Consider the following 57,671-nt stretch of genomic DNA (forward strand, 5'->3'; position numbering starts at 1 on the left):
CTGGGTGAAAAGTGTCGCCAGCCAGATTCAAGAGTTGGGCGGGTTTGTCCCCGATATTTTGAAAAATGATACTTTATTGTTGCCGGAAGATTTGAAGTGTATTTTACGGCAACAGTACGATCGCCTGTCGGAAACTGAAAAACAAGTAATAAGTTTATTAGCCCGAGAAAGGGAACCGATCAGCTTGGGGGGGTTGCTAGAAATGGCGGCAATGCCTCCCGCAGATTGTCTCAATTCGATTCAATCTTTGCTGCGACGTTGTTGGCTCGAAAATCCAGACAATCTCTACAGGCTACCCAAAGCCATCAAGCAGTATATTATCCATCATTTTATTTAATAAATGTGGGGGGTCAATTTATCCGATATGATCAACCCGACGGGGATTTAATTTATGCAGTGATGTCCTAGTTTAGGGTGATTTATAGCATGGTTTCATCTTTTGAGCGATCGCATTTTATCAAATTTGGAGGCTTTGCATCCAGAAACCGGGTTGGCTCTCTGCTTAGGGTTTTAGCCTGTTGATTAACACCTCACTCGCAAACCGACAGCCCAGAAACCCGGTTTCTCGCATCCCCTGCAACCGCAGAAAATACACCCGCCCCACACTATTTCCTGCAACTACCGTCACCCCATCCGGTGCAATGGCACAGGAAAGCATCTCAGCTTCCCCGGTAAATGTGGCTAACTCTTTCTCCGTAGCTACGTCCCACAGTTTCAGAGTTATTGAGCGCCTCTTCTGGGTTTACGAGATAGCAACACTAGGCTTAATAATAGCTTTAACTAGGCGATCGCCAGCCATTCTTCCCCCCGATAAATTCCGAGCCACCGGACCCAAAATCAAAGCCGCTAATCCCCCCATCACAAAGCATTGAGACCCAGGAAGCCGCAAATTACTATCTAGGACAGGTAAACCATTAATTATCTCCGTGGGATAAATTCGTAGCACATCAGCCAGTAAATTATCTTGGTGTGCATTAAATTGAGTTCCCGTACCCAACCAAATCCGATTAAACATTAGTGAAACTTCCCCATTAACCCTCACTCGCCACTGTTCATCCTCCCAAAGCGCGCCGAGAATCTCAGTATTTTCTAAAATCCTCAATTTCCCCTGACGCGCCGCCCGTCTTAACTGTAACATCAGCGCCGGAGTCACCGAACCCCCATCACGAGCCTGTTTAATCATTTCCCAACGACTATACCAACAGTCCTCGGCTTCAAAATCCTTGAGGTATTTTGGCCCTAACCAACCCGGTTCCGCATCAAATAACCTCTCGCGCAACTGTCGCCGCACTACTAATGTCACCATAGCGCCTCGTTTGAGCGCCCCCATAGCCAAATGAGCGCTGGTTAAACCCCCTCCCACTATTACAATATCTTCTCCAGACAGAGCCTTAATTAACCGCAAATCAAGCTGTTGAGAATGACAAAGGCTACTGGGAGGATAGGGGGTCCTGATTTCTTCTACCCACTGGGGAATATTGGGAACCGCCGCCCCCGTTGCTAATACTACCCGGCGCGCAATTAAGGAACTACCATCAGTTAAAACTATCTGAAATCTGGGCTTTTGGGACCATTGAATGGGTAGCACTTGGCTGACTTTTCCCGGATATACCCGGTCTGTTAACTCCCATTTTTTCACTACCTGACCACAGAAATCCTCAAATAGCTGGGTTCCTGGTAGGTCGTAGGGGGGGAACAATTCCATGGACCTATTCTCAGCAAATCGTCTGAGGCTATAGGGGTCGGGGTCGGGGTGATGTACTGCTGGCGATCGCAAATGGGGGATTTCCTGGGCCCTAAATTGATGTCGCCATTGTTCTAACCAAGTCCCGCTGGGGTCTAAGACGATAAATCGATTTCTGAATTTTTGGCGTTTCTGCAATATATGGGTAACTAACGTCAGGGCTTGGGGACCGGAGCCCACAATCGCTAGGTCAATGAAACTCGGTAAAGGGCGATCGAACATATTTTTGGGAATTTTCTCGAATCCTGTGTTATGTTACTATGATAATGATTATCATTATTGTTATCCCATGATTTTTGCGATCGCAGGTCCCCCCGGTGCTGGGAAAACCTACTGGATTCGAGAACAGATAGCCCAAAACCCCCAAGCACAGTGCTATTTCACCCCAGAGATTAATGGGGTGTGCATTGATCAAACCTGTTTAGCCACAGAATTTCCGAATCTGCACATCCTATCTCGTGGTCAAGAAACCGAACTATTAACTTTAATTGAATCCGGGGTTAATGTTTATATTGAATTGCCTTGTTATTGGGAACTATCCAACTTTGAACCCTTGTTAAATAACCTCGATTGTCAACGGATTGCTGTCCTGTCTAAATCCTTGAAAAATTCCGAGTTTGAGCATTGGTCAGACCAAATAATTGACCGTAATTCAGATGTAGCCCCCAGCCAAGAATTGTGGCAGAGTATATCTGATGATGTGCAAATTCATCAAGGGTTACTATCCGGCGAAATTATCGATTGGGCGAGTTTGACCGTGTTTTGGTTTGAACTCATTCATGGAGCATACGGTCAGGTAATTAGGGCTAAAGGAATTTTTGATATTGTTAGTGGTGAGTCAATTTATGGAGATTTTGTCTTTGGTACAGCCAATCGGGAGTTTGTCGCCCTTGATTTACCTATCCACACTTCCGGGAGACCTGACCGATTTAGTGGCTTTGAAATTATCGGTCAAGGCTTAGATAAACAGGGGATATCACAAACTCTCAAAGATTGCTGTTTACCAGAATCTCATATTCACTATTATCAGCAACAAATGCAAGAGTCATTAGCTAGGGAACCGGAGGTTTTAGTATGAAAATTGCCGTCATGTCTTGTATTCATGGTAATTATGAAGCCTTGGATACAGTTTTGTTAGATATCGATAAACAAAAAGCTGACCAAATTTATTGTTTGGGAGATTTGGTCGGTTATGGTCCTTTTCCTCATGGGGTAGTTGAGCAAATTCGCTCCTTAGATATTCCCACCGTTCAAGGATGTTGGGATGAGGATATTGTCGAGGGATTAAATGCTTGTGAATGCAGTTATCCATCCCTATTAGCTGAACAAAGGGGGCGCTTGGCTCATGAGTGGACTAATAACAATGTCTACCCAGAAACCAGGGAATTTTTGGCTCAATTACCTTTGAGTTTGAAGAAGGATAATCTCTGTTTTGTTCATGGTTCTCCCCATAGCAACCATGAGTATTTGATGCCCAATATGGATGCTTTTACCGTGTTAGAAAGAGTTTTGTCTACTGATGCTGATGTCCTGTTTTGCGGACATACCCATGTTCCCTATATCCGACAGCTAGAAGCGGGTCAACTACAGGTTAAAATCCGCCATATAAGTGGGGGTGAGAATCAACAGGATTGCAGTTTTCAGACTCCCTTAAAACGGGTTATTAATGTGGGTTCTGTCGGGGAACCTCGCCACGGTCGCCCTAATGCTACCTATGTGATTTATGATACCGATACCCAAGAGGTTACTCTCCGAGAGGTTGAGTATGATTATCGCAAAACTTGTGCCGCTATTATTGAGAAGGGTTTACCGCCTATTTTTGCTTGGCGTTTATCTCAGGGGTTGGAATATGCCGAAAAAGCTGATGACCCCACCCATGTTTGTCAACGTTAAATAAGTTTCCAAAAACCTGGCAACTTGGGCAAATATATGTTATAATAAAATTATTATTTTGCCCAATTGTCCGGGTAGATTAAGCCTGCCAATTGTAGTTTACTTTCACTCCAAAACATGACTTTAGCTAAGGAAATTCCGACCAGTCTTAATGGCAATTTACCCAATTTTAGCACCGAAGCAGCACCTGTAGTTTCTGAGGAAGAAATGCGTCAAGCTGTGCGGACTTTGCTGCTAGGGCTGGGAGAAAATCCCGACCGGGAAGGTTTGAAAGATACCCCTAAACGGGTGGTTAAAGCCTTAAAGTTTTTGACCTCTGGTTATCATCAGTCTCTGGATGAACTGCTAAATGGTGCGGTATTTCATGAGAATACTGATGAGATGGTTTTGGTGCGAGATATCGATATCTTTAGTTCTTGTGAACACCATATTTTGCCTATCTTAGGTCGCGCTCATGTGGCTTATATTCCTGATGGTAAAGTTATCGGATTATCTAAGGTGGCTCGTATCTGTGAAATGTATGGTAGAAGGCTACAGGTTCAAGAAAGATTGACTGCTCAAATTGCGGATGCTTTACAGGGTTTACTCAAGCCGAAAGGGGTGGCTGTTGTTGTGGAAGCAAGCCATATGTGTATGGTCATGCGCGGTGTACAAAAGGTGGGTTCTTGGACTTCTACCAGTGCGGTGCGGGGGGTGTTTTCTGAGGATGCGAAAACTCGCCAAGAGTTTATGTCTTTGATTCGCCATACCCCGAATTTTAGCTAGTTTTTGGGGATTTTATCCTCGCCATTTGGCGATCGCAATAGTTGGGTTGGGTTTGCGCCTAACTCAACACCTTATTTTACTTTTAAGTTATGGTTAACTAGAAATGTGGGCTATTTTAAGCGGTATTGAAGGAAATTTGGTGGCTTATCAAGCAGTTGTTAAGGATATCATTAAACGCCAAGTTGAGATTGAACAGTTTTATATTTTGGGGGATTTGGTGGGTCCTAATCCTAACAGTGAATTGCTGGTTGAGATGGTCAGAAATTCCGATGAGTTGGGAGAAATTCAACCCCAAGTTTGTCTGGGGTGGTGGGAGGAACAGTGTTTTAATTTGTATGGTTTGGGGACTAATGTACAGGGTGATGAATTGCTGAACAAATATGGGGGAGATACGGTTAAGTTATTGTGGAAATCGGTTTCTCGGAAAACGGTTGAATGGCTGCGAGAACAGAATTTTGGGTTTTTAGAATTGGACTGTTTGTTAATTCATGGAAGTAGTGTAGGGGTGAGTGATGAACTGACGGTTGATACCCCGGCTTGGAAAATGTTGGATCGCTTGCAAAGGGTTGGCGCAAATCAGTTGTTTTGTGGGCGGTCTGGTCAGGTTTTTGAGTATGAATTGACGACGGGTTCGGTGGCTTCTACGGTTCTAACTTTGGATGAACAACAACCTTCCCAAACTGTGGAATTGAAAAATAAAAAAGTTATCGGAGTGGGGGCGGTTGGTCGCGATTGGGGTACGGCTACCTATACTTTATATAATCCTTATTCTAATCAGGTTAAATTTTGCAAAGTTGACTATGATTAATCAGGGAATTACTATATAATTTAGTTGGGTATTTAATAGGAGTAATTGGAGATTATGACCGGAGCAACACAATCATCATCGGCTTTGATTCCAGATTTACCTAAGCGGGGAATGCCTGTGACAATTATTACGGGTTTTTTGGGGAGTGGTAAAACGACTTTACTTAATCAAATTCTGGAAAATAAGCATAATTTGAAAATTGCGGTTTTGGTTAATGAATTTGGGGATATTAATATTGATTCGCAGTTGCTTGTCTCCACTGATGATGATATGGTGGAGTTGAGCAATGGGTGCATTTGTTGCACGATTAACGAGGGGTTAGTTGATGCGGTTTATCGGGTTCTGGAAAGAAGCGATCGCATTGATTATATGGTGATTGAAACTACAGGGGTGGCTGACCCTCTGCCGATTATTTTAACGTTTTTAGGTACGGAATTAAGAGATTTAACTAACCTGGATTCTGTGATTGGTGTGGTGGACTCGGAAAGTTTTACGCCAGATCACTTTGACAGTGAAGCGGCTTTAAAACAAATCTCCTACAGTGATATGATTATCCTGAATAAAACTGACTTGGCGACTGCTGAGAAGCTGCAAGAATTGGAGGCTTATATTAGCACCGTTAAACGGGGTGCAAGAATTATTAGAAGTGAATATGGTAGGGTTCCATTACCGTTAATTTTGGATGTGGGTTTAACGCCTACTGAAGAGTATCAAGACCACGACGACCACGACCACGACCACGACCACGACCACGACCACGACCACCATCATCATCATCACCATTCCGATCATTTAGCAAATGATGGTTTTGTGTCTATTGCGTTTGAAAGCGATCGCCCTTTTGATGTCAAGAAATTCGAGCAATTTTTAACTGAAAAAATGCCAACTGGAGTATTTCGCGCTAAAGGGATTCTCTGGTTTAGCGAGAGTGAAATACCCTATATTTTTCAACTCAGCGGTCCCCGGTATGATATTCAACTAGGGGAAACTTTGAGAAAATCTAAAAACCAGGTGGTTTTTATTGGTCGTCATCTCAACAGCGAGGAAATTAAGCAGCAGTTAAATAGTTGCTTAGTCTGACCTAATTAGGGGGTGGTTTAGTCAGGTTAACGGAATTAATCACTGAATTAATCACTGAGAGTATAACCCCCCCTAGCAGATAATTATTTTAAATAAATTAATAGGTTTAACCCGGGGATGGTGCGAGAAAGGGTCCATAATAGCAGAATCAAATAGAGGACTCCTAAACTCCACTGATACCAAACTAAAGTGGTGACTAAACCGGGGACAAATTCATCACGCATTCGCAGGTCATTAAAGCCAAATTTTAGCAAATTATTCAAACTGAAATCATAGTAATTTAACCAATTCCAACGCCGATCCCATAAAATCGGTAAATACCTTTCACGGAAGAGAGGATAACGCGGCATTATGGGAAGACGACCAATCATTAATCGTAACTGTCGCAGGCTACCATCTTCTGTCAAATAGGAGGTATTCAGTAAATTATGATAGCGTCCGCGCCGATAAATAATGCCTAAAATTAGACCCGGAATAGGAAGGAGAAACACACCTAAACAGAGGAGGGTAAGTCCTGGTTGAGTAGAAGCGGAGAAAATTTCTAATAAACCGATCGCCGTAAATATAGCATAACTTCCCAACATCCAAGTAGTTTCTAAAGCGGTGGGAAGAATGGGAGATGGTCGCCAGCGTCTGACCCGATCTACCAGCCAAAACAATAAGCCAAAATAGGCGATCGCCACTATTCCCACCCCAAAAATCAGGGGGAAATTCGTCCCATATCCAGTTAACAATAGCAAAATTTCCAACTGTAACCATTGTTGGATAGTTAACAGTTTTTCGACCCCATATTTGAGATGAGTTATCCTCAAAAAACGCTGCCAACAACTACTATAGTTATCAGCTATAGTCGCTTCTTTACTATTAGCGATCGCTCGATTATATACCTTAATATAAGTCGCTAAATTAATACCTTCCAGCCTGAGAATTTCCACCAAATTCCGAAAAGGTTGTTCTTCCCTAACTCGGACAATAGTTTCCGCCTGTTTTGGTTCAAAACCAATAGCCACCAACCGGGAAGCGGAAGCGGTGTTAATATTCACCCCAAAAATCCGTCCCCACAAAGTATTTAATCGTAATTTAGCCCGCAAAAACTCGATATAATTAGCATCAACAATTTGTTCTTGTTCCCGAAAATTTCTAATCAACTTTCGCAGTAAATTCTCATTCCCCTGAAGAGTTGGAACAGTTATAAATTGACCAATTATTCCGGGATCTCCCATGATTTGAGCAGATTTAGAGTCAAACATAAAATGGTCAATATTCAACATTTTACCCTTATTAAAACCCACATCACTAAAATCCATTAATCCCTCAATACTGGCTTCTCGGAGATTCAAGTTTTCACTAAAGCGAGTATCTCTAAAATCCATAGAACCGGAAAATCGAGACTGATTAAAACTCACCGAGGCATTAAATATAGACTTAGTAAAACTCCCCCTATCCGACCACCAAGACTCACTAAAATCTGTGCTTTCATCCCAAACCGTTTTGTCAAAATCCGCCGCCCCATGAAATCGTACTTTGGAAAAATTACCCCCCTGAAAATGACTACCTTGGAAGTCAGTTAATCCTTCAAAATCGGCTTGCTTAAATTGTGCAGATGTGATAAAATAGCCATGTTGAAAATTCACAGATTCTCGGAAACTAGCACCGCCAAAATTCGCCAACAAACTAAACCGACAATCAGACCAATTAGCAGTTTTATGAAAATTAGCAGAACGACTATCAACCCCTTTGAGAAAAAACGTATTGTGAAAATCAACTTTGCCATGAAATTGTGTTTCTTCTAATTTCAATCGTCCCCGCCATACGGTTAATTTAGGCAAAGAAGTTGACGAAGATTGAGGAGATTTAAAAATCGATAAATTGACTGATTTGGATTTGATTTGCTCGACTTCTTCCTGGGAAAATACAGATTTAATAGTTTCTTCAATTAGGGGAACTTTCACCCCCAAGTTACCCCCATTAAAATCTCCTTTAATTTGAGAATAACTCAAATCTAATCCCAGAGGTTTAGTTGACTGATTAAGTGTAGTTTGTAATAGTCGATAAAACTGATTCCTAAACTCAGCATTTTCGGGGCGTATATCAATAATTAAATGCTGTAAATTAATGGCAGCGACTCCCTCAATATTGCTAGGATTATTTAGCCTTTCCTGGAGCAATTCTAGGTTCAATAAAGTGGGTTCTGGTTGACCATTTGCCGCTTGAACAGATAGGGATGAACGCAGCATAAAAACAGTCAACAGCAGAACACACAGGGCAATTTTAATTAGCCTCATTAACACCAACTAACCTTGATTATCATCATCATTCTCATTGATAACTAAGGCTAGTTTCCCCTTCATTCCCCCAGCTTCCAATAACTGATGAGAAGCCGCCGCTTCCGCCAGGGGAAAAGTTTGGTTAAGGCAAATATTCAACTTATTCTCATCAATTAACCTGGCACACTGCTGTAAAATCTTAGTTTGGTCTAACTGGTCATCCTCGCGATTTTGCAGCATGGGAGTTAACATCAATTCCAAAGAAATCCGCAGATTTTTAGTTCGGGCATCTTTGAGATTACCTATGCTAAAATCAGGCTCTAATAAAGTGACAATATCTCCATAATTGCGGACTGTGTAAACAGTTTGAAAAAATGTTTCTTTCCCGACTGTATCAAAGGCTAAATCTACGCCTTCACCTTGAGTCCAATGCAGAATAGCCTGGACAAAATCTTCCTGTTTATAATTAATGACTAAATCAGCCCCTAACTCCTGAACAAAAGCGGCATTTTCGGTTGAACTAACGGTAGTGGCTACTTCTGCCCCTTGCAGTTTAGCTAGTTGAATAGCGACATGACCAACACCTCCAGCCCCAGCATGAATTAGCACCTGCTGTCCGGGTTGTAACCTGCCGCGATCGTATAAAGCCTCCCAAGCAGTAATTAATACTAAAGGTGCGGCGGCAGCCTCAGCAAAGCCAAGGGAAATAGGTTTCCGGGTGATAAATTTTTCTTCTACCACTGTTAACTCGGCATAATTTCCGGTCTGTGCGCCGAGTCCGCCATCACAAAAATAGACTTCATCACCAACGGCAAAATCTTCAACTTCGCTACCGACAGCTTCAACTACCCCCGCACCATCACAGCCTAAAATAGCGGGCATTTGGTCAGGATAAAATGTGCCCCGACTGCGGAGTTTGGTATCAATAGGATTAACTCCGGCTGCTTTGAGTCGGACTAAAACTTGGGTGGCTGTTTTGATTTGGGGGTCGGGGACTTCTTGGAGTTGCAAAACCTCGGGTTTTCCAACTTTGCTCATGACAATGGCTTTCATCTGCTTTAATTTACTATTAGTAAAATTTGTCCTGAGTCGGTGCGTCACATCATCACATTGGTGGTTTGACCAGGTAATGATTCAGTGTGACGCACCCTACTTTTTTGGCTGGTGCGTCACGTCATCACATTGGTGGTTTGACCAGGTAATGATCCGGTGTGACGCACCCTACTTTTTTGGCTGGTGCGTCACGTCATCACATTGGTGGTTTGACCAGGTAATGATCCGGTGTGACGCACCCTACTTTTTTGGCTGGTGCGTCACGTCATCACATTGGTGGTTTGACCAGGTAATGATTCAGTGTGACACACCCTACTTTTTTGGCTGGTGCGTCACGTCATCACATTGGTGGTTTGACCAGGTAATGATTCAGTGTGACGCACCCTACTTTTTTGGCTGGTGCGTCACGTCATCACATTGGTGGTTTGACCAGGTAATGATTCAGTGTGACGCACCCTACTTTTTTGGCTGGTGCGTCACATCATCACATTGGTGGTTTGACCAGGTAATGATTCAGTGTGACGCACCCAACATTAGATGGGTTTCTACAGGGTTAATGATTGAGGGTTAGTTTCAATCAGTTGGGCGAGATATTGCAGGAAAGCTGCGGCATCTGCGCCGTAGATGATACGGTGATCGCAAGTGATGTTAACCTGCATTTGCCGTTTAATTCCCATCATGCCATCATCGGTGGCAACCACGGTGGGACGAGATGCACCGATCGCCAAAATTGAGCCCTGACCGGGAGGCAAAATAGCATCAAAGCGATCGACCCCAAACATCCCCAAGTTAGAGAGAGCAAAAGTTCCGCTGCTGTATTCTTGGGGTTGTAATTGTTTGCTGCGGGCGCGGGCGACTAAATCTTTCCAAGTGCGAGAGAGGGAATAAATATCAATCTGATCAGCATTGGAGAGTACGGGAGTAATTAACCCCCCGTCCGGCATGGCTACTGCTACAGCAATATTAATGCCTTTATTGTACTGAATACCAGAGTCCACATAACTGGCATTGACAATAGGATATTTCTGTATAGCGATCGCCACAGCCTTAGCCAGCAAAGCCGTCATCGTCACACCCTTGGACTTAACCTGCTTATAGAGTTTATCCAAGTTGTCGGTAGTGATAGTGTAGCCCACATGGAAAGTAGGAACCTGCAAACTCACCAACATATTGCGGACTACCGCATTTTGTAGAGTATTCATCGCCACAACCTCTCCCAAGGGAACCGGGGCTGGTGCGGGGGTAGGAATGGTAGAAATAGGTGATGGAGTCGCAACAGGGGAAACAGTAGGTTGAGGTGCAACCGTAGGAGTCTGAGCCCTTCCCGTAGCCGCTTCCACATCCTCCGCCACAATGCGACCGTGGGGGCCAGTACCCTGGAGATTATTTAAGTCTACATTAAGTTGTTTCGCCAATTTGCGAGCGCGAGGAGAAGCCACAATGCGACCATTACGACGGCTAGGCGTATTCTCTATCGCAACCGTCGCCGCCACTGGTTCTGGGGTCGCTACAGAGGGGGTAGGGGTAGCTTTTGGTGGTGGGGTAGTGGTGCTGGTGGTAGCGGTGGCGGTGGCTTGTTTTTTCGCCTCCTCAATTTCCGCTTCTGTTTCGGCAATGAGGGCGATCGTTTGACCGACCCCAGCGGTTCCCCCTTCAGGAACAATAATCGTAGCTAAAAAGCCTTCATAAAAGGCTTCTACGTCCATATCAGCCTTATCGGATTCTACAATCAGGACGGTTTCCCCTTTCCCGACGCGATCGCCTGGGGATTTTTGCCACGATACAATTTTACCCTCTGTCATAGTCGAACTGAGGGCGGGCATAAACACTTCGTGAATCATAATAGCCTCCTATTAGCTTGGAAAACCCGGCATAAAAATACCGGGGAGGAAAAGCCAGCCATCAATTTTAGCGGCTAGTCAACCTATTTATATCCATGTTTCCCCATTTTAAAATAGGATGGGATAAAATAGGCAATCATTAATGATTGATGGGCTAGAGCCTGCAGAGGGCCTGCCGCCGTTCAGTTAATTAAATATCACCGCGTATTTCCTCAACCACACCATCTCGCAGGAGAATTTCTACCTGCATTTTACGGATTAAGTTATCGCCCTTTTCCACAGTAAATACACTTTCAATTTGACCTTGGCTGACTTCCTGTTCTAGTTCCAAAGTTTGCAATTGCTGAAGTTGTTGGAGGATCTGATTTTTCTGATCAAGAAGTTTACTTTTTTGTTCATTCACCTGATTTTGGATATTCTCAATTTGAGTCAAAGCCTCTGGACCAGGAGGTTGTAGGCTTTGTTTTTTGAGTTCCCCAATCATGCGTTGTCCTTGCATTTCCAGTTGTTGAAGCTGACTATCAAGCTGATTAATTTGAGCTTGTAGCTGTTGTTGTGCTTCTTCTTTCCAGCGAGGGGTAACCACAGCTTTCACGTTGATAGGACGTTTGAGAAGCAGTTGATTTTTAGAAATCTCCATGTATAGTGTCCTGTAGTTTTCACCAATTCAGTAATCGAGAGTCAGGGGGTGTTTTAGACAGTCTAAACCACGAAATAATCATAACGATCGCCAATAACTTATGTTCAGAAGTTGACAAGAGTTAGGCGATCGCAACCCAGCAGAGGTTATCTTAGTTGCCTAAAGGCCATCAAACCGGCCATGGTTGAGGCAATATTTAACTGCTGACCCCGTTTAATACATCTCGTCAATCATATCGCGGTAACGTTCCATTACAACCGGGCGCTTGATTTTCAAAGTCTGAGTCAGTAGGCCATTATCAATAGTAAAGGGTTCCAAAATCAACCTAAACGGACCAATGCGATCATCAGGTCGGAAACTAGGGCGGTTTTTCACCTGTAGGGTCAACTCCTGACGAAACAGACTTTGTATAGGTTGACTATCGATAGCGATCGCATTTTCAGCCTCCCCCTGTTGTTCTTCCCCAGGTACTTGCAGACCCAAACCCTGCCCACTAGCCCACTGTTTCAGCGCATCCAAATTAGGCACAATTAGCGCTCCCAGGGACTTCTGGTCTTGACCAACCAAAACAATTTGGTCAATATACGGACTACGAACACAAGCATCCTCAATCGGTTGAGGTTCGATATTCTCCCCATTAGTTAACACAATCGTATCTTTAGCCCGTCCCGTCAACACCAAATCCTTCTGAGGAGTCAGCCAACCGAGATCTCCCGTATCAAACCACCCCTCCGGGTCAATAGCCTTATTAGTCGCTTCGGGATTTTGAAAATAGCCCCTCATCACCTGGGGACCCCGCGCCAAAACCAACCCCTTATGTCCCGGTTCATAGGTTTGGCGAGTCTCCGGGTCAATAATCCGAATTTCCGTTTCAGGGATAGGTCGCCCCGCAGAACCCCGTAAATTATGGCTAGGTCGTCGCGCCGTCAAAACCGGAGCAGTTTCCGTTAACCCATAACCCACCAACAGGTCAATTCCCACAATTTCATAGAAATTTTCCAAGTGCATGGCTAGGGACCCACCACCACTAATAGCAAACTTGAGTTTTCCCCCCACAGCCTGGCGCACCTTCTGATAAATCAATTTATCCCCCAAAGCGTGAACAGGAGTTAACACGATAGTTTGCAATTTAGCCAAAGCTGTCGATGAGTTATTGTTACTCTCTTGTCCGGGAATTGTCAATTTTTGTACAATGCGGCGGGCTTCAATATAGCGGTTGCTCATTCCAAAGAAGAAATTAACCAACTTTTGCCGGGTGGCGGGTCCATCACGAAACTGCTTCTGCGCCGCCTCATAAATCGATTCCCAAATGCGAGGAACACTAACCATGTACTGAGGCTTAAACTCCTGCAAATCCTGCTTAAAATAGCGGATATTAGTGTAAATCACCATCGTTCCCCGGGACAGAAAATAATATTGTCCACTCCGCCCCAAACTATGCCAAGTCGGCAGAATACTCAGGACAATTTCCCCCGGTTGTGGTGCAATCACATCAGCAATAGTAATCAGTTGGTGCAAAAAATTCCGGTGAGTTAACATCACCCCCTTGGGTTTCCCCGTCGTCCCAGAGGTATAAAGCAGAGTCGCTAAATCTTCCAGTTTCGTAGTGGGGGGATTTAACAAAGTCATATCCTCACCCTTAGTCATCAGTTGACTAAAATTGACAATCGGTATACTGAGGCTATCCTCTGCAGTTATGTCTTCATCAGACAGCAACACCACAAACCGAATCGGCAAATCTTGGATCGCCTTTTCTAACTTGTGGAGTAGGGCTAGGTTATCTACCACTAACCCGGTAGTCCCACTATTTTGGAGAATATAGGCGAGTTCTTGGGGGTCGGCGGTCGCACCTCTCACCACATTAGCAGCCCCGGCGGTGAGAATACCTTGATCAGCAATCATCCACCGGGGACTATCATCAGCAAATAAGGCGACCCGACTAGGTAAGTCCTCGGCGGGTTCAACTCCTAATTGTTGTAGTCCGGCGGCAAATTGTTGGATCTGAGTCCACAGGTCGCTATAGGTGATTTGCACTTCTGGCTGACTGTGGGGGTTAAATAGGGCGACTTGTTGCGGGATCTGTTGGGCGAGAATTGGCCAAATTTCGGGCAAGGATTGAACAGATTGATACTGGGCGGTTAGGTTAGAGTTATCCATCATAAGTTAATTGGGTCTGTAGTTATGTTATTGGGCGATCGCTATCTTTATCGTCCTTAGCAGCATATATTTCGATTATGGTATCCTTATGTAATCACTAAAGATACCCAAGGGGACAGATATATAATTGTCCCTAGGACAGTTAAAACCCAATTTTAGATAAAATTTGTTAATCATAGAAACGGCGATCGGTTCAAACAATCGCATAATATTAATCGATATAGGTTGATCCAATGGGTCGGGAGGATATAAAGGGATGGTTCAGGAAATCCAACGTCAAAACTCTGATGTCAATTTAGCAGAACAAGTACCAATGGAACCATTGGCGATCGATGTTCATGCCGATCAGTTCATTGATGACATCTTTCAGGATATCGATCGCAGTCTCAGTGGTATAACTAAGCTGCCTAAAGACCCTGTACAGCCGGAGTTTGTCTCACTTCAATCTATTAAGGTTCCTCAGATTATTCTGCCTTCGGTGGAAACTGAGGCTGATAGTGAGGTGGCTATTTCCGCAGAAACTCAACTGCGCGATGCCAACGCCGATCGCTCTCATTCCTTTGATAGAATTCTATTAGCCGCCGCCTGTGCTTCCCTGGTCGTTACTTTGTCCCTGTGGATGGCAACTAGAGGCGGTCTAGGGCGACTGTTTGCCCCCGCACCCGTAGCCGTAGATCCTCAATTGAGCCAACAAACCCAGGCAGATGCTAAATTTGTCAATTATTTACAGCGATCGCTTGAAGCCATTAGCCGCAACAAAGCTGGCGCTACTCAACCAGGTATGGCTCAAGGTATCCCCGGCGCTCCCCCAATGATGGAACTCCCTACCCTAGCAATTCCTGACACTCCAGCCCCAGCCCCAGCCCCTGATGCCGCCGCCCTCGCTAATACCAATAATTTAATTGCTGCCATTAACCGAGTCGCTGAGGCGGTTCAAGAAGCCTCTAATCAGACCGCAGCCTTGTCTAATCAAGTCATGGCTAGTCTGCAAGCCCAAAATCAGCAAAATSAACAACCAGCACCACAGCCACAGGCTACTACCCCAGGGGGTCAAGCATCGGGGGTAGTTCCTGAAACCACCGCCTCTAGTTCTCCGGCTCCCACCACCACCGAGGAAACCACCGCCTCTACTCCCGTCAGCATTCCTGACCCTCCAGCAATTCCTACCCCCCCCACTGCGCCTCCTGAAGAAACAGCCGCCGTGTCACCAGATACTACTACTTCCCCCGCTGCTGCTATTCATACCTTAGTCGGGATTTTGGAATTAGGCGATCGTTCCGCCGCCTTATTTGAAGTCAATGGAGTAGCGCGCCGTATTTATGTCGGTGAAAGTATTGCAGCCAGCGGCTGGAGTTTATCATCAGTTGCTAACCAGGAAGCCGTCATTCGTCGCAATGGAGAAGTCCGCAGTATCGTTGTCGGCGAGAGATTTTGAACCCAAAACCTCTCCAAATATGCAGGCGGGTATATTGTCGTTATTTGACACCATATAACCCGCCTTTTATTTTTCATTCAAGCAAACCGGAAGATATTACTATCTTCTAAATTCACATTTGTTACCCCCTCTAAAATACTCACCATTTGGTCAGTTCCCCTTTCATAAATAGCTGTAGCATTAGTTAATCCCTGTGGGAAATTACCCAGATAATAATTACTCGCATTTCCCGGTAAAATAATTAAATCTTGATTAATTTGGAAGTCAGCCACCACACTATAGCCATCCCCTGGAAATAACATGAAGATATCATTACCTTCTCCCCCTCGCAGAGTATCTATCCCCTGTGTTCCAGCATAGAGAATATCATTACCTTTATCACCCCACAACTCATTATTACCATTACCAGCCACCAAGGTATCATTACCCTGACCTCCAAACAGGAAATTATTGCCATGTTCTCCCAATAAAAAATCATCACCTTTAAAACCTAGCAATATTTCATCCGACATACTACCGGCAATGAAATCAGCATTGTCAGTACCAAAAAACTGATTAGGGAATCCTGGTAAAGGTTCCGTGATTGGGTTCAAATCATCAGGGTTAATCGGTTCCGGGTCAGATTCTATGGGGTTATTAGTCTCAAATTTGATCACATAAACATCATTATTTTCTCCAAAAATTAGGTCAAAATTACCATTACCATTGACATCAATATCGCCCTGAAATTCACCAATCACATAAAGATTGCCAGCATTATCAATAGCAATACCATTCCCATAGTCGTTATCAATGCCGCCAATATTAGTAGCCCAAACTAAACCCCCATCACCATTAAATTGGGCAATATAAGCATCCAATTTTCCCTCAGAAACCAGGTCAATAATACCATTGTTATTAATGTCTAAACTATCTACAAAAGTCCCCGCTACATACACAGAATCATCGGGATCTACAGCCAGACCATAGCCAAAATTACCACCCAGAGATTCCGCCCAAACTAAACCGCCATCACTATTAAATTTAACAAGATAAGCACCATAATCTAAACCGGGAAGTGGGATAAAAAAGTGACCAGCAACATAAACATTGCTATCACTATCTATAGTCATCCCATAGCCAAATTCAAATATCTGATCTACTGGCAGACTTTCCGCCCAAACTAAACCACCATCACCATCAAATTTGACAATATAAGCACCTCCTAAACTCGGTTGAGAAACTAGGTCAAAATTACCATCACCGTTGATGTCTATGCTACCTTGAAAATCCCCAAGACTATAGATATTGCCATCACTATCTACAGCGATACCATAGTTATAATCCGAATTAGATCCGCCAATACTTTGCGCCCAAACTAAACCCCCATCACTGTTGAATTTAGCTATATAGCTATCAACATTTCCAAAAGTTCCCGCCGAAACTAGGTCAAAATTACCGTCGCCATTGATGTCTGCACTACCGTTAAATACACCACTAACATGGACATTTTCATCAACATCAACAGCGATCGCATAGGTATGAGAATAATCCCCACCAATAGTTTCTGCCCAAACTAAACTCCCGTCCTGATTAAATTTAATGATAAAACTACTGATTCCCTCCTCAGAAACTAGGTCAAAATTGCCGTCACCATTGATGTCTATGCTACCTCCAAAACTTCCTGTAGCATAGATATTGCCATTGGGATCAACAGTAATAGCATAGCCATTAGCAGAGTCACTATTACTTCCCCCAATAGTTTCCGTCCAAACTAGACTGCCAGCCTGATTAAATTTAACAATAAACCCACTAATTCCGTCCTCAGAAATTAGATCAAAATTGCCGTCATCATTGATGTCTATGCTACCTTGAAACCAACCAGTAACATAAACATTACCATCATGATCAACCGCAATATCTGCACCACCATCCCAACCACTTCCCCCTATACTGTTTGCCCAAGCGAAATCAAAGGGAGCCCCTGCCACAGTCGGGTCAGACCCTTCGCGGTCTGTGGCTCCAGAGTTTTCCATATAGTTGCTGGTGTGGTTATTCATGATTTTTTACCAGTTAGATTATATGTTTGATATATTTATTGATTATTATACATGATAAAATTGTCGGATATTTTTTTGCCTTTTCTTTAGATTTGGCTATAGGTTTATTAACATTTATGTTGAGATTAATTAAGTCTTCTTTCAAGATTGACCCCCCTCCGGTATAATCCCCCGGTGACTGTGAGAGGAAACTCAAACAGGAATAGTTATCAAAGGGGACTCAATACCTAAGTCGCAAAGCTGCTGCTTGTAGAGCCAATTAACTTGATTCACAAAACTGGATTGGGGGTAGATTGTTTAGAGTAATGTGCGGAAAATTATGATTTAATTATACAGAGTAAACCAGGGTTAGGGACTCGTTTTGCTGAGGTCCATCTGGGGGAAAATTGACCTCACATTCAGCATGGAGTCATCGGTAGCACCAGCGCCCAAATCTTGATAAGCAGCAAGACCCCAGTTTTATGGTTCCTTTAATTGCACGATTGCCTCAGTTAAATTAACTTAGATTTAGCTGAATTTTCACGGTTTAGCATCATCATAAAAACAAGGATATTTGGTTTATGCAGATTATTAATACCATACATTTTCGTAATCTCAAAGGCGACCTTTTTGGTGGTTTAACCGCCGCCGTCGTCGCCTTGCCTATGGCCCTAGCCTTCGGAATCGCCTCTGGTGCCGGGGCTTCCGCTGGTTTATGGGGCGCAATATTAATCGGATTTTTTGCTTCCTTATTTGGCGGAACTCCTAGCCTAATTTCTGAACCCACAGGCCCCATGACCGTCATTATCACAGCAGTAATAGCCGAATTAATGGCTAAGAACCCCGAAAACGGTTTAGCCATGGCTTTTACCGTCGTGATGCTCGCGGGTATCTTTCAAATTATCTTTGGGGTCTTAAAATTAGGTAAGTATATTACCATGCTGCCCTATAACGTGATTTCCGGGTTTATGACCGGAATTGGCGTGATTCTGATTTTTCTACAAATATCCCCCTTCCTGGGTCAAGCAACCCCTTCTGGTGGCGTAATTGGTGTCATCAGAAATTTTCCTGAGATTATTTCTAATATTAATCCTTGGGAAACTTTTTTAGGGTTAATTACTTTAGCTATTCTGTTCTTTTACCCAGCACATCTCAAAAAAGTTGTACCTCCTCAGCTCGTCGCTTTAGTCATTGGCACAATCATTTCCTTGGTAGTATTTAGTGGCGTAGAAATTCGGACAATTTCCACCATTGGTGAAATTACCCCCGGTTTCCCTCAACCGCAAATGCCCACATTTACCCAACAAGATTTGCGGTTAATGTTTGTCAATGGTATGATCTTAGGAATGGTCGGTTCTATTGATTGTCTGTTAACTTGTTTAGTATCAGATAGTCTCACCCGCACCGAACATAACTCCAATAAAGAATTAATCGGTCAGGGTACAGCCAATTTAATTACTGGTTTGTGCGGTGGTATTCCTGGTTCAGGAGCCACCACAGCCACAGTCGTCAGTATTTACGCCGGAGGACGCACCGCCTTAGCTGGCATTACTCGCGCTGTGGTATTGTTAATTGTCGTCTTATGGGCAGCACCTTTAACCTCTGGTATTCCTTTATCAGTTTTGGCAGCCATTGTCCTCAAAGTCGGTATCAATATCATTGATTGGGGATTTTTAAAACGGGTTCACCAAATTTCTGGGAAAGCAGCCGGCATTGTTTATGGTGTAGTTCTCCTCACCGTATTTGTTGATTTAATGGTAGCTGTCGCTGTCGGTGTCTTTATTGCCAATATCTTGACTATTGAACGCCTGAATGAGTTTCAGTCTCAGTCTGTTAAAGCCATTACTGATGCCGATGACCAAATTGTTTTAACTCCTCAAGAAAAGGAAATTTTAGACTTTGCCAATGGCCGGGTTTTGCTGTTCCATTTGAGTGGGCCGATGATTTTTGGGGTGGCGAAAGCTATTTCCCGAGAACATCAGGCTATTAATAATTATGATGTGTTGATTGTTGATTTAAGTGAAGTGCCAATTTTGGGGGTGACTTCTTCTTTGGCTATTGAAAGTTCCATTAAAGAGGCAATTGATGCCGGTCGTGATGTGATTGTAGTTGGTGCAACTGGTAAGGTCAAATCCAGGTTAGAAAAATTGGGAATTGCTGGGTTAATTCCTGGTAATTATTGGATGGGCGATCGCCTAACAGCACTTAAAGAAGGTTTAGCGATCGTTAAGCAAAAACAGCCCAGCATCACATAACCCGATCACTCCTAGGTGCTGTAGTGCCAGTCAGACCCAATTTTCTGGTGCGTCAGCAATCAATTATTGGGTATTATAGCGTTTCTCATATCCATAAGGTACAGCCCACTCAAAGAGAAGCCGCTGCGCGTCTACACCCCAAACCCCTCTCCCAATAGGGGAGAGGGGCTTTGAAAAGTACCTCACCAATCCACCGAACCGCTATAATTCCAATTTTCTGTATCTGACGCACCCTACAAGCCAACACACCCTGCCCCCTGTACCGAGCCTAAAGCACTGAAACACCCTATAAGCTAGTCAGGGGTAGCTGTATCAGAAAAAATTAAGAAAATATGTAGACAAATATTTATTTTAGCTATATGATTCATCACAATCTATGAATAATAGCCTGTTTATAGATGAATAGCGATAAATACCTGGTTGTTAACTGTTTTCCCTGATTATGCAACTCCTGAATCATATTCACTTTAGAAACGTTCGGGGCGATATATTTGGTGGCATGACTGCCGCCATCATCGCCCTGCCGATGGCTCTAGCCTTTGGTGTGGCTTCCGGTGCTGGTCCTGCTGCTGGCTTATATGGAGCCGTCCTAGTTGGTTTTTTTGCCGCTCTGTTTGGGGGAACCCCAACCCTCATTTCTGAGCCTACCGGTCCCATGACCGTGGTTATGACTGCTGTTATTGCTAGCCTCACCGCTGCTAATCCTGACAACGGCATGGCCATGGCTTTTACCGTGGTGATGATGGCAGGAATTGTCCAAATTGTATTTGGTTTTCTGCGTCTGGGTAAATATGTCACCCTCATGCCCTATACAGTTATCTCTGGCTTTATGTCCGGGATTGGTATAATTCTCGTAGTTCTCCAAATTGGGCCTTTTTTGGGGCAGGCTCCCCCCAGAGGCGGTGTCATTGGTACTATTCAAAATATCCCATCACTGCTGACTAATATTAGCCCCTCTGAAACTATCTTGGGTTTCATCACCATAGCCATTCTGGTGTTAATGCCCAGTAAGCTAAAACGCTTAGTTCCTCCTCAGTTATTAGCCTTGGTTGCGGTTACAATATTTTCCTTAATTGCTTTTCCTGATATTGATATTCGTCGAATTGGTGAAATTCCTACCGGTCTTCCCTCTCTGCAAGTTCCTACATTTAGCGCAGGGCAAATTCAGACCATGTTAATTGATTCCTTGGTACTGGGGATGTTGGGCTGTATTGATGCTCTCCTCACCTCTGTGATTTCTGACAGTCTCACCCGCTATCAACACGACTCTGATAAAGAATTGATTGGTCAAGGATTAGGAAACCTCGCTTCTGGCTTGTTTGGCGGTATTCCTGGGGCGGGAGCTACTATGGGAACAGTCGTTAATATTCAAGCTGGCGGTCGCACGGCTTTATCCGGTCTCACCCGTTCAATTATTCTGTTAGTTGTGGTGCTGTGGGCGGCTCCTTTAACTCAAAGTATCCCTATGGCGGTTTTGGCTGGTATTGCCTTAAAAGTTGGTGTTGATATCATCGATTGGGGCTTCTTGAAACGTGCCCACAAGGTATCTGTGAAAGCTGCCTTGATTATGTATGGGGTGATTGGTTTAACTGTTTTTGTTGACTTGATTATGGCTGTTGGTTTGGGGCTGTTTGTGGCTAATATCCTCACTATTCAGCGCCTCACAGATTTACGTTCTAAGGATGTTAAAGCTATTACTGATGCTGATGATAACATTGTTCTGAGTGCTGATGAAAAAGCATTGCTCAAGCAGGCTAATGGTCGCATTCTACTTTTCCACCTTAGCGGTCCGATGATTTTTGGTGTATCCAAAGCGATCGCCCGTGAACACGCCGTTATTGGTGGCTATGATGTTCTCATTTTAGATTTGAGTGATGTGCCTCTGTTGGGCGTAACTTCTTCTCTCGCCTTGGAAAATGCTATTAAAGAAGCTATTGATATCGGTCGTCATGTTTTCATTGTCGGCGCTTCTGGACAGTGTAAACAGCGCTTACAGAAGTTGGGAGTTTTTGAAATGCTCAGTCCCGATCATTTGGTCATGGATAGAATGCAAGCTCTACAGACTGCAGTGGCTATGGTTCGTTCCTCTACTGGTCATCTTTCCGAGGTTGCCGAAGTTAATTATCCTCATGGTCCTTCCATTCTTCCAGATGATTTGACCATCAATAATTGAACCCTACCCCCAAACCGGGTTTCTCTCCAGGAACTCGGTTTGCCTCCGGATTTCTGGTTTTTCACAAAGATTATCATGCGATCGCGACTTAATATCACACCCTATTTATTTTTATTACCCGCATTACTAATTTTAAGCCTTACCGTATTTTGGCCGTCCTTACAGGCCTTTTATCTCAGCTTTTTTGATTATGACTTAATTCGAGAACCTCGGTGGGTAGGCTGGGGTAATTTTCACAGACTTTGGCAAGATCAAGTATTTTGGCAAACCCTAAAAAACACCGGACTTTATATAATCGTAGTCGTTCCTATTTTAGCGATCGCACCCTTGGGGTTAGCCATTTTAGTCAATCAAAAACTCCGTGGTATTCACTGGTTTAGAACTGCCTATTATGTGCCAGTTATCATTTCCATGGTCGTAGCCGGACTAGCTTGGAAATGGTTATATGCAGAAAATGGATTACTTAATCAACTTCTCCAATATTTTACCTCATTTTTGCTCCCCTCATCTACTCAATTCCGTATTCCCTGGCTAACCGATCCTAATTTAGCCTTATTTTCAGTTATGGCAGTTACCATTTGGAAAGGGTTAGGTTATTATATGGTAATTTATCTCGCCGGATTACAATCTATCCCCGCCGAACTTTACGAAGCCGCGAGTTTAGACGGTTCCGACGGGTGGCAAAGTCATTGGGATATAACCTTACCTTTAATGACACCCTATATAGTTTTAGTCTCGATAATTTCTGCCATTTCTGCTACCAAAGTCTTTGAAGAAGTTTATATCATGACTCAGGGCGGCCCTTTAAACAGCTCTAAAACCATTGTTTATTATCTCTATGAAAGAGCCTTTCAAAACTTAGATATTGGTTATGCCTGCACCATTGGATTAGTGCTATTTGGGATAGTTTTTAGTTTATCCTTACTACGGTTAATTATTGACCGTTTAACAGGTGGTAAAAACCAGGCCACTTGGTGAAATCATCCCCCAGCAGTAGGGACCGACCCCCCGCCATAATTCATACTTCACCCTAATTTTTTGCTAAATTCCTGAAACTAAGCCATAATAGAAGTAGGTGGAATTGCCCGTCAATATATAGGGTTAGGGTCAGCAGACCCAGGATAAATAATATCTTAACCACACTGAAAGGGGGATTCTTCAACCGTAGTACCAACAACGTAACTTAGGGTCAATAAGGAGAAATATCATCATGGCTGATCTCGACTGGCTGAGAATGTTAATCCCAGCGGTGTTTTATTTAGGCTGCATCTACTTACTGCTAGGTTGGATACCCGAAAACACGGAAAGTTAAAATTTTTCACACAAACAGCCAATTGTTAGACAAAATAGGGTAAGTAAATGGTGTGAGAGACGCAACAAATAACGAATTATGAAAACCAATCGATGGCATATCATACTTACCTTAGTCGCAGCGATCGCAGTTTTGATAACCCACCCATCCCAAACTAATCCAGCTTTCCCTATGGGGGAGGCTGGTTTTACAGATGTCCAAAACCATTGGGCGCAGCCTTGTATTAAAGAATTAGCCGATCGCCAAATTATCACCGGCTACAGTGACAATACCTTCCGCCCTAATAACCCCATTACCCGCGCTGAATTCGCCGCCCTGGTTAATCAAGCATTTCCGACAGTACAACCCACCCGCCGCCGCCAGAATTTTGTCGATATACCCACAGATTTTTGGGCTTATGATGCCATTAATAGGGCGAGTCAAAAAGGGTTTTTATCAGGATATATCGGCAGCGTTTTTAATCCTCTGGTTAATATTCCTAGGGTGCAAGCATTGGTAGCCATTAGTAATGGTTTAGGATTTAAGCCCCAGCAGTTATCTCCTGAACAATTGGGAGATGTTTTTCTCGATAGCGCCACCATTCCTGATTATGCTAAAGAGGCGATCGCCGCCGCCACCGAAAATTGGTTAGTCGTTAACTATCCTAATGTTAGACAATTGCAGCCTAACCGTCCGGCGACTAGGGCTGATGTCGCTACATTCATCTGTCAAGCTATCACTAACTTTGGTGAAAATGCCTTAGTCCCCTCTCAGTATATTGCCCGCATTTCCGTAGATGATCAACCCTTGGCACAAATGCCACTGACCACCCCAGAAACCGAAGCAGTTACCGAGTCCGACCCCCCCGAAACCCCATCAATTACCCCTGATATTACCCTAAATAAACCCCCCGAAACCTCATCACCAGAACCTCAACAAATACCCGATTCTCCACCTCCTGAAAACCAATTATTTCAACCACAGGCTGAAGCCTTACCCCCACAAGAACCTATTGAAAAAAACATTGAATTTGATAATTTAATGGCAGAATTTGCTTTTAACCCTCGTCCTACTCCTAAATTTAGCTTGAAAATGACCCGGCGCGGAGAGGTGGTTTTAGATGATAATATCCCAGAAGATATCCTCAAAAATTTAACATCTAGTAACTTGGATACAATTAGATTTTTAGATATCCGCACCATCGATTTAGATGGAGATCGGGAACCTGAGTTAATTATAGACCTCCAAAGTCGCGGTTATTACTCCCTTATTTATCATTATAGACCCTTAGCAAGGCAATATGGTATTATTCCTAAAAGTTGGGGTATTTGGCGCTATGATTTAACCGAAATAACTGATGATGGCTTACCAAGATTTGTGGGGTATGATTACCGATTTGCGCGGGAATTTAATCTACAATCTCAATCACAGGTTCCGATACAAGTTTGGGAATATCGCGGCGGACAATTGCACAATGTTACTGCTAATTATCCGGAATTTGTCACCCGTCGCCTCGATCGCGTTTGGCGAGATATTGAACAGCGATACCGCCAAAATCAGGAGATTCGCGGGCTTCTGGCGGCTTATATGGCTAATCAATATTCCCTCGGTCAGGGAGAGTTGGGATGGCGGAAAGTGCGATCGCTTTTTGAGGACAGAAATATATCCGATTTGTTAGCAGATTTAACACAGTTTTTGCAAGATACCGGCTATATTCAATCCTAGCAAATTTCGCCTATTTCCTAGCTTAGGTTAATCTCAACTATATTAGCCTAGGCTACAACCCCTATAACCGGATTAACAGTTGCTGAGTTTTTCTAAGTCTTCCGGTCTGTCAATATCAGTCAAAACCGTTAAATTAGCAACCGCTATGTTAAGATGATGACAGATAGAAATAGTTTGTTTCCAGACTAATTCGGTTCCCCAATTCACTCCCTCAAATATTTCTGGGATAAATCTTGATAGTCCGATTAAATAATATCCGCCGTCCGTCGCGGGTCCTAGGACTATATCAAACTGCTGGAGTAGCTGGAAGGCTTGATTAAGTATATGGTAAGTTATGGCTGGACAGTCGGTTCCGATCATCACTACCGGGGTATATTTACGGTTAAATGCTGACTGGAATGCTTCCGACATTCTCTCGCCTAAATCTCCTCCTACTTGAGGATTATAACACAGATCATGCCCTAGCCAATCTTGCATTTTAACTAGGGTAGTTCCTGTGAATTTAATTTCTGTGGAAATGGGACGCAATTCCTGGAGTTTTTCCACTGTGGCGATCGCCTTTTCGGTCATTTGGCGATGTAGTTTCGCAGCGCCTTCAATACCCAGCGCCGGAATTAGTCGCGTTTTGGTTTGACCGGGTTCTGGGTAACGGGTGAAAACAATTAAATGTTCCATAATTTGACAATTCTACCAGGTCATATAATCATGGTTACAATAGGCTAGGTTTCCCCCAATATAGGTAGCATCAATGCTGCGATCGTCCCCTAAAATCATCAGAGAAAATAGGATTTCGTTGAGTTTTTCCACTGATTCTATGCTATGCTGAGGGTGGCGGAATGCCATTAATGGTGTGGCTTGCCAATTTAATACAATAAAATCGGATTCTTTACCTACCTTAAAGTTGCCGATATATGAGTCTAAATGAATCGCTTTAGCACCCCCTAGGGTAGCTAAATAAAAGGCTTGCAATGGCGACAGAGTTTGCTCTTGTAGTTGGGTGACTTTATAGGCGGCTGACATCGTTTTGAGCATGGAAAAACTGGTTCCCGCACCCACATCACTCCCTAAACCTACCGCTATTGGGTGCGCTGGTGATTTCGCCTCTTTCAGATTAAATAATCCACTACCAATGAACATATTGGAAGTTGGACAGAAGGCTATGGCTGAACCAGCTTCGGACAGACGTTTAAACTCGGAATTGCTTAAATAAATGCCATGGGCAAAAATTGAGCGATCGCCTACTAAACCCGCCTTTTCGTATACCTCCAAATAATCTTGACAATTAGGAAACAATTGGGAAACCGTCACTAATTCTTCTCGATTTTCTGATAAATGAGTATGAACATACACATCAGGAAATTCTCGTTTTAGTTGTCCGGCTACTTCCAACTGTTCTGGGGTCGAAGTTATCGCAAACCTTGGAGTAATTGTATAGCACAACCGACCGCGATTATGCCATTCTTTAATCAAATCTTTATTATTGTCATAGGCAGTTTCCGGGTTATCCAGTAGGGAGTTAGGCGCATTCCTATCCATCATCACCTGACCAGCGATCGCCCGAATATTACGACTTTGTGCCTCCTCAAAAAATACCCGAGTTGACTCTGGGAAAACCGTTGTCATTACCACCGCTGTAGTCGTGCCATTCCGCGCCAATTCATCAAAAAAGAACCCAGCCACCTCGCGGGCGTGTAATGGGTCTTTAAACCTTTGTTCACCCGGGAAAGCATATTTTTCTAACCACTGCAAAAGCTGCTCACCATAGGAAGCAATAATCTCCGTTTGTGGATAGTGAACATGAGTATCAACAAATCCAGGTATAATCAATCTCTGGCTATAGTGGATAATCTCCACTTCTGGATAATCCGTTCGGATATTGTCATAGGAACCGAAAGCCTGAATTTTGCCATCATCAACAATTAATAAACCATCCTGAATATAGCGATAGCTATCCGTGGGAGACACCACAAACGCCTCATCAACAAAATCCAGAAAAGCGCCGCGAACTCCGTACATATTTACAACTCGTGGAAATCATAAATCACAATACCAGACTCCGGGTCATTGGTAATAGTAACATAACCCCTTTTGAACATATCATTTAAAACATTTTCCACCCGTTCAAAGTCCGCCCCAGTTGCCATTACTCCCTGAGTAACTGACAGTTTACCACCCCGCGCCGCCGCTGCCTGTAGTAATCTCATTCGCAGACGTTCCTGCAAGTCCCCAGTCACATTTAACGTCACCGGGTTACTGTGGGGAAGTGGGGAACCGTCCGGCGCAACTCCCAGCCTCGCCTGTGCTTTAGCATTACATTCCTCCACCATACTCGGAATCAAAAATACATCCACCAACTGGCCAACTCGGAACAGTCCCAAAGTACACATCCAAATTACACCCGTGACAATTTGGCCATTGTACAGGCGATGTAAACCACTGATGGGAGTAATCAAGCCGATCGCCCATAATATATAACTCGTGGTAATTTTTTTCACGATAACCTCCAAGTCCTGACATCAAGGGACTATAACCATGATCGCACATCTGAAATATCTTTGGTGCAGATCAGTGGGTGTAGCAATTCTTAACGGAATTGATTGTGCAGGCGACACCATTACTTGCTAGACTGGAATGCGTTGCATATTAAACGCTTTTGATTGCAGCCCTCAAAGGGTTGGTCATTTTAACTAAAGGGCGATGTACAGCCCATAGTAGCCCATCGCCCACACCAAGTCCCTGGCAATAATTAATAAAACACGAGCATTATGGTAGATTCCCTGAAAAAACCCACATTTGAGGAGATACGTCCTGGAGTTAAGGCTCCAGCTAAGGAAACCATCCTGACACCTCGTTTCTACACCACAGATTTTGAAGAGATGGAAAAAATGGACATCTCTGCTAATGAAGAGGAAATCAGGGCGATCTTGGAAGAGTTCCGCGTTGACTACAATCGCCATCACTTTGTCCGTGACGAAGAATTTGAGCAGTCCTGGGACCACATTGATGGTGAAACTCGGAAAGTTTTTGTAGAATTTTTAGAGCGTTCCTGCACCGCCGAATTTTCTGGCTTCCTGCTTTATAAAGAACTCAGCCGTCGCCTTAAAGAAAAAAGCCCTGTATTGGCTGAGTGCTTCTTGCTCATGTCACGAGATGAAGCACGCCATGCCGGTTTCCTTAACAAAGCTCTATCCGATTTTAACTTATCTCTGGATCTGGGTTTTCTGACTAAAAGCCGTAAGTACACCTTCTTTAAACCCAAGTTTATCTTCTACGCTACCTATCTTTCTGAGAAGATTGGTTACTGGCGTTACATCAAAATCTATCGCCATTTAGAAGCTCATCCAGAAGACCGGATTTACCCGATTTTCCGTTTCTTTGAAAACTGGTGTCAGGATGAAAACCGCCACGGTGATTTCTTTGATGCCATGCTCAAGTCTCAACCTAGTCTGTTGAACGACTGGAAAGCTCGCCTATGGTGTCGCTTCTTCCTGCTGTCTGTGTTCGCGACTATGTATCTAAACGACCTACAGCGTGCGGACTTCTATGCAGCTATTGGCTTGAATGCTCGCGATTATGACATCGAAGTAATCGAAAAAACTAACGAAACTGCTGGTCGGGTGTTCCCCATTGTCCTTAATGTCAATCACCCCAGTTTCTACCAACGTCTTGATCATTGTGTGAAGACTAATGAGAAACTAAGTGCGATCGCTAATTCTAACGCACCTGGTTTTGTCAAGTTCTTCCAAAAACTACCCCACTACATCTCTAATGGTTGGCAGTTCTTAAACCTGTATCTGCTCAAACCCATTAATGTAGAAGCCACTCATGGTGTAGCTCGCTAATTGTCACTGACCCCCCCTCAATTATTTCTGAGGTGGGGGTCTCTCGACTGAATATCAAACACTTAAAGGCAATTACCACCCTATCGGTTATGGCGATCACCCACGTTATTTATGATCTTGACGGTATACTATTAGATACTGAACCTCTCCATGCCAAAGTCAATCAGGCGATCGCTAACCGTTATGGTAAAACCATTGATAGAACCCTACAATATCAACTTTGTGGTCGTAAGTCTAAAGACTCCGCCGCCTTAATTGTAGAAACCCTGCAATTACCCCTAACCGCCGAAGCATTTTTGCAGGAAAAAGACGCAATTATCTATCAATACTATCCCCAAGTTCCCCCCTTACCCGGAATAGTTCGCCTTACCCATCACCTCGCCAACCACAATATCCCCCAAGCCGTCGCCACCAGTTCTGCTACCAGACCCTTTACCGCCAAAACCCAACCCCATCAAGCCTGGTTTTCCCTATTCCGCTGTATTGTCAGAGGAGATGACCCGGAATTAACCAGAGGAAAACCCGCACCAGATATATTTTTAATTACTGCTAAACGACTAGGCGCTAAACCTGAAAATTGCCTAGTTTTTGAAGACTCCCTCGCTGGCGTAATGGCGGCGCGACAAGCGGGAATGTGTGTTGTGGCTATTCCACCGCCAGAAATGGACTACAGCGCCTATCAACAAGCTAATCAAGTCCTGACTTCCCTAGAAGATTTTAACCCAGAATATTGGCATCTTCCAGCTTTTAAACCCCATAATCATCCGGTTTCCCCCGCGAAAGTTTAGGTCATCAACCCCCAACAGCCATGCTCACCCCCCATAACATAAGTTTAACTAATTCATACCGCCAGATGAATTTGATATTACAAAGATTGTTAAKATTTRTTACATTTTTATTGCTAATAGCTCGCAAATAGTTGACGAGATTATAGGGGTTGTGATACACTCARATAAATCGCACCCAAGGGGTTACTGTGTCTATATGCAAAAATACAGGCTACAACCCTGATTCTATGGCGCTTAAAGTTATTCTCTGAGGAAAAAATTAAGCTGGCGATGCACGAGTTTTTTAGGAAAATGGGACGGCCGATTTTACACCTATTGACAAAAACGCGATTATGTGCATAGCCGCTTTCCCCAGCCTCTCCCGGACGGAGAGGAAGTCAAAATAAGAGGGAGTTCATTGGTTAATAATTAACAAACTTAGTGAGGAGAACCGGACCGATTAGGTAGTGATGACTCAAACAAGACAAACCCGCAGTATTAGCCAACTGTTCCCTTTTTTTGCGGCTGTACCACCGCAACTTACCAGGAGAGACAGCAACCTCTCGATATTCAGTCCAATCATTAACGGTATAATCAGCCAGATAGAAAACTCCCCCTGGTCGCAAAACCCGTTTAATTTCTGCTAACACCAATTCAGGGTGAGGATAATGGAGAAAACTGATAGTACAAAAAACGGCATCAAAACTCGACTCAGGAAAAGGTAAAGCCTCAACATTCCCCTGTAGAAATTGTAGGCGATCGCCATAGATATTTTTATTTTTAGCCTCTTTAATCATTTGAGGAGATAAGTCAAACCCCGTCCCCTCAAGGTCAGGAAACTGTTTAGCCAAACGCTGTAGCAGTCGTCCTGTACCACAGCCAATATCAAGAATATTAGCCGAATTAGGAAACTCCGCAAACTCCAATAAACGCTTATGTACAGCCTGATAGAAAACCGTTGTTAGCAGGAAATCATAAAAAGGAGCCCAGCGGTCAAAAAACCATTGTTTATTCTGAAAAAAGCTGTCATTCATAGATTAAAGATATCCCCTACATACAAAATAGTACCGTAGCGTCAGACCCAGCAGATTTTTGGTAAAAACAAATACTGGCAACTCTGACGCACCGGAATATATCTCTCTAACCCATGTTATCGCAGGGCTATAAATCCCAGAATATCAATTAATTTTGAATCTGGCTAACATATCCCCAGAGACTATAATCACGACTGAGCCAACCATGAAAGAAAGCCATTTGACTAGGCTTTTCCTGAACTCGCTTATAACGATAAAGGATGCGCTCATTAACAATTTGTAGAGCCGTAAACTTATTGTTACCCTGTTCCATAGCGGCGCGAGTTTCAGCATCAAATACCCCCGTTTGTGGCAACCCCAAGGCTTGTTGTAAAAAAGTAATGGAATTATGAATGCCAAAATTAACGGCGGTGTCAAACATGACGATCGCTAAAGCCGGGTGCATTGCGGGAGCGCCGCTACCTCTCCAATAGCCATCATAAATTTCCAGCATTTCCGCATCAGACATTTGTAGCACATCCAAGGGAGGTAAACCCCTGCTGGCACGATAGGCATTATATTCAGTTTGGAGAATACCCCTATAGGTGCGGCCGCCAATATCTGCTGGATGGTCACTAAAGCCACCCTCAAAATAGAGAGTAAATCCCAAAGCGGCATCAAAAAGTCGCTGTTCGTAATCGCTTTTACTGCGGGTACGAGCCAAGGTTTCGTGACCAATCAAGGGAATAGAAATAGCCACCAATAACCCCAAACCGCCAGCAATCAGGCGAGACTTGAGATTCATATGCTTCAGCTTACCAGTTGCTTGTTGTACATTCATAGCTCTAACGAGTCCTTTGGTCTGGTGAGTTCACTCAACTAAGGATAGTAGCAAAGCTGACCAATCCCTGCCAGCCGTCTCCTACCCAGGCTCAGAGGGGAAATACAGAGAGCCGGAAGTAGATGTTATCGGCTCAATAGTACCATGCCTTGACGGTTCCGAGCATCTACGCGAAACTTAACATATAATGAACCTACTGCTTCAGGCATTGATAACTTTTGTCAAGTTCTCAGGGGTTTTTGTTCAACTGATTACCCCTGATGTCTGAACAGTGCAGTCAGAACCATCTGATTTAGCTGACAGCCTGCCTATATCAGAGATCTTCTCTGGTGTCGGTATTGTATTAGACCACTTTGTGCAGTCGATTTAAGCTATGGAAACCCTAGAGTTTATCATCCATCCCGACGGCCGAGTTCAGGAACGAGTCACCGGAATTGTTGGTGCTTCCTGTGCTGAGGTTACGGCGGCGATCGAAGCTGAGTTAGGGGTGGTATTAAATCAGGAGACAACTTCTGAATATTTCGCCCAAGGGAATCACCAGTCTCAGAATGCCACTGCTCAAGTGGGTTTGAGTAACTGGTAAATTCTATCTATAACCGTTCAAGCAATTCATTCACAATTTACCAACTATGTCACACTTTAGCCAAATCAAAACCCAAATTCGGAATCTCACCTCTTTAAAAGCTGCTTTGACTGATTTAGGTATTGACTGGAAACCTGGACCCCGTGAGGTTCGAGGTTATCGTGGTCAAACTATGGCGGCGGAAGTGGTTATCGAACAAGAGAATGGTTATGATATCGGCTTCGCTTGGAATGGTCAGGAATATGAACTGGTGGCAGATTTGCAATTTTGGCAACAAGCTACCCCGGTTGATCATTTCCTGAGAAAAGTTACTCAACGTTATGCTTTCCACACTGTGGTTAGCGCGAGTAGCGCCCAAGGTTTCCAAGTTTCCGAACAGCACAATAATCAAGATGGCTCGATCCGCTTAGTTGTTCAACGCTGGAGTGCTTAATGTCTCAATTGTCTGCATCATCACAACAGTCTCACTCAGAACGTTCGGGGTTAGAACCGGAATTGGGTGGGTTTTTGCGGGATGCACCTGAGCGTTCTGGTTTTGAGCCAGAGTTGGGGGGTACACTCCGCCAAAAAGGGGTTTATGTTGATGAACCTACTTGTATTGGCTGTAAGCATTGCGCTCATGTGGCTAGAAACACATTCTATATTGAGCCAGACCATGGCCGATCGCGAGTGTTTCGCCAGGATGGAGATTCCGAAGATGTCATTCAAGAGGCGATCGATACTTGTCCGGTTGATTGCATTCACTGGGTTGACTATACCGAACTCAAAGTCCTTGAACAAGAACGTCAAAATCAGGTGATCGCTAGGGTTGGTTTTCCGGCTGAGGCGGCGATCGCCCCCCGGAAACGTAAACAGTCCCGAAGGTAAACTACAATCAAACTAGGGGTGATTCCTATATTATCCCCTCATCCCTAGATTATTACAAGTTAAGCAAAAGTGAGAACATCTTGCTTTTGCTTTTTTGTCGGCTGCATATACCTAAAACATCCCAAATAGGTGCGATCGCTCTCTTCGCTCTCTCTTTAGCCACATCACTATACCAATCCATTCTACCAATTCCTATCACTGTTGACAACAGAGCAGATACTCCCTCAATACCGGACACACCTTAAACAACAGCCGATTTTCTCGAATTTTCGTAACTATATATCGCTGCTGTAAGGACTGTAACCCGTTAATTAAGTCCATTGATGATAACTGTAAACTCTCCGTTAAATCTTCTCTAGTTAAAGGTTTATCTAACTGGCTCAACTCTAAGATAAGTTGCTGTTCTATGGGTGAGAGTCGCTCAAATAGCTGCTGAAAACCAAACTGCATTTCTGGGGTGATTATCAAGCTATTCTCGGCCAAAAAATCAGCGACATGACCATCAAAAATGTTGTGGATGATAAAAGCAATCTGTTTCAAATAACCAGGATTTCCCTGATATAATTGGATTAACTTTAACCAATTATCCTCATCCTTCAGCAGTCCTCCTCCCATATTTCTCAGGATTTCTACATCCTCTAAACCGGATAACTCTAAAGATTTTATGGGATATAATTGCTCATCTAAACACTCCATCTCTCGACATTTCTCTCGACTGATTAATATAACATTACTCTGATGTTCTAAGTCGGCGATCGCCCGGAAAAAGTTTTGATAATCTTGATAGTCTCTTTCGTATTGTCCGACTAATGCGCCTCTCGTAAACAGATTTTGTACATCGTCCAGGATGATTAAACAGTGCTTTTCCGTCAAGAAACCTAATAGTTGTTTAAGGCGATCGCTCACAGTTACTTTTGGTTCTTCTTCGCTAACTTTCAATAAATCATTAACTAGCGATGTCAACGATTCGGGAAATTTTAAGTCCCTCCAAATTATTACTTCAAATCTATCTAAGTGCTGATCTACAAATCTTTTAACTAGAGTCGTTTTCCCAATCCCAGATACTCCTAACACCGCAATCAAACGACTCTTTCCCTTATTCAATAACCACTCTTCCAGCCTCTTTAATTCCGTTTCTCGGTTAGAAAAACCAATGATTTCAGGGGCTAAACTTAAATCGAGTTTCTGGAATATATCATCATGTATTTGCTCCCTATTTGAGGGCTGACCAGGATATGAATAAAATTGTAAATTATGACTACTTTCTATGCTATTAATATTAATGAATTGTGATGAGTTAAATTCTAACCGTTCAAAGGTTGAGCGAAAGTTATTTTTTTTTATATCCTCACCTAATGCTTCAGATAATATTTGCCATAATTTATAACCAATATCTCTAACATGACGCTCACTCAAGTGACATGAATCAGCGATTTTATCATAGGTTTTACCTTCCCATACTCCCTTAATCACAGTTTGCTGAGAGTCGTCTAAGTGCTTTTCTGTTTGCTGAAACACTAGATGATCTGCCAATTGTAAAACTTTTGTTACATCCATTTAACTTAAACAGGCTAATCGATTTAATCATTATACCTTAGTTGATGCTCGTCATTTTGCGTCATTTTGCGTCATTGAGTTAATATTTATTCACAAAACTTCCGTCATAATCTGATTTTTAAGTATAGCCAAATACCTAAAGTTTGTGGCATTGTCGTAATTGAGCAAAGTGGAGATTTAACAATGTCAACAAAAGCACTTCATTCACGCCGTTATTTTATCCTGGGTTTAAGCAGTACATCTCTAGTATTGTTGCTGGCAGCCTGTAGTCATGTTTCCGAAAGTGAGCAGCTACGAGCAAAAAGTATTCTTAACAAAAAAATGCCTAATTTTGAAAGTCAAGCTAGAACAGCAATTAAAAATAAAAACCCTAAAGTTATAGGAAGATGGCGTTACAAATTTTCTCGAGACAAAAATACCAACGAAATTTTAATTCAGTATGGTATTCATGGGATAAACTGGCTCCAATTTCTGATTTCTATTATTGTTTCAATTATTACATTAGGGATATTTGAACCAGGATATCAGACCGGATCTTATGTAACAGTTGCGGTGAATTTACAAACGGAAAATGTTCGCTTTGTTTCCAGGTAATTAAGGAATAGTGGGCAGTTTTGAATTAATTACTAAATTACTCACCCGACAAGCATAGCGCTATTTTGAGCTAAACAATTATCTCAACTTAAGCCTTTACCTATCAGTGACTATCATTATAAATAAATGTTAAACCTTTAACAGTAGTAACACATTGAGCTAATTTTTGGGTTGAACATAAAAATGATAAAGAGTTTGTCAGGTATGCTAAAAAACTCTTCTTGTAGCCATACTTAAAATCCACCAACCTTAACAAGTATAATCACCAGATGAAATAGCGATCGCCTCCCTCAAAATTAACCCCAGAATTAACCCCAGAATTAACCTCACCCGAAGCGATCGCAATTATGAAGGAACCTTAATCAACCCTGTTCAGACAAAGCCTTTAATAACATATCGCCCATTTCCCGACAGCCTACCGCCTTCATACCCTCAGACATAATATCCCCCGTGCGGTATCCCCAATCAAGAACCTGTAACACCGCCGAATCAAGGCGATCGCTTGCTGCCGGTTCGTCCAAACCATAACGCAACATCATAGCAGCACTCAATACCTGAGCCAACGGGTTCGCCTTATCCTGTCCCGCGATATCTGGAGCCGAACCGTGTACAGGCTCAAACACCCCAGGACCAGAAGCACCCAAACTCGCCGAAGGTAGCATCCCAATACTTCCCGTTAGCATAGCCGCCGCGTCTGAGAGGATATCCCCAAACAAATTACCAGTCACAATAGTATCAAACTGTTTCGGCCAGCGCACCAATTGCATAGCCGCATTATCCACATATAAATGAGACAATTCCACCTCTGGATAGTCCGCCGCCAGCGCCGTAATGCGATCGCGCCATAACTGAGAAACATCAAGAACATTAGCCTTATCCACCGAACACAGGCGACCCTGGCGTTTTTTCGCCGTTTCAAACCCCACCCGTCCAATCCGGTCTATTTCCGATTCTCCATAGGCCATCGTATTGACCCCCCGTTTTTCCCCCGTCTCCGTCTCAAAAATACCCCTGGGTTGACCGAAATAAATACCCCCCGTMAACTCTCGCACCACCATAATATCTACCCCTTCCACAACTTCCCGCTTCAGAGATGACGCATCAATCAAGTGAGGCAAAATAGTAGCCGGACGCAGGTTAGCAAATAGCCCCAAACCTGCTCTCAGTGCCAAAAGTCCCGTTTCTGGGCGTTGGTGACGCGGTAAATTATCCCACTTGTAGCCGCCGATCGCCGCCAACAACACCGCATCACTATCGCGACAAGCCTGTAATGATTCCTCTGGTAGCGGTTCTCCCGTAGCATCAATAGCCACTCCCCCCATGAGCGCTTCTTTAAATTCAAAACTTAGGTCTAATTGTTTACCAACAGCCTTGAGGACATCCACCGCCACCGCCATAATTTCGGGGCCGATGCCATCACCTGACAGAAGGGTAATGCGGTAGTTTTGGGTCATTTTGATATCGTTTCATATATTGTAGTGCAACCTTATATCATAACAGAAAATTTGATAATTTCATTTGATACTTCCAATAAAGGGGTATGATGAATCTAAGGCGTATTTGGTTCGGGTTATGGAATATTCTAAAATTTTGGTGGCCATTGATAGGTCATCCCAAAGTAAGCTCGTGTTCCAAAAAGCATTTCACCTCGCTAAAGTAGAACAGGCAGAACTGAAGATTTTTCATTGTGTGGGACTGTCTCCTCTGGCTTTTGGTTCTGCTGGGGATATTTATGGACAGGGTTTGGGACGGGCGGCGCAGGTGCAACAAGAACTAATGGCTAAGGAAGTTGAGGAGGTCAAAAATTGGCTACAAACTTTTTTAGATCAGTGTGAACATGAGGGGATTCGGGCTACATCTGAGTATAAAATTGGTGAGGCAGGTTATTGGATTAGAGAAGTGTCTTTATCCTGGAATGCTGATTTAGTCGTCATGGGAAGAAGGGGGCGTTCCGAACTGGCTGAACTGTTTCTTGGTAGTGTTAGTAATCATGTGATCCATCATCTCAGATGTTCGGTTTTAATAGTTCAGAACCCTTAATAAAAAAATAAACATTTGGGGGGCGATCGCCTTTTTAATGATTAGGATATCTCCCCTTCATCAATTCTCCTATTACTCCCCCTAGGGTGAAAAAAGACACTTATCATTATACAATAAATTCTCAGGTAATCCCCAAGTGGTCGCCTCAATGCTAAAATTAAGCCACTGAATCTTACACATAACAAACACGCTTTCAATGACTTCATTACAGCAACCTCGCTCGCATCAGAAAGCCAAAGCCCTTAAACCAGGAAGCCGTCGCCCCGCTAAAGCCCTCTGTAGCGAATGCGGTCTTTGTGATACCTACTATATCCACTATGTCAAGGAAGCCTGTGCTTTTCTTAACGAACAGATCGCTAACCTCGAAGAACAAGCCCACGGGAGATCCCGTAATTTAGACAACTCAGATGACCTGTATTTTGGCGTACATCAGGATATGATGGCCGCCCGCAAAAAAGAACCTATACCAGGGGCACAGTGGACAGGCATTGTCAGCACGATCGCCTGTGAGATGCTTAACCAAGGTATAGTCGAAGGGGTGGTTTGTGTCCAAAATACTAAAGAGGATCGCTTTGGACCTATGCCAGTCCTCGCCCGGACCCCGGAGGAAGTTCTCGCCGCCAGGGTCAACAAGCCGACCCTCTCCCCTAACTTATCAGTTTTGGAAGAAGTAGAGCGATCGGGCATGAAAAAATTACTCGTTATCGGTGTAGGATGTCAGATCCAAGCCCTGCGCGCCGTTGAGAAACAAATGGGCTTAGAAAAACTCTATGTTCTCGGTACTCCCTGCGTTGACAATGTTACCCGCGCCGGTCTACAAAAGTTTTTGGAAACTACTAGCCGATCGCCGGAAACTGTTGTCCATTATGAATTTATGCAGGATTTCCGCGTCCACTTTAAGCACGAAGATGGTTCCACCGAAACCGTCCCATTTTTTGGCTTGAAAACTAACCAACTGAAAGATATTTTTGCCCCCTCCTGTCTCAGTTGTTTTGATTATGTGAACTCTCTGGCTGATTTGGTGGTAGGATATATGGGGGCTCCTTTTGGCTGGCAATGGATCGTCGTTCGTAACGATCGCGGACAGGAAATGCTCGATCTGATTCAAGACCAACTAGACACTCAACCCGTATCTTCCAAAGGCGATCGCCACCAAGCCGTTCAACAGAGCATTCCCGCCTACGATAAAGCAGTCACCATACCCATGTGGGCCGCTAAAATGATGGGGGTAGTTATTGAACGCATTGGACCCAAAGGCTTAGAATATGCCCGCTTTTCCATCGACTCTCACTACACCCGCAACTATCTCTATGTAAAACGCAATTACCCAGAAAAACTAGATAATCACGTCCCCGATTTTGCTAAACGGATTGTAGCACAGTACAAACTGCCAGACTAAAAAAAAAGACCCCCGTAAGGGCTGACTGGGGCAGGGTAGAATTAGCAGTTAAAAAACTGGCTAATTTTGTCAAAATCCCTGTCTCAGTTCTGGAAATCTATCATTTTTCAGGAGAAAATCACGCAAATCTCTGTTATGCCAGTCGGAAAGCCAATACTGGAACAATTAAGACCAGCAAAACTGACCAAGGTGCATAAACCAGACTGATCAATAAACAGACAAATGCAGTCCCCCTCGCTCCAACTTTAACAACCTCCTCAGAAGTCTGAAAACTCAAGTAAATCGCCAAGCAAGCGACGGAAAAAGCCACCAAAGAAGGTACAAACATTGTACTTACTCCCTTCAACCAACTGTCAAAATGTGGCGCGTTCCTTCGGGCATGGGTCCCTACTTCCGTCTTCCTCAGAACGTTAAGCAATAACTGGACAAACAGCCAGTTAAGTTAACGGGTGGGGGAGATGAACGTTTTGTATATTTTATCAATTATAACACAATTCATAATATGTCAATAACCTTTATTTAAATGGGGGTCAAGATTTCCTGACGGTTCCCTGTCCCCGGCCCATAAAAACTTAAAACTTAGGGGCGGGTGCGCGCTGTATTGTGTAATAAACAGCTAGAGCAACCCCGCCCACTTAACCCTTGCCACAAGGCAGTTTTAGCTAGGTTTAGCGTTTAACCAACTTTTTACTCACCTTACGCAGACGCACGGACTCAGGAGTAACCTCCACCAACTCATCAGGGCCGATATATTCTAAGGCACGTTCTAAACTCATATCCATAGGAGTCTGTAATTGTACCAATTCATCCCCAGTAGCAGAACGGTGGTTAGTTAACTGCTTAGTTTTGCAGACATTTAACTCCAGGTCTTGGGGTCGGTTGTGTTCCCCAACAATCATACCTTTATAAACCTTAGTTCCTGGGGTAATGAAAAACACACCCCTATCCTCAGCATTTTTCAGGGCGTAGAAAGTGCTAACCCCCTCTTCAAAAGAAATTAACACCCCATTGCGTCGCGCTTCAATATCTCCACTCATGGGACGATATTCTAGGAAGCTATGGTTCATAATCCCTTCACCACGGGTCATCCGCATAAATTCCCCCCGGAAACCTACTAAACCACGGGCGGGAACTACAAATTCCAATTGGCCGCGACCATTAACCCCCATACGCATATCCTGCATTTCGGCGCGGCGCTGACCCAAACGTTCCATACAACTCCCTACAGCCTCTTCTGGAACATCTAAAACCAGATATTCAAAGGGTTCGCAGGGTTGACCGCTAACTTCTCGGTAAATTACCTGGGGTTGGGATACTTGGAACTCGTAACCCTCCCGGCGCATATTTTCAATTAAAATACCTAGATGGAGTTCCCCACGACCGGAAACCATGAATTTATCAGGGGAGTCGGTTTCTTCAACCCGCAGGGCGACGTTAGTTTCTAATTCTCGCATTAAGCGATCGCGCAATTGTCGAGAAGTCACATAAGTACCTTCCTGACCTGCAAACGGGGAATCATTCACCGAGAAAGCCATTTGCAAAGTCGGTTCATCAACCCGGATTAAAGGTAAAGCCTGGGGTTCATTAGGACAGGTAATCGTTTCCCCAATATTAGCATCACTGAAACCCGCCACAGCTACTAGGTTTCCGGCGCTAGAGGATTCTAAATCAATCCGGCTCAGGCCTTCAAATCCCATTAACTTGGTGATTTTGCTACGGACTACCTCGCCATTTTCCTTAACTAAAGCAGCCTGTTGTCCGGCTCTAATCACTCCATTATGGATTTTACCAATAACGATACGGCCTACATATTCGGAATAGTCTAGGGTGGTAACTTGCAGTTGTAGGGGCTTTTCTGGGTCGCCTACAGGTGGTGGTACATGGTCGATAATATACTCAAACAGGGGTTTCATATCTACCCCTTCCTCTTCCAAGTCCTGTTTGGCGTATCCTGCTAAACCTGATGCAAACAGATAGGGAAATTCGCACTGATCATCATCTGCCCCTAGTTCCAAGAATAGGTCGAGAACTTTATCAACTGCGCCATAGGGTTCGGCGCGAGGGCGATCGATTTTGTTAATCACCACAATGGGGCGGAGTCCCTTTTCTAGCGCCTTTTTCAGGACAAAGCGCGTTTGAGGCATCGGGCCTTCGTTAGCATCGACAATCAGTATACAGCCATCAACCATACCTAGCACCCGTTCCACTTCTCCGCCAAAGTCGGCGTGGCCGGGGGTATCGACAATATTAATTAGTGTTTCTCCGTAGCGAACGGCGGTATTTTTAGAGAGAATCGTAATTCCCCGTTCCCGTTCAATATCATTGGAGTCCATAATACAGTCCGGGACATCTTCCCCTTCCCGGAAAATACCGGACTGTTTGAGAAGAGCATCTACTAATGTGGTTTTGCCGTGATCGACGTGAGCGATAATAGCAACGTTGCGAATGGGAAGAGACATACTTGATCAGTTGGGATAACAGAGATTATCTGGAAATGCAAAAATTTCACATCTCTTAATAATTTTAACCTATCTGGCCGAAACTCACAAAAAAACCTTTCCTTTCCCCCTCTCCCCCTCTCCCCCTCTCCCCCTCTCACCAGAGGGCAGGTTTATTAGTGTATCGATTAATTAGCCGGTGGGGGGCGGGTTTATTAGTCTTCTGGTGACTAGATATAATTGACGGTGGAGRCSCGCCCCTACAATTATCGGTTGTCCGTTATCCTATCGATTAATTAGCCGGTGGGGGGCGGGTTTATGAGTCTTCTGGTGACTAGATATAATTGACGGTGGAACCCGCCCCTACAATTATCGGTTGTCCGTTATCCTATCGATTAATTAGCCGGTGGGGGGCGGGTTTATGAGTCTTCTGGTGACTAGATATAATTGACGGTGGAACCCGCCCCTACAATTATCGGGGGCGGGTTTATTAGTCTTCTGGTGACTAAATATAATTGACGGTGGAGGCGCGCCCCTACAATTATCCGTTGTCCATTTGGTGTTGAACCAGGGGTCGGAGACTGTTCATTCCGGCTGCGATCGCTGAACCATTGTGGATAGCAGTGGCCACTAAAGGATTGAGTCCGACGGTGGAAGCCAACCCCAAAGCTGCTAAATTCGGGGCTACGACGAGAGCGATATTTTGGTCAATTAAATTGCGAGTTTGACGGGCGATATCAATGGCTTCTAAAACATCTAAGAGGTTATTGTTCATCAACACCACATCAGCGGTTTCTCTCGCAATATCAGAACCATGTGCAAAGGAAATGGAAACATCGGCATAAGCTAAAGCTACGGAATCATTTAACCCATCTCCGACAAAAGCGACAGTCCGACCGGCGCGATGTAAATCACGAACAATACGAGCTTTTTCATCGGGGAAGGCTTCCGCATAAACCCGCGATTTAGGAATCCCTAATTGTTCAGCAACGAAGGCGGCGCGTTGGGGGTTATCTCCGGTGAGTAAATGTACCTGAATACCATAATTTTGTTGTAGGGCTTGTAGGAGGCGATCGCTTTCGGGTTTCAGGGGGTCAGTATATTCAATCACCCCTTGAAAATTGCCATCACAAGCTACATAAATTTGGGTCATTTGGGTAGTTGTCATCTGAGCAATCAGGGAATTATCACCCCAATTAACCCCCTGTTGTTCCAGAAAACGTTGACTTCCCACCAATACCTGATGGCCTTCAATTTCGGCTCGTACTCCCAAGCCCAAATCATAGAACCATTCTCCCCGTGGGGGAATAGTAATGTCAAGTTGAGCAGCATAATTAACGATCGCCTCTGCAACGGGGTGATTAAGCCTCATTTCCGCCGCCGCCGCCAGTTTTAGCAGTTCGGTTTCTGACATTCCTCCGGGAATAGTCCGCACCGCAGCGATCGCAATTTCACCCTCGGTCAGAGTTCCGGTTTTATCAAAAACCACGGTATCAACTTCGGCGAGTTGTTCCAAAGTCCGACCACTGCGAACCAAGATACCATGGCGGGTTGTATGATTTAATGCACCCCAAAAAGCCGTAGGTATTGACACTCTAATTCCGGTAACAAAATCGAGGGTAAGAATAGCGGCAGCCCTGGCAGAATCTCGGCTAGTCACTAATACAATACCCGCCAATAGTAGAGACGGCCAGATTAACCTATCTGCTACTTTTTCGGCATAGTTAGCCATGCGGGTATCATAGACGGGAGCCTTTTGTAATAATTCTATACTCAAAGCTGCCCTAGTTTGGGAACCGACGCGATCGGCTTGTAAATAAAGCTGTCCTGAACGCACCAAAGTAGAAGCTAAAACGGATTCTCCCACCCGTTTAACTAATGGCATTGCTTCCCCAGTTAAACCCTGTTCATCAATAACGGCTTCCCCTTTTAAAACAGTACCATCTACGGGGATTTGTTCCCCCGGATAAACCACGACCTTATCCCCCACCTGAAGGCGATCGCTTGGGATTTGTTTAGGGGGTAAATCATCCACCACCACCCATGCAAACCTACCAATAGCATCCATCAAACTCGCCGTGCGTACCTCCGTCGCCCGCGCCGTTTTTTCCCGAATTACATCCCCCAATTCATGCAGTAAAATCACCATAGCCGGGGTAACTAACTTACCCTGAGTCGCGCTTAAACTCAGGGCGAGAAAATCCAGACAATCAATATTCAACCGTCGCTGATTAATCAAGCTATTAAAAGCCCGTTTAGCCACAGGAAAAGCCGCTAGAATAAACGCTATTCTCGCCACGGGTCGCAATCGTGTTAATTGCGGAAACCGACTTAAAACCGCCAACGCCGTCGCTATAATTGGCAGCCTCAGACTCGACTCGGTTTCCTCTAAATCCCCTGATTCTTCCGGGGTTTTCGGCTCATTATTAACCCTAAAATTTGGCTTATCATAAAACTCTTGATTTGTCAAGTCTTTGACTGCATTAATCACCAAATTTGATAAGTCAACCGCCGCCAATTGATTAGGGACATACTGAACCACCATACAGGCGGCTACCCGGTTAATCCGCACAGAGGTAATACCGGAGTGTTTTTCTAAAAGTGGCTGAATTTCAGTAGCTAATTGAGGATGTTTAGCTAATAGGGGAAGCCGAAACCGAGTCCGTCCAGCCACCTGATGAATAACCTGGCATTCTTGATTAGATAATGATGGTGATATTGCAGTGGTCATGATGTTGCTTCAGAATCATCGGGGACGGAATTTTCATCTGGTTTAGCAGTAGTTTCAGCAATTTCTAGGATACTAACTAAATACATACCTAATTCCAATTCTGAAACCCCAGCCGGGTCATATTGAATAATCAAAGATGCAGCCGTCCGGTTAATGCGTACCGATTTAACTCGCTGTTCATCAGACAAAAGTTTTTCTAACCGTTTCGCATAGAGAACATCAGTCATTAAACGGGGAATACGCAGCCGAAGCCGTCCGGGTATAGAATGGACAATGGTATAATCTTCGGTTTGAGTTGTGGTAGCTGTCGGACTATTATCTTGATGGTTGTTAGGACTTTCAGCTTGAGTCGAATTAGTAGCCGGAGAGTTAGCCTTAGCCTCCTGTTTTAATTGTCTAACTAATTGACGAATAATTGCTGCCATTAACAGGTTAACCATCAAGGCTTGCGCGCCCCGTAGCCGCAGGCGACTGGTAACTAATAAACCCGCCAACACAGGTAAAATCGTCACCACTTCCTCATAGTCTTCTAACCACCGACCTATTTGGGGAAGAATATCGGGATTTTCTACGGTTTTAACTTCTGTAGATAATGCTGAATCAGTCATCGTCAATTTACCTTATTTTTAGGAGAGTATACCATGGAAATTTACCAACCATATAACTAGGATAACTATTGACAACCTCTGCGGTGTCGATGTCGGTGTCCACCATCACAGTTTTTGTGGTTAGATATGGCTATAGTTTGACTACCTCTGCTGACACAACGTTTAAAGGCGGGTAAATGGTTTTCTTGGGATGCACGTTGCAAATTTAAGAACACATTTTGTACATCCCAGTAGTTTGATGTGTCTTTCAATAACCTTTGATACATTTCCCCATTTTCAATTTCGGCTTTAACTCCTTGTTCGCAGGCTTCTTCTACCGAGTTGGGGGGAATTATACGAGTTTCCCAGTCATCCTCTGGTATGGGAATATTATACCTGATAAACAGTGGCATTAATGCCTGTATATGCCGTTTTTCAGCTTCGATAATATTCACAAAAGGTTTAATCGGTCCGAATTTTTGGATAATTAACCGATAGGTTGCACAGGCTTTATATTCATCCTGTATGGCTTCACATAAAGCCTGTTTAAGGTCATCAAATTCTGGATTATTTGACATCTTGATTAACTCCTGATTCACTCATTAAATTAGGGAGATATCCATTCGTAAAACTCGATCGCTTCTGGGGGGCAACTATGACAGCCTCCGCAGGCTTTACCTTCCACCTTACAAACCCGCCCTTTTCTAATTAATTTTCCCAGCATTAATCGCAGGGTTTCCGCATCAATTTTCATTTGATGTTCTAATTCTGCCAAAGAAACGCGACCATGATTTCTGAGATGATTTTGCAGTTGTTGAAGTAGCATAATTTACCACCGTATAAAGCTGCGATCGCTAGTCTCTATTTTATCATGAATATACCTGTTAACACGGAGAAACAGAATTTTCACAAATCTTTGAGACTAGCTACCACAAAAAAGGCTAATAGCAACAGGTGAGATAACCTGCTTTTTTGGCAAGTGCAACCCCGACTACAAACGGGGAGAATGGCGACGGTTACTAACAGCTTTGAGACTGACTAAAGTAGCACCCATGACAATACAAAGTCCCATCAATAAACCCAAAGCCTCTCCGGTATTTTGTGATAAATTCATGGCCTGATAGTAGAAACTAGCAACCCAGTAGGCTAGTCCAGTAGTCCAAAGCGCCACAAACACCGTCCAACCCAGATTAGTTTCCCGGTAAACAGCGGCAATTGCAGACACACAGGGGAAATAAAGCAACACAAATAACAGGAAAGCAAAAGCGGCGCTAGAACTACGAAACCGTTGAGACATTTGACCAAAGGTGCTATAACTAACCTGCTGTGCTGTGGCGGCTTCTTCCTGATTATCAGTGCTTTCCATAATACTTAAACCAACCGGATCAAGTATTTGATTACCTAAATCAGCTAAGTTAGCGGGAATACTAGCAAAGGCTTCGGCCATACCTCCCCAAAAACTAAATTCTTCTTCTGCTTCTTCCTCGGAGTCGGCAGCGGATGCTTGATCAGCCCCTAATTGCTTATAAAGGGCATCCATACTACCAACCATGACCTCTTTGGCAAATACTCCGGTAAATAAGCCGACAGTAGCCGGCCAATTATCTTGAGTGATTCCCATGGGGCTAAAAACTGGGGTAATTGTGCGACTAACGGCACTCAAAAGAGAATCCTGGCTATCTTGTTTCCCGAAAGAACCATCGGTTCCGACAGAGTTTAATAAACCCAGAATTAACACGACAATCACAATCATTTTCCCGGCGCGGGTGATAAAGGCTTTTAACCTTTCCCAAGCGCGGATTAATACACCTTTGGGGGTGGGAATATGATAGGGGGGTAATTCCATGACAAAGGGGGCAGATTGACCGCGTAAGAGGGTATGCTTCATGACTAACCCGGTGAACACGGCGGCTAAAATGCCGATGATGTAAAGTAAGAAAACGATATTTTGTCCGTTTCTGGGGAAAAATGCTGCTACAAATAGGGCATAAACTGGTAGGCGCGCCCCACAGGACATAAAGGGATTCATTAAGACGGTCATTAGGCGATCGCGAGGATTTTCTAAGGTCCTGGTTGCCATAATACCGGGAATATTGCAGCCAAAACCGACCATCATGGGCACAAAAGATTTACCCGGAAGCCCCATAAACCGCATAAACCGATCCATAACAAAGGCGGCGCGGGCGAGATAGCCAGAGTCTTCTAAGATGGCTAGACAGATAAACATTAAGCCAATTTGGGGGATAAATGTAGCGGTGGTTTGGATACCGCCGCCAACTCCTTCGGCGAGAGTGCCGATTAACCAACCAGGGGCGTTAATTTGCTCAAGACCATGAGCCATGCCATCTACAAATACGGTACCAAAGGCGATCTCAAAAAAGTCGATAAATGCGCCGCCAAAGTTAATGGAAATCAGGAACATCAGGTACATGACTACCAAGAAAATGGGCATACCCCAGGCGCGACTGAGGATGACCTGATCAATGCGATCGGAAACGTGCTGTTGTACTACATCCGATCGCTGTGTGATACCCTGTAACATCTGATGAATCCAGCTATAGCGAGCATCAGCAATCAATAGGTCGATATCTTCTCCCAGGGTTTGGTGTATGCGGTGACGGTGGGTGGCAATTTGCTTAACGACATCTTGATTAACCAAACTTTGGCGATCGTCATATTGCAATAAACTGAGACTTTGCCAACGATGGTCTGGGGGTAAGTAGTTATATTGTTGGGCTACCGATTCGGTAATTTCACTTAGGGCGGCTTCGATAACGGCTGGATAGGCGACTTTGGCTTGGGGGCGGTCTGCCAAATGTATGGCATCTCGGACAATTTCCCGCAGTTGTTCTACCCCTCGCCCGGAACTAGCACTCATGGGAATTACGGGACAGCCTAAGCGATCGCCTAATTGTTGGGCATCAATGGTAATTTGCCGCTGCTTGGCTATATCTATCATATTCAGGGCGATCGCGATCGGTAAACCCATTTCCAGTAGTTGGGTGGTTAGATACAGATTTCGCTCTAGGTTGGACGCATCTACGATATTGATAATTAGGGTGGCTTCACCCGATAGTAAATAGTCTCGCGCTACCTGTTCATCTAATCCTGTGCTGGCATCTTCCACGTCCAGAGAGTAAACCCCTGGTAGGTCAATGACTTTGATGGTCTGGTTTTGATAACGATAGCTTCCCTCTTTCCGTTCTACGGTAACTCCGGGCCAGTTACCTACCCGCTGATTACTACCAGTTAAAGCGTTAAATAGGGTCGTTTTCCCACAGTTAGGGTTCCCCACCAAAGCAATACAGGACACCGCCGCCTTGTTATCGGTTTGGCGGTTCACTTCCATAGACTGACTCACAATTTTGTTCCTCGTTTAGGATGGGTCGATTAATGCCACCTGGAGGGCATCTGCTTCGTCTTTGCGTAAACTCAGGTTAAATCCCCTGACCTCAATTTGGGTCGGGTCTCCTAAAGGGGCGTGGCGTTTGACTGTAAATTCCACCCCTGGAGTTAATCCCATGGCTAATAATTTCCGTTTGTAGCTACCCGCACCAGAGTCATAACCAACCACCCGCAACCGAGAACCGATCGCCGCATGGCGCAACTGCACAACATTAGTTTTATTCATTGATGAGAGTTTCCTTTTGGACTGGGTGAGGTTTTCTGTGGCGACCTGAATATTCTCAGCCATATCTGCCCCCAGTCCTAAGCGATGGTCGCCTAGGGCGATAATCACTGATCCACTGGTTGTGGAACTAATGACATTTAATTCTACACCGGGCATTAACCCCATTCCCATTAGACGGGTATTGCCTCCGGCACAGTTGAGAGCAACTATATATAAGCGATCGCCTACCTTCGCCTCCGACAAAGCAAAGGCTCCCGGAGTTGATGGTTTGCCCACTACAACCAATGATTCTGGTGATTCACTTATGGTGCGATCGTGACCAGTGTTGTCTTTGAGGTAAGTAAATCCTGACCAGCTTGATCCACCATCAAAGCAGTTCACGGATACATCGGCACAGTAGTTATCATTGTCCATAATCTATTGGCTCTTGTTGAGCTAATTGAGAATTAATTTTAATTAATACCATATAACTAGGTTAAAAATCCCATTGTTAATAAATTTTTAACAACCCCCCCGCCCCAAAAAAATAATAATTATACCACACAAATTTATTTTGTCAACTACTTGCAATATTTGTTTGTAGTGTGTTACATTTGTTTACAAGAAGTCAAAGAGGCAAAAATATTATGGTTCGTGGACAAATTATGGAAGAAGGTGGACGCGCAAACGTTTATGCGATCGAACCCCAAGTATATGTAGAGGAAGCGCAACAATTCGGTTTCAACAAACACGCAGAGAAACTCAACGGACGACTAGCTATGATCGGGTTTGTATCCGCCCTAGCCTTAGAAGTATTAACCGGACATGGTTTAATCGGCTGGTTAACTAGCCTGTAAAACCCAGATTTTCTCAGCCTATAATTTCAGTAGCATTTCGGAGAATTGTATGAAAACAGATTTTAACTTTCCTAACCAATACATGATGGGACCCGTAATCTTTCGACCGGACTTTAACAGTCCCTCAGAAGTGATTACCGCTAACCAAGCCTGGTCTTTATTCTTCACAGGTGGTCAGGAAGATAAAGCCCTTGGCTATAATGCAGAATACGGAAGATTTTTTACAAATTTACTGATGGCGATCGCCGTTAGCGGCGCTATTGGGGCTTTGATTTTCACTAACTTAGCCTAAGTCATCAAATTTACCTATCTCTCCCTAGTCACTAATAACAAACCGTCCCTGTTTAGAAATAAGCAGGGACTTTTTTTAGTTTTTCCCCGAATTAGCCCAACCTGTGATAAGATATTCTCGATATCGGTTCTAAGGGAAATCAGCCCTTAGAGGAAACGGGGAAAGTCCGGTGTAAGTCCGGCGCTGTCCCGCAACTGTGATGGGACTCTGTTGGTCTCTCAGTCAGAATGCCCGCCGATAAGTAACCTATTGTTGATTCATCTGCGAGGTATAGATGATGGTTTATTTAGTATTTTCACAATCTAAATATCATAGCGATCGCCCATCTAAACCCTAAGAAAATCTCAACATTATATAGATAGCCAATCGCTATAATTTCGGAGGAGTCAAAAAACCGTGCATAAAATTCCTGTAACCATCATCACCGGATTTTTAGGGGCTGGAAAAACCACCCTAATCCGCCATTTACTACAAAATAACCAAGGTCGTCGTATCGCGGTATTAGTCAATGAATTTGGCGAAGTAGGTATTGATGGCGAAATCCTCAAATCTTGCCAAGTGTGTGACGAAGAAGAAACGGAAACTAATATCATCGAATTAGCCAATGGTTGTCTGTGTTGCACCGTCCAGGAAGAGTTTTTGCCCACTATGCAAGAACTACTTAAACGCCAGGATACGATTGATTCGATATTAATAGAAACCTCTGGTTTAGCTTTACCCAAGCCACTGGTGCAAGCGTTCCGATGGCCGGAAATTCGCACTAAAGCCACTGTGGATGGTGTGATTACGGTAGTTGATAGTGAAGCCTTAGCTAATGGTCAACTGGTGGGAGATTTAGAGGCTTTAGAACAGCAGCGCCAAGCGGATGAAACCTTGGAACATGAAACACCAATTGAGGAGTTATTTGAGGATCAGTTAGCCTGTGCTGATTTGGTACTTTTGACGAAAGGCGATCGCATTGATGAAGACTCTCAGCAGCGGGTTCACCAATGGCTAAAACAGGAGTTAACCCCAGGAGTGCAGATGGTTTCCTGTCAGCAAGGTAAAATTTCCGCTGACATATTATTAGGCTTTAATGCAGCCGTAGAAGACCATCTCGACAGTCGCCCTAGTCACCATGACCAGGAAGAGGAACACGAACACGATGATGATATCAATGCTGTGCATTTAGTCTTAGATCCGGTTGGGGACTCGGCTAGTTTAGTCAATCAATTAAAGGCGATCGCCCAGCAGTTTGAAATTTACCGGATTAAAGGTTTTGTAGCCGTCGCCAATAAACCAATGCGGATGGTAGTTCAAGGAGTCGGAAACCGATTTGAGACCTTCTTCGATCGCCCCTGGAAAACCGACGAACCTCGCCAAACTCAACTGGTGTTTATTGGTCGTAGTCTTAATCAACAACAAATAGCCGCTTCTTTGGAATCAGAAACCATGGCGTTAAACGGGTAGAATTTGAGAGATTTTAGCGATACTTTCTAACATCTCCCCAACCAACCCGGTTTTTTTTCCAGAAGCCGGGTTTCTAATTCCCCACGATACCTTAAAAAAAGAAACCGGGTCAAAAAAGGGTTGACAACGAGTCTGCCAGCGCTATATGTTAAGGTTTACAGTTTGCAGCGCCGCCAAAACAGCCCCAATATAATCATACTTTACCCCACTTTCCGTCTCGTCTCCATCCCACCTTATCTTAATAGCATATTGCGTCCCCTGGGTATTCCCCAATTTAGTTTAGCCTCTAAGACCTGGTAGATTTACCTTGGGATGCCCAAATTTAGTCAAGGCTTCACAAATCCTGATAGGAAAACTGTTTAATCATCTATGGTTCAAAAACGAACAATTGAGGAATTGCATCAGTCAGCATCTTTATTCTGGCCAGAGTTTTTGGTTCAACAACAACTCAAACAGAGTATTATCCCGGTGTTGATTGAAACCCAACAGCAGTTTCTCTCAATTCTTGCCTTGGAATTAGAAAATCCCCTAGATATCTTTACCGCTTTAGAAATATCAAAGCTCTCCGCTAATTTATTTCTCAAACACCTTCTAATTTTAGCAGATTTTGGAGGGGAAAAACTACAACGTTTAAATCAAGAGTTTCATTTATTGTTCCCCGATGGACAATTAGAGTATGTTTGGAACAATACTCAATTTTGTTATCGTTTTCAGGCGTTACCCATATCAGGAATATTATCAAACCAAAAACTCAACATTTCCAGCCAGAAATCGCTGTTAAAAAAACACGCTTTGTCTGAAGTATATAAAGATATTATTGTTGTCATACTGTTTGCTGGAGATTCAACAAATACTAAAATTTCTGGCATTTTTAAGACTTGGGGATGTCAAATTGGAGAATTAATGGGTAAGTACGATGAACTTTCCGAGTTTATAAGCCAGCGTTATATTTATCTAAGCCGTATTACTGCAGGAGCTAAAAGTAATGATTTAGGTCAGCTTTTGCAACGTCATATATATAAATATTTATCCAAAAAGTTAAATCACAAGGATATTGATATCAACCTCAATTCTACCATTCCTGGAGTCAGCCATAAGCAAATCGGAAAAAGAGAAACCAACTTTGATATCGTCCTGAATAAAGGTGAAAAATATATAGCAATTGAAATTAGCTTTCAGGAAACCACAAATAGCACAATTGAGCGGAAAGCGGGTCAAGCAAAATCAATATTTGAGCAGATTGATGGCTTGGGTAACAAGATTATTTATATCATTGATGGAGTCGGTAACTTCCAACGCCAATCTGCTCTGAATACTATTGATGAGTATAGCCACTTGCTTTTGGTATTTTCTGAGTCAGAACTGAATTACTTAAACCACTTTATTCTCGACTTTATAGAAAATGAAAACTGTTAAATTTATAGATTTATTCGCCGGAATTGGGGGATTGCGACTCGGCTTTGAACAGGCGGTTGACTCCTTCGGTTGCATCCCTGATTGTCTCCTCAGTAGTGAAATTGATAGGGATGCTAGACAGGTTTATCAAGCCAACTTTTCCGAAACTCCCCAAGGGGATATTAAGACCATTTCCTCCCTTCCCCCTCATCATATTTTGCTGGCTGGATTTCCTTGTCAAAGTTTCTCATACGCGGGAAAAAAAGCCGGATTTGGAGATACGCGGGGAACCTTGTTTTTTGAGATTTTACGCCTCATAGATAGCCAACAACCCCAGGCTTTTATTTTTGAGAATGTTCGCGGTTTAGTCACCCATGACCAAGGAAAAACTATTAACACAATTCGCCAAAAAATGCAAGAGCGGGGTTATAGTTTTGACCTATTTTTACTGAATAGCTCCAATTATGGTGTCCCCCAAAATCGTGTCCGAGCCTATATGATGGGTGTTCTGAATCAAACCCCTCACTTTAACCTTTTGTCCGATTTGGGGGCTAAGGATTCTCACTCTTATCAGTCCGGTCAACTGTCTTTATTTTCGGCGTATCAAACTCCCTGTAAAGTCAGAGATATTTTAGAGGATAATCCCCCCCAACATTATGATTGTTCTGCGGAATTTACCACCGCATTACGAACTTTTCTGARGGGGGACTTAGAGAAATTACATGGGGTGAGACTGATTGACTATCGGGGAGGAAACTCGATTCACTCTTGGGAGTTAGGGTTACGGGGAGACTGTACCCCCCAGGAAATTGACCTGATGAATCGCTTGATTACTAAACGCCGCCATAAGGTTTTTGGTCAACATCAAGATGGGAAGTTACTCACCCAGGCTCAAATTGCCAGTTTTTATCCCCATCCAAATTTACAGCAATTATTAGGGTCTTTGGTTGACAAAAACTATCTGCAAATTATTGATGATAAATATAAGCCAGTGGCGGGTAATTTTTCCTTTGAAGTCTATAAGTTTCTCGACCCCGATAAAATATCGGTGACTTTGGTGGCTAGTGATGCGAACCGATTGGGGGTATATCATCGGGGAAGAGTCCGTCGAATTACTCCCCGTGAGGCGGCGCGTTTACAGGGGTTCCCAGATTCTTTCCAACTTCACCCCAATCAGAATAAGGCTTATCGTCAGTTGGGAAATTCGGTGACAATTCCGGTGGTTAAAGCGATCGCTCAAGAGTTGTTACTAAACTTAATACCAACAGCTAAGACTTCATTTCTTGGGAAACCATAAATTTCCCAGTAGCAACTAATGGGGATGGTCGTGATTATTGAGGTGATTTTCATCTTCTAAATTGATGCACTTTTGGCAACCTTATCGGCTTGGAAATTATCGCCACAGTCTTGAATAGCGATCGCAGTTATCCGCGATCGCCGTTGATTTTAATCTCTAACCCAGTTTTTCCACATCTTCCACCGACAACGACAAAGCCTGAGCTACTTGCTCTATACTTAAACCCATTGACAGCAGTTTAGGAATGGCTTCTCGTTGGGTTTGTTCCGCGCGATCGGCCCGTTGGCGTTCGAGTTTAGCTAATTCACTACCAGTGAGCAATAAATTACCCTGGTTATCCCACCAACGTAACCATTGCTGAGTCTGATTTTGATAGCTACCTGACCACACCCCCAACTCGACTCCCATAGTGGCGATCGCATAATGTCCGCGATCGTTCGGTTCCAACCGATGATAGCGACCATCCACCCAGTGATAAACCTCTAACTCATGGGTTTTAATCAGATAAATTGCATAATAAGGAATGCGAATAATCTGCTCATAAACCCAAAATTTTCCGGGTTTTTGATTTCCGCCTTCTGGCAAACGAGAGAGGGGGGTTTTGTCTCGTTCTTCCGAACCATCGCCGCTGGCTAATTCAATGGCAACAAAAGGAGCCGTATACTCCCGCCATAATACATAAGAACGGCGATATTGACCATCTAATTGTGGTGGCACATTGGGAACATAGAACCAATCTGGGGCTTCGGCACCCCGTTCGGGCGGGTCAGTTTCCCGCCAATAAATGCCGGAATCTTGAGCGATCGCATATTGTCCGTCGGGGTGGAGAGTTTGCAATGTGCTTTCCAGAGAATCGGTCAATAAAATACTCTGGGGATGTTCTTGAAAGTTTTTCACAAACGTGCCGTCGGATTCAGGTAATTGCGTGTGATCTGGAAAAGCGGGCGGTACTATTGTCGGGTCTAGGCTTTGAGTCATGTCTATCCGCTGGTAAAAGGACAGATATTTTATTTAATTATAGTTATTGAAGTGAAGGGTAGCTAATTTATCTTGTTATTCTGGCTCCCATTCTGACTGGCATATTTCCCCAGCCATTTGATTTTCCTCTCTTAAACTGAGTGCGATCGATGCTTCAGCTTCCAGGGGCTTAATTTCTGACTCCGAATACTTACCCTTTGGTAGTGCGATCGGATTGGGAATAGTTGCTAAAATGGATATTGTTCTGCTTGCATATTCTCTTTCTCAATTCACTTTATCCGCCCATTTTACTGATAAAAATAACACCAACTTAGGCAGCAGGTTTTCCCGGGAAGACTCTTCACGGTGATTCCGGCACCCTCAACCGTTATTCCCGTCCCCGCCGGGGATACTCACCGCGCTGACAGCCTTTTCTCAGATTATAATCAGTTTATCCCAAGTACAGAGGAGAGGGGCGATCTATGCTTCATACCGAGTACGGGCGAATGGCTATTGGCTCCTACAAGAAACCCGGTTTCTCAAAGCAGAGACTTTATCCGGTCATGCTTCGCCCTTTATGAGATTAATCTGAAAACCACTCTAAAGCGAGCGGTCTAAAATATGATGAAAGACAAGCGCATTGATGAGTTAATTGATATTCTGGAAACTACTACCGATGAGCGGACCCGTAGACGAGCAGCAGAAAACTTAGGTCAAATCGGCACAGGTAACGAAACCGCAATTATAATCCCAATTCCTCCCAAATCACCAACCCCAAATTACTATCCTTCCGCAACTACCGCAGCAGAATCGCCTCCCACACCTCATCCCCCGGCGCAAATACTCCCAACTCCAATAACGATTCGTTTCCTGTTCCACCTTCGACACCTCCTTAACAGCAAGCCCCAAACTCATCACCATAAAGGGCTGTGATTAGCTCAAGAATCGCTGGCTTTTAGGGATGGGAATGTCAAATTGATAAAGATCCCAACCAGCCACCGTCGGTGAGTAGCCTATGGTGGGGGGGACTAGCGACGATTGTTTTAAGTATCTTATCCGGCTGGTTGGTGAGTCGGTTAGTTTACCGATGGTTCACCAATAAACAGATCTAGAGATGCTCTAATTTACCATTAGCGGTGGGATGGGCAACCACAGACCCAGAAACAACCCAGAGAAGAGGGGGAGAGGGGATGTGATGTTTAATCTGATATCTGGGTAAGTAAATCGCCGCGAACCCATCCTTGGCGATCGCTTTCGGGAAGGACAACCTTATACCAAATATAACCGTCCTCAGAACTATCAATGCGATCGACCACCTCCACCACCGTCCCCTCCGATAACCTAGCAATACTTCCAGTGTTGAGAGTAGCCAGTCGGCGAACATTTACCCGATTACTCCTAATTCTAGCCTTGGCTCGCGGGTAAAAATCAGCACCCCGAAACTCACCATCAGGAAAATTGCGCCTCACCTGTGGCGGCGGTTCCCCCTCAAAGCCAGGATTCCCCACTATCGGCTCAAACAGATCATCCCCATTAGCCTTCAAATCCTTTTCAGCATCAGGCCTGAACGCCAAACCAATAGCGATCGCACCTAATGCCAGTATAATAGCACCCAGGACAACGAGCCTAACTTTGGGTTTAACCTTCCTCATGGGATAAACAAGTGTTAACCACAGTAACTGATAAATATCCGGTTCTTCTGATCTTCACCATCGCTATGATATGAGATCCTAGGACTCTAATCTATAATGTAACTTCCGAAATGCCTGAGAATCCAACCCGCAACGAATTAGAAGTTCGTGCCCAAAAAGTCCAAGAATTGCGTAGTCAGGGTATTGAACCCTATCCTAGCGTAGCTTTTGAGCGATCGCACCTCGCCCAAGAAATTCACGATCACTTTTCCCAACCACAACACCAACTCGCCAACGGAGAAGCCGACCCCCAAGCACTTCCCCTGCGAGTCTGTGGTCGCATCACCTTCAAACGYGATAGCGGTAGYATTGGCTTTATTGGCTTAACCGACGCATCAGCAACCATTCAACTTAAAATCGAGAAAAAACTCGTCACAGGCGACCCAGGTTTAACATTCAACCAAATTAAAAAACTTCTCGATATTGGCGACTTTATCGGAGTTGAGGGTATTGGCTGCCGCACCAACCGGGGGGAACTTTCCATTCAAGTATCCCGCCTTGACGTGATCTCCAAAGCTACCATACCCTTCCCCGACTCCTACTATGGCATCAATGACCCCGAACTCTGTCGCCGCCACCGGGAAATAGACCTAGTTAGTAATTCCACATCCCTACAGCGATTTAAACTCCGTAGCCGCATTATCCGCAGCATTCGCACCTATCTATGGAATGCCGGATTTGATGAAATTGAAACCCCCGTCCTCCAGACTATTTATGGCGGCGYGGCGRCGCGACCCTTTATCACCCATCACAATGCCCTAGATATTGATTTATACTTACGTATTGCTACCGAATTGTTCTTAAAACGTGCCGTTTGTGGCGGTATGGAAAAAGTTTTCGAGATTGGTCGTGTCTTTCGTAACGAGGGAATTGATAGCACCCATAACCCAGAATTTACCTCCATTGAAGTCTATCAAGCCTATGCTGACTATTTCCAAATTATGGCCTTAGTTGAAGACTTAATCTGTGCCGTGGCTACAACGGGCGCAGTTACCCCGTTTCAAATCAAAGCATGGTCGGCAGGCTTTGAGTTATCCTGCCAACGTTAAGTTTGAAGGAGACTATCTCAAAGTACCGGGGAAAATTGGATTGCTAATACATTTACGCGACATTTATCCGGCTATTGCCTGACAATGCGACGATAGCACTATTACCCGTTAAGGTAACAGAGGCGGTATCCCGCAAAGCTTTTAKAAAGATTCCAAAAGCACCGTTCCAGTCCCTGGGTAGAGTGAACCCACACTCAGGACATCGGAACACTTTTGAGCCACCTAGCTGGGAATGCACATGACCACAGTGAGTACAGGTTTTGCTGGTGTATTCTTCCGTCACATCTACAACTGTGGTTCCAGTTATTTCCCCTTGATGTCTCAGGGTTAGTTTGAATCGATAATGCGCCCATGTCAGCATGGCTCGGGCAGTCTTGGATTTGATTTTCCGCTTGGCTTTGGCAACCATGTTGGAAGTCTCGAAGGTCGGCAGAAAAATTATGCTGTAGTCATTAGTCAAGTAATGAGCAATTTGCTTGTGGGCCTCATCCACTAAATTCCGGATTTTAGTTCTCATTCGTTGAGCCGCTTGCCTAATCCGGCGTCGCCGTGAACGATTAAGTTCCTTGGCGATTCGGCTCATCAAATCATCCAAATGTTGACATARCCTAGTAATGCGTCCAATATCYCCGGAGCCCAATTCCAGAAACCGAGAGCCATCAAACCCAGT

General features: G+C 44.1%; 51 protein-coding genes, 2 pseudogenes and 2 riboswitches (1 of these 55 running past the window's edge). Of the genes and pseudogenes, 27 read left to right on the forward strand and 26 right to left on the reverse strand.

The features are described from left to right. Nucleotides 1-337, forward strand: a pseudogene (locus B9T16_RS03095) (ATP-binding protein); the annotation flags it as partial. Nucleotides 338-502: 165 nt separating this feature from the next. On the opposite strand, the gene B9T16_RS03100 reads toward B9T16_RS03095, so the two are convergent. Then, on the reverse strand, nucleotides 503-658 hold the full coding sequence (locus B9T16_RS03100; RefSeq protein WP_410244070.1) for a hypothetical protein: 156 nt from the start codon (nucleotides 656-658) through the stop codon (nucleotides 503-505). Nucleotides 659-742: 84 nt separating this feature from the next. Further along, the gene (locus tag B9T16_RS03105) at nucleotides 743-1,966 is read right to left on the reverse strand and encodes an FAD/NAD(P)-binding protein (RefSeq protein WP_410244071.1); all 1,224 of its coding nucleotides are present in this window, start codon (nucleotides 1,964-1,966) and stop codon (nucleotides 743-745) included. On the opposite strand from B9T16_RS03105, the gene B9T16_RS03110 reads away from it, so the two are divergent. The 5 genes from B9T16_RS03110 to B9T16_RS03130 all read left to right on the forward strand — a co-directional run bounded on the left by B9T16_RS03110 (nucleotide 1,938) and on the right by B9T16_RS03130 (nucleotide 6,290). Then, the gene (locus tag B9T16_RS03110) at nucleotides 1,938-2,822 is read left to right on the forward strand and encodes a GTP-binding protein (protein WP_410244072.1); all 885 of its coding nucleotides are present in this window, start codon (nucleotides 1,938-1,940) and stop codon (nucleotides 2,820-2,822) included. The genes B9T16_RS03105 and B9T16_RS03110 overlap by 29 nt on opposite strands. Beyond that, a complete protein-coding gene (locus B9T16_RS03115) occupies nucleotides 2,819-3,637 on the forward strand; it encodes a metallophosphoesterase family protein (protein ID WP_006617282.1) in 819 nt (272 codons plus the stop codon). Before B9T16_RS03110 ends, B9T16_RS03115 begins: the two co-directional genes overlap by 4 nt. A gap of 117 nt (nucleotides 3,638-3,754) precedes the next feature. Next, nucleotides 3,755-4,402 (forward strand): GTP cyclohydrolase I FolE, encoded by a 648-nt coding sequence (gene folE, locus B9T16_RS03120; RefSeq protein ID WP_006617283.1) that lies wholly within the window; start codon nucleotides 3,755-3,757, stop codon nucleotides 4,400-4,402. A 103-nt stretch (nucleotides 4,403-4,505) separates the two neighbouring features. Then, nucleotides 4,506-5,210: a hypothetical protein gene (locus tag B9T16_RS03125; protein ID WP_006617284.1), complete on the forward strand. Its 705-nt coding sequence runs from the start codon at nucleotides 4,506-4,508 to the stop codon at nucleotides 5,208-5,210. A gap of 54 nt (nucleotides 5,211-5,264) precedes the next feature. Further along, nucleotides 5,265-6,290 carry a CobW family GTP-binding protein gene (locus B9T16_RS03130; protein WP_410244073.1) on the forward strand — a complete coding sequence of 342 codons (1,026 nt, stop codon included), beginning with the start codon at nucleotides 5,265-5,267 and terminating at the stop codon, nucleotides 6,288-6,290. 83 nt (nucleotides 6,291-6,373) lie between these two features. Here the strand turns inward: B9T16_RS03130 and B9T16_RS03135 are convergent, their stop codons facing one another. Both B9T16_RS03135 and B9T16_RS03140 read right to left on the reverse strand, forming a co-directional pair. Beyond that, nucleotides 6,374-8,575: a pentapeptide repeat-containing protein gene (locus B9T16_RS03135; RefSeq protein ID WP_410244074.1), complete on the reverse strand. Its 2,202-nt coding sequence runs from the start codon at nucleotides 8,573-8,575 to the stop codon at nucleotides 6,374-6,376. Nucleotides 8,576-8,584: 9 nt separating this feature from the next. Continuing rightward, nucleotides 8,585-9,610 carry a zinc-dependent alcohol dehydrogenase family protein gene (locus B9T16_RS03140; RefSeq protein WP_410244075.1) on the reverse strand — a complete coding sequence of 342 codons (1,026 nt, stop codon included), beginning with the start codon at nucleotides 9,608-9,610 and terminating at the stop codon, nucleotides 8,585-8,587. Here B9T16_RS03140 and B9T16_RS03145 point away from each other — a divergent pair. Continuing rightward, nucleotides 9,594-10,181, forward strand: coding sequence for a hypothetical protein (locus tag B9T16_RS03145; RefSeq protein WP_410244076.1), 588 nt, complete (start codon nucleotides 9,594-9,596; stop codon nucleotides 10,179-10,181). The two genes, B9T16_RS03140 and B9T16_RS03145, sit on opposite strands and share 17 nt — an antisense overlap. On the opposite strand, the gene B9T16_RS03150 is transcribed toward B9T16_RS03145, so the two are convergent. From B9T16_RS03150 to B9T16_RS03160, 3 genes are all read right to left on the reverse strand, one after another. Next, a complete protein-coding gene (locus B9T16_RS03150) occupies nucleotides 10,156-11,451 on the reverse strand; it encodes a dihydrolipoamide acetyltransferase family protein (RefSeq protein ID WP_410244077.1) in 1,296 nt (431 codons plus the stop codon). The two genes, B9T16_RS03145 and B9T16_RS03150, sit on opposite strands and share 26 nt — an antisense overlap. A gap of 190 nt (nucleotides 11,452-11,641) precedes the next feature. Beyond that, entirely contained in the window at nucleotides 11,642-12,091 is a 450-nt protein-coding gene (locus B9T16_RS03155; RefSeq protein WP_014274488.1) for a YlqD family protein, read from the reverse strand. 213 nt (nucleotides 12,092-12,304) lie between these two features. Beyond that, on the reverse strand, nucleotides 12,305-14,248 hold the full coding sequence (locus B9T16_RS03160) for an AMP-dependent synthetase/ligase (protein ID WP_410244096.1): 1,944 nt from the start codon (nucleotides 14,246-14,248) through the stop codon (nucleotides 12,305-12,307). Nucleotides 14,249-14,504: 256 nt separating this feature from the next. Here B9T16_RS03160 and B9T16_RS03165 point away from each other — a divergent pair, with 256 nt between their 5' ends. Further along, nucleotides 14,505-15,683, forward strand: a complete 1,179-nt coding sequence (locus B9T16_RS03165) for a hypothetical protein (RefSeq protein ID WP_410244078.1) — start codon at nucleotides 14,505-14,507, stop codon at nucleotides 15,681-15,683. Nucleotides 15,684-15,760: 77 nt separating this feature from the next. On the opposite strand, the gene B9T16_RS03170 is transcribed toward B9T16_RS03165, so the two are convergent. After that, nucleotides 15,761-17,722 carry an SBBP repeat-containing protein gene (locus tag B9T16_RS03170; RefSeq protein WP_006616547.1) on the reverse strand — a complete coding sequence of 654 codons (1,962 nt, stop codon included), beginning with the start codon at nucleotides 17,720-17,722 and terminating at the stop codon, nucleotides 15,761-15,763. 560 nt (nucleotides 17,723-18,282) lie between these two features. Between B9T16_RS03170 and B9T16_RS03175 the strand changes: the two genes are divergently transcribed. The 4 genes from B9T16_RS03175 (at nucleotide 18,283) to B9T16_RS03190 (ending at nucleotide 25,145) form a co-directional block, all read left to right on the forward strand. Then, a complete protein-coding gene (locus tag B9T16_RS03175) occupies nucleotides 18,283-19,956 on the forward strand; it encodes a SulP family inorganic anion transporter (protein ID WP_006616548.1) in 1,674 nt (557 codons plus the stop codon). A 442-nt stretch (nucleotides 19,957-20,398) separates the two neighbouring features. Further along, the gene (locus B9T16_RS03180; RefSeq protein ID WP_035736284.1) at nucleotides 20,399-22,129 is read left to right on the forward strand and encodes a SulP family inorganic anion transporter; all 1,731 of its coding nucleotides are present in this window, start codon (nucleotides 20,399-20,401) and stop codon (nucleotides 22,127-22,129) included. Between the two features lie 75 nt (nucleotides 22,130-22,204). Beyond that, the gene (locus B9T16_RS03185; RefSeq protein ID WP_006617347.1) at nucleotides 22,205-23,107 is read left to right on the forward strand and encodes a carbohydrate ABC transporter permease; all 903 of its coding nucleotides are present in this window, start codon (nucleotides 22,205-22,207) and stop codon (nucleotides 23,105-23,107) included. Between the two features lie 412 nt (nucleotides 23,108-23,519). Beyond that, the gene (locus B9T16_RS03190) at nucleotides 23,520-25,145 is read left to right on the forward strand and encodes an S-layer homology domain-containing protein (RefSeq protein ID WP_410244079.1); all 1,626 of its coding nucleotides are present in this window, start codon (nucleotides 23,520-23,522) and stop codon (nucleotides 25,143-25,145) included. Between the two features lie 72 nt (nucleotides 25,146-25,217). On the opposite strand, the gene B9T16_RS03195 is transcribed toward B9T16_RS03190, so the two are convergent. Genes B9T16_RS03195 through B9T16_RS03205 form a run of 3 tightly spaced genes read right to left on the reverse strand, consistent with a single transcriptional unit; the run spans nucleotide 25,218 to nucleotide 27,640 of the window. After that, nucleotides 25,218-25,820, reverse strand: a complete 603-nt coding sequence (locus tag B9T16_RS03195; RefSeq protein WP_410244080.1) for a TIGR04282 family arsenosugar biosynthesis glycosyltransferase — start codon at nucleotides 25,818-25,820, stop codon at nucleotides 25,218-25,220. 12 nt (nucleotides 25,821-25,832) lie between these two features. After that, nucleotides 25,833-27,161: a guanine deaminase gene (gene guaD / locus B9T16_RS03200; protein WP_410244081.1), complete on the reverse strand. Its 1,329-nt coding sequence runs from the start codon at nucleotides 27,159-27,161 to the stop codon at nucleotides 25,833-25,835. Nucleotides 27,162-27,163: 2 nt separating this feature from the next. Beyond that, nucleotides 27,164-27,640, reverse strand: a complete 477-nt coding sequence (locus tag B9T16_RS03205; RefSeq protein WP_410244082.1) for an NINE protein — start codon at nucleotides 27,638-27,640, stop codon at nucleotides 27,164-27,166. Nucleotides 27,641-27,910: 270 nt separating this feature from the next. Between B9T16_RS03205 and acsF the strand changes: the two genes are divergently transcribed. Together acsF and B9T16_RS03215 are read left to right on the forward strand one after the other, a co-directional pair. Then, entirely contained in the window at nucleotides 27,911-28,987 is a 1,077-nt protein-coding gene (gene acsF, locus B9T16_RS03210) for a magnesium-protoporphyrin IX monomethyl ester (oxidative) cyclase (protein ID WP_410244083.1), read from the forward strand. 89 nt (nucleotides 28,988-29,076) lie between these two features. Next, nucleotides 29,077-29,775 carry an HAD-IA family hydrolase gene (locus B9T16_RS03215; RefSeq protein ID WP_035736314.1) on the forward strand — a complete coding sequence of 233 codons (699 nt, stop codon included), beginning with the start codon at nucleotides 29,077-29,079 and terminating at the stop codon, nucleotides 29,773-29,775. Between the two features lie 401 nt (nucleotides 29,776-30,176). On the opposite strand, the gene B9T16_RS03220 is transcribed toward B9T16_RS03215, so the two are convergent. Both B9T16_RS03220 and B9T16_RS03225 read right to left on the reverse strand, forming a co-directional pair. Continuing rightward, nucleotides 30,177-30,788, reverse strand: coding sequence for a class I SAM-dependent methyltransferase (locus B9T16_RS03220; protein WP_317270684.1), 612 nt, complete (start codon nucleotides 30,786-30,788; stop codon nucleotides 30,177-30,179). Between the two features lie 148 nt (nucleotides 30,789-30,936). Next, entirely contained in the window at nucleotides 30,937-31,608 is a 672-nt protein-coding gene (locus B9T16_RS03225; RefSeq protein ID WP_317270683.1) for a glycoside hydrolase family 108 protein, read from the reverse strand. Between the two features lie 373 nt (nucleotides 31,609-31,981). Between B9T16_RS03225 and B9T16_RS03230 the strand changes: the two genes are divergently transcribed. Genes B9T16_RS03230 through B9T16_RS03240 form a run of 3 tightly spaced genes read left to right on the forward strand, consistent with a single transcriptional unit; the run spans nucleotide 31,982 to nucleotide 33,058 of the window. Next, the gene (locus tag B9T16_RS03230; protein ID WP_006617668.1) at nucleotides 31,982-32,191 is read left to right on the forward strand and encodes a DUF2997 domain-containing protein; all 210 of its coding nucleotides are present in this window, start codon (nucleotides 31,982-31,984) and stop codon (nucleotides 32,189-32,191) included. 46 nt (nucleotides 32,192-32,237) lie between these two features. Continuing rightward, nucleotides 32,238-32,624, forward strand: coding sequence for a DUF1257 domain-containing protein (locus tag B9T16_RS03235; protein WP_410244084.1), 387 nt, complete (start codon nucleotides 32,238-32,240; stop codon nucleotides 32,622-32,624). Next, nucleotides 32,624-33,058: a ferredoxin gene (locus B9T16_RS03240; protein ID WP_006617670.1), complete on the forward strand. Its 435-nt coding sequence runs from the start codon at nucleotides 32,624-32,626 to the stop codon at nucleotides 33,056-33,058. The genes B9T16_RS03235 and B9T16_RS03240 overlap by 1 nt, the downstream gene beginning before the upstream one ends. A gap of 195 nt (nucleotides 33,059-33,253) precedes the next feature. Here the strand turns inward: B9T16_RS03240 and B9T16_RS03245 are convergent, their stop codons facing one another. Then, nucleotides 33,254-34,615 (reverse strand): AAA family ATPase, encoded by a 1,362-nt coding sequence (locus B9T16_RS03245; RefSeq protein ID WP_410244085.1) that lies wholly within the window; start codon nucleotides 34,613-34,615, stop codon nucleotides 33,254-33,256. A 183-nt stretch (nucleotides 34,616-34,798) separates the two neighbouring features. Between B9T16_RS03245 and B9T16_RS03250 the strand changes: the two genes are divergently transcribed. After that, a complete protein-coding gene (locus tag B9T16_RS03250; RefSeq protein ID WP_006617672.1) occupies nucleotides 34,799-35,209 on the forward strand; it encodes a hypothetical protein in 411 nt (136 codons plus the stop codon). Between the two features lie 362 nt (nucleotides 35,210-35,571). Here B9T16_RS03250 and leuB read toward each other — a convergent pair whose 3' ends face one another. Further along, nucleotides 35,572-36,663 (reverse strand): 3-isopropylmalate dehydrogenase, encoded by a 1,092-nt coding sequence (gene leuB, locus B9T16_RS03255; protein WP_410244086.1) that lies wholly within the window; start codon nucleotides 36,661-36,663, stop codon nucleotides 35,572-35,574. Between the two features lie 118 nt (nucleotides 36,664-36,781). On the opposite strand from leuB, the gene B9T16_RS03260 reads away from it, so the two are divergent. Then, a complete protein-coding gene (locus B9T16_RS03260; RefSeq protein WP_006617674.1) occupies nucleotides 36,782-37,249 on the forward strand; it encodes a universal stress protein in 468 nt (155 codons plus the stop codon). Nucleotides 37,250-37,445: 196 nt separating this feature from the next. Further along, complete coding sequence (locus B9T16_RS03265; RefSeq protein ID WP_006617675.1) at nucleotides 37,446-38,648, forward strand: Coenzyme F420 hydrogenase/dehydrogenase, beta subunit C-terminal domain; 1,203 nt, start codon at nucleotides 37,446-37,448, stop codon at nucleotides 38,646-38,648. 133 nt (nucleotides 38,649-38,781) lie between these two features. Here the strand turns inward: B9T16_RS03265 and B9T16_RS03270 are convergent, their stop codons facing one another. The 8 genes from B9T16_RS03270 to B9T16_RS03305 form a co-directional block, all read right to left on the reverse strand. Further along, on the reverse strand, nucleotides 38,782-38,976 hold the full coding sequence (locus B9T16_RS03270; RefSeq protein WP_006617676.1) for a hypothetical protein: 195 nt from the start codon (nucleotides 38,974-38,976) through the stop codon (nucleotides 38,782-38,784). A 34-nt stretch (nucleotides 38,977-39,010) separates the two neighbouring features. After that, nucleotides 39,011-39,115, reverse strand: a riboswitch (Glutamine riboswitch). A gap of 201 nt (nucleotides 39,116-39,316) precedes the next feature. After that, nucleotides 39,317-41,107: a translational GTPase TypA gene (gene typA, locus B9T16_RS03275; protein ID WP_006617677.1), complete on the reverse strand. Its 1,791-nt coding sequence runs from the start codon at nucleotides 41,105-41,107 to the stop codon at nucleotides 39,317-39,319. A gap of 520 nt (nucleotides 41,108-41,627) precedes the next feature. Continuing rightward, nucleotides 41,628-43,817, reverse strand: a complete 2,190-nt coding sequence (locus tag B9T16_RS03280; protein ID WP_410244087.1) for a heavy metal translocating P-type ATPase — start codon at nucleotides 43,815-43,817, stop codon at nucleotides 41,628-41,630. After that, on the reverse strand, nucleotides 43,814-44,425 hold the full coding sequence (locus tag B9T16_RS03285; protein ID WP_410244088.1) for an HMA2 domain-containing protein: 612 nt from the start codon (nucleotides 44,423-44,425) through the stop codon (nucleotides 43,814-43,816). Before B9T16_RS03285 ends, B9T16_RS03280 begins: the two co-directional genes overlap by 4 nt. A 65-nt stretch (nucleotides 44,426-44,490) precedes the next feature. Then, nucleotides 44,491-44,982: a ferritin-like domain-containing protein gene (locus B9T16_RS03290; RefSeq protein ID WP_410244089.1), complete on the reverse strand. Its 492-nt coding sequence runs from the start codon at nucleotides 44,980-44,982 to the stop codon at nucleotides 44,491-44,493. 29 nt (nucleotides 44,983-45,011) lie between these two features. After that, complete coding sequence (locus tag B9T16_RS03295; RefSeq protein ID WP_006618023.1) at nucleotides 45,012-45,230, reverse strand: FeoC-like transcriptional regulator; 219 nt, start codon at nucleotides 45,228-45,230, stop codon at nucleotides 45,012-45,014. A 165-nt stretch (nucleotides 45,231-45,395) separates the two neighbouring features. Beyond that, on the reverse strand, nucleotides 45,396-47,753 hold the full coding sequence (feoB, locus tag B9T16_RS03300; protein ID WP_410244097.1) for a Fe(2+) transporter permease subunit FeoB: 2,358 nt from the start codon (nucleotides 47,751-47,753) through the stop codon (nucleotides 45,396-45,398). Between the two features lie 27 nt (nucleotides 47,754-47,780). Then, entirely contained in the window at nucleotides 47,781-48,449 is a 669-nt protein-coding gene (locus B9T16_RS03305) for a ferrous iron transport protein A (protein ID WP_006618021.1), read from the reverse strand. Between the two features lie 212 nt (nucleotides 48,450-48,661). On the opposite strand from B9T16_RS03305, the gene B9T16_RS03310 reads away from it, so the two are divergent. The 5 genes from B9T16_RS03310 (at nucleotide 48,662) to dcm (ending at nucleotide 53,304) form a co-directional block, all read left to right on the forward strand. Beyond that, nucleotides 48,662-48,871 carry a chlorophyll a/b-binding protein gene (locus B9T16_RS03310; protein ID WP_006618020.1) on the forward strand — a complete coding sequence of 70 codons (210 nt, stop codon included), beginning with the start codon at nucleotides 48,662-48,664 and terminating at the stop codon, nucleotides 48,869-48,871. A gap of 49 nt (nucleotides 48,872-48,920) precedes the next feature. Further along, on the forward strand, nucleotides 48,921-49,163 hold the full coding sequence (locus tag B9T16_RS03315; protein WP_006618019.1) for a hypothetical protein: 243 nt from the start codon (nucleotides 48,921-48,923) through the stop codon (nucleotides 49,161-49,163). Between the two features lie 107 nt (nucleotides 49,164-49,270). After that, nucleotides 49,271-49,417, forward strand: a riboswitch (cobalamin riboswitch). A 142-nt stretch (nucleotides 49,418-49,559) separates the two neighbouring features. Then, nucleotides 49,560-50,612 (forward strand): cobalamin biosynthesis protein CobW, encoded by a 1,053-nt coding sequence (cobW, locus tag B9T16_RS03320; protein ID WP_410244090.1) that lies wholly within the window; start codon nucleotides 49,560-49,562, stop codon nucleotides 50,610-50,612. 369 nt (nucleotides 50,613-50,981) lie between these two features. Next, nucleotides 50,982-52,028, forward strand: a complete 1,047-nt coding sequence (locus B9T16_RS03325) for a DpnII family type II restriction endonuclease (protein WP_410244091.1) — start codon at nucleotides 50,982-50,984, stop codon at nucleotides 52,026-52,028. Continuing rightward, nucleotides 52,015-53,304, forward strand: coding sequence for a DNA (cytosine-5-)-methyltransferase (gene dcm / locus B9T16_RS03330; protein WP_410244092.1), 1,290 nt, complete (start codon nucleotides 52,015-52,017; stop codon nucleotides 53,302-53,304). Before B9T16_RS03325 ends, dcm begins: the two co-directional genes overlap by 14 nt. 156 nt (nucleotides 53,305-53,460) lie before the next feature. Here the strand turns inward: dcm and B9T16_RS03335 are convergent, their stop codons facing one another. Beyond that, nucleotides 53,461-54,282: a Uma2 family endonuclease gene (locus B9T16_RS03335; protein ID WP_410244093.1), complete on the reverse strand. Its 822-nt coding sequence runs from the start codon at nucleotides 54,280-54,282 to the stop codon at nucleotides 53,461-53,463. A 600-nt stretch (nucleotides 54,283-54,882) separates the two neighbouring features. On the opposite strand from B9T16_RS03335, the gene B9T16_RS03340 reads away from it, so the two are divergent. Continuing rightward, entirely contained in the window at nucleotides 54,883-55,194 is a 312-nt protein-coding gene (locus B9T16_RS03340; RefSeq protein ID WP_410244094.1) for a hypothetical protein, read from the forward strand. Nucleotides 55,195-55,460: 266 nt separating this feature from the next. Here the strand turns inward: B9T16_RS03340 and B9T16_RS03345 are convergent, their stop codons facing one another. Further along, nucleotides 55,461-55,913 (reverse strand): SH3 domain-containing protein, encoded by a 453-nt coding sequence (locus B9T16_RS03345; protein ID WP_014275877.1) that lies wholly within the window; start codon nucleotides 55,911-55,913, stop codon nucleotides 55,461-55,463. Nucleotides 55,914-56,023: 110 nt separating this feature from the next. Here B9T16_RS03345 and B9T16_RS03350 point away from each other — a divergent pair. Next, nucleotides 56,024-56,932 (forward strand): annotated as a pseudogene (locus tag B9T16_RS03350) (amino acid--tRNA ligase-related protein); the annotation flags it as partial. 121 nt (nucleotides 56,933-57,053) lie between these two features. Here the strand turns inward: B9T16_RS03350 and B9T16_RS03355 are convergent. Further along, nucleotides 57,054-57,671 carry the 3' portion of an RNA-guided endonuclease InsQ/TnpB family protein gene (locus tag B9T16_RS03355; RefSeq protein WP_410244095.1) on the reverse strand. 360 nt of this gene lie beyond the right edge of the window, so only the last 618 of its 978 coding nucleotides appear in the window; the start codon falls outside the window, past its right edge; it ends in the stop codon at nucleotides 57,054-57,056.

This window comes from Arthrospira sp. PCC 8006 (genome assembly GCF_046480465.1).
Taxonomy (GTDB): Bacteria; Cyanobacteriota; Cyanobacteriia; order Cyanobacteriales; family Microcoleaceae; genus Limnospira; species Limnospira platensis.

What these genes read in the sequence shown, in the direction of transcription:
- B9T16_RS03100 (WP_410244070.1), bottom strand. Translation starts at nt 658, where the DNA reads ATGCTTTCCTGTGCCATTGCACCGGATGGGGTGACGGTAGTTGCAGGA.
- B9T16_RS03110 (WP_410244072.1), top strand. Translation starts at nt 1,938, where the DNA reads ATGAAACTCGGTAAAGGGCGATCGAACATATTTTTGGGAATTTTCTCG.
- B9T16_RS03105 (WP_410244071.1), bottom strand. Translation starts at nt 1,966, where the DNA reads ATGTTCGATCGCCCTTTACCGAGTTTCATTGACCTAGCGATTGTGGGC.
- B9T16_RS03115 (WP_006617282.1), top strand. Translation starts at nt 2,819, where the DNA reads ATGAAAATTGCCGTCATGTCTTGTATTCATGGTAATTATGAAGCCTTG.
- folE (WP_006617283.1), top strand. Translation starts at nt 3,755, where the DNA reads ATGACTTTAGCTAAGGAAATTCCGACCAGTCTTAATGGCAATTTACCC.
- B9T16_RS03125 (WP_006617284.1), top strand. Translation starts at nt 4,506, where the DNA reads ATGTGGGCTATTTTAAGCGGTATTGAAGGAAATTTGGTGGCTTATCAA.
- B9T16_RS03130 (WP_410244073.1), top strand. Translation starts at nt 5,265, where the DNA reads ATGACCGGAGCAACACAATCATCATCGGCTTTGATTCCAGATTTACCT.
- B9T16_RS03135 (WP_410244074.1), bottom strand. Translation starts at nt 8,575, where the DNA reads ATGAGGCTAATTAAAATTGCCCTGTGTGTTCTGCTGTTGACTGTTTTT.
- B9T16_RS03145 (WP_410244076.1), top strand. Translation starts at nt 9,594, where the DNA reads ATGACAATGGCTTTCATCTGCTTTAATTTACTATTAGTAAAATTTGTC.
- B9T16_RS03140 (WP_410244075.1), bottom strand. Translation starts at nt 9,610, where the DNA reads ATGAAAGCCATTGTCATGAGCAAAGTTGGAAAACCCGAGGTTTTGCAA.
- B9T16_RS03150 (WP_410244077.1), bottom strand. Translation starts at nt 11,451, where the DNA reads ATGATTCACGAAGTGTTTATGCCCGCCCTCAGTTCGACTATGACAGAG.
- B9T16_RS03155 (WP_014274488.1), bottom strand. Translation starts at nt 12,091, where the DNA reads ATGGAGATTTCTAAAAATCAACTGCTTCTCAAACGTCCTATCAACGTG.
- B9T16_RS03160 (WP_410244096.1), bottom strand. Translation starts at nt 14,248, where the DNA reads ATGGATAACTCTAACCTAACCGCCCAGTATCAATCTGTTCAATCCTTG.
- B9T16_RS03170 (WP_006616547.1), bottom strand. Translation starts at nt 17,722, where the DNA reads ATGAATAACCACACCAGCAACTATATGGAAAACTCTGGAGCCACAGAC.
- B9T16_RS03175 (WP_006616548.1), top strand. Translation starts at nt 18,283, where the DNA reads ATGCAGATTATTAATACCATACATTTTCGTAATCTCAAAGGCGACCTT.
- B9T16_RS03180 (WP_035736284.1), top strand. Translation starts at nt 20,399, where the DNA reads ATGCAACTCCTGAATCATATTCACTTTAGAAACGTTCGGGGCGATATA.
- B9T16_RS03185 (WP_006617347.1), top strand. Translation starts at nt 22,205, where the DNA reads ATGCGATCGCGACTTAATATCACACCCTATTTATTTTTATTACCCGCA.
- B9T16_RS03190 (WP_410244079.1), top strand. Translation starts at nt 23,520, where the DNA reads ATGAAAACCAATCGATGGCATATCATACTTACCTTAGTCGCAGCGATC.
- B9T16_RS03195 (WP_410244080.1), bottom strand. Translation starts at nt 25,820, where the DNA reads ATGGAACATTTAATTGTTTTCACCCGTTACCCAGAACCCGGTCAAACC.
- guaD (WP_410244081.1), bottom strand. Translation starts at nt 27,161, where the DNA reads ATGTACGGAGTTCGCGGCGCTTTTCTGGATTTTGTTGATGAGGCGTTT.
- acsF (WP_410244083.1), top strand. Translation starts at nt 27,911, where the DNA reads ATGGTAGATTCCCTGAAAAAACCCACATTTGAGGAGATACGTCCTGGA.
- B9T16_RS03215 (WP_035736314.1), top strand. Translation starts at nt 29,077, where the DNA reads ATGGCGATCACCCACGTTATTTATGATCTTGACGGTATACTATTAGAT.
- B9T16_RS03220 (WP_317270684.1), bottom strand. Translation starts at nt 30,788, where the DNA reads ATGAATGACAGCTTTTTTCAGAATAAACAATGGTTTTTTGACCGCTGG.
- B9T16_RS03225 (WP_317270683.1), bottom strand. Translation starts at nt 31,608, where the DNA reads ATGAATGTACAACAAGCAACTGGTAAGCTGAAGCATATGAATCTCAAG.
- B9T16_RS03230 (WP_006617668.1), top strand. Translation starts at nt 31,982, where the DNA reads ATGGAAACCCTAGAGTTTATCATCCATCCCGACGGCCGAGTTCAGGAA.
- B9T16_RS03235 (WP_410244084.1), top strand. Translation starts at nt 32,238, where the DNA reads ATGTCACACTTTAGCCAAATCAAAACCCAAATTCGGAATCTCACCTCT.
- B9T16_RS03240 (WP_006617670.1), top strand. Translation starts at nt 32,624, where the DNA reads ATGTCTCAATTGTCTGCATCATCACAACAGTCTCACTCAGAACGTTCG.
- B9T16_RS03245 (WP_410244085.1), bottom strand. Translation starts at nt 34,615, where the DNA reads ATGGATGTAACAAAAGTTTTACAATTGGCAGATCATCTAGTGTTTCAG.
- B9T16_RS03250 (WP_006617672.1), top strand. Translation starts at nt 34,799, where the DNA reads ATGTCAACAAAAGCACTTCATTCACGCCGTTATTTTATCCTGGGTTTA.
- B9T16_RS03260 (WP_006617674.1), top strand. Translation starts at nt 36,782, where the DNA reads ATGGAATATTCTAAAATTTTGGTGGCCATTGATAGGTCATCCCAAAGT.
- B9T16_RS03265 (WP_006617675.1), top strand. Translation starts at nt 37,446, where the DNA reads ATGACTTCATTACAGCAACCTCGCTCGCATCAGAAAGCCAAAGCCCTT.
- B9T16_RS03270 (WP_006617676.1), bottom strand. Translation starts at nt 38,976, where the DNA reads ATGTTTGTACCTTCTTTGGTGGCTTTTTCCGTCGCTTGCTTGGCGATT.
- typA (WP_006617677.1), bottom strand. Translation starts at nt 41,107, where the DNA reads ATGTCTCTTCCCATTCGCAACGTTGCTATTATCGCTCACGTCGATCAC.
- B9T16_RS03280 (WP_410244087.1), bottom strand. Translation starts at nt 43,817, where the DNA reads ATGACCACTGCAATATCACCATCATTATCTAATCAAGAATGCCAGGTT.
- B9T16_RS03285 (WP_410244088.1), bottom strand. Translation starts at nt 44,425, where the DNA reads ATGACTGATTCAGCATTATCTACAGAAGTTAAAACCGTAGAAAATCCC.
- B9T16_RS03290 (WP_410244089.1), bottom strand. Translation starts at nt 44,982, where the DNA reads ATGTCAAATAATCCAGAATTTGATGACCTTAAACAGGCTTTATGTGAA.
- B9T16_RS03295 (WP_006618023.1), bottom strand. Translation starts at nt 45,230, where the DNA reads ATGCTACTTCAACAACTGCAAAATCATCTCAGAAATCATGGTCGCGTT.
- feoB (WP_410244097.1), bottom strand. Translation starts at nt 47,753, where the DNA reads ATGGAAGTGAACCGCCAAACCGATAACAAGGCGGCGGTGTCCTGTATT.
- B9T16_RS03305 (WP_006618021.1), bottom strand. Translation starts at nt 48,449, where the DNA reads ATGGACAATGATAACTACTGTGCCGATGTATCCGTGAACTGCTTTGAT.
- B9T16_RS03310 (WP_006618020.1), top strand. Translation starts at nt 48,662, where the DNA reads ATGGTTCGTGGACAAATTATGGAAGAAGGTGGACGCGCAAACGTTTAT.
- B9T16_RS03315 (WP_006618019.1), top strand. Translation starts at nt 48,921, where the DNA reads ATGAAAACAGATTTTAACTTTCCTAACCAATACATGATGGGACCCGTA.
- B9T16_RS03325 (WP_410244091.1), top strand. Translation starts at nt 50,982, where the DNA reads ATGGTTCAAAAACGAACAATTGAGGAATTGCATCAGTCAGCATCTTTA.
- B9T16_RS03335 (WP_410244093.1), bottom strand. Translation starts at nt 54,282, where the DNA reads ATGACTCAAAGCCTAGACCCGACAATAGTACCGCCCGCTTTTCCAGAT.
- B9T16_RS03340 (WP_410244094.1), top strand. Translation starts at nt 54,883, where the DNA reads ATGATGAAAGACAAGCGCATTGATGAGTTAATTGATATTCTGGAAACT.
- B9T16_RS03345 (WP_014275877.1), bottom strand. Translation starts at nt 55,913, where the DNA reads ATGAGGAAGGTTAAACCCAAAGTTAGGCTCGTTGTCCTGGGTGCTATT.